Raw genomic sequence first — 55,068 nt, 5'->3', positions numbered from 1 at the left:
TGCGCTGCTGGACCACGTCCTGCAGGCCGTACGCCATCCAGGCCGTGGACGGGCGGCCGTCGCGGCCCGCGCGGCCGGTCTCCTGGTAGTAGCCCTCGACGGACTTGGGCAGGTCCAGGTGGGCCACGAAGCGCACGTCGGGCTTGTCGATGCCCATGCCGAAGGCGATGGTGGCGACGACCACCAGACCGTCCTCGCGCAGGAACCGCGACTGGTGCGCCGCGCGGGTGCCCGCGTCCAGGCCCGCGTGGTAGGGCACGGCCTCCACCCCGTTGGCGCACAGGAACTCGGCCGTCTTCTCCACCGAGGCGCGCGAGAGGCAGTAGACGATGCCCGCGTCCCCGGGGTGCTCCTCCTTGAGGAAGGCGAGCAGCTGCTTCTTGGGGTCGGCCTTGGGCACGATGCGGTACTGGATGTTGGGCCGGTCGAAGCCCGCCTCGAAGTGCCGCGCCCGGTGCATCCCGAGCCGCTCGGTGATCTCCCGGTGGGTGGCCGGGGTGGCGGTCGCCGTCAGGGCGAGCCGGGGCACGTCGGGCCAGCGCTCCCCCAGCATCGACAGGGCCAGGTAGTCCGGCCGGAAGTCGTGCCCCCACTGGGAGACGCAGTGCGCCTCGTCGATGGCGAACAGGGAGATCTTGGCGCGGCCCAGCAGGTCCTGGGTGGCGTCCAGGCGCAGCCGCTCGGGGGCCAGGTAGATCAGGTCGAGCTCGCCCGCGAGCAGCTCGGCCTCCACGGTGCGCCGCTCGTCGAAGTCCTGCGAGGAGTTGATGAACCCGGCCCGCACGCCGAGCGCCCGCAGCGCGTCCACCTGGTCCTGCATCAGTGCGATCAGTGGTGAGATCACCACGCCCGTACCCGGTCTGACCAGGGCGGGGATCTGGTAGCACAGGGACTTGCCGCCTCCGGTGGGCATGAGCACGACGGCGTCTCCGCCGCCGACCACCTGCTCGATGATCGCTTCCTGCTCGCCCCGGAAGGCCTCGTAGCCGAAGACCCGGTGCAGGGTCTGAAGCGCCTCGCCGCTCATCGCGTCGTCCCCCGTCGTACTGGTGCTGGTGCCGGTGTCACTCCAGCCACCTTAGGGGGCCCCGCTGACAACCGGCGGCGGACCGGCCACGTCCGGGCCGGTCCGCCGCCTCCCACACGACCGGGAACCGCTCCCCGGCGCCGGGGTGGGCGGGCGCGTCAGCCCGCCCGCCACAGCGCGGGAGTGTTCGGCGGCTCCCAGCCCGTCTGCGCGGTGTGCCCCTGGAGGCACGTGTAGCCGACCCCGCCGTAGGTGACCCTGGCCCCCGCCGCGTACGCCGTGCCGGCCGCCCAGGTGCCGCCGCCGGGCGCGGTCGGGGTGGGCGTCGGCGAGGGGGTGCCCGGGTCCTGGGGCACGTTGAGCACGAAGTCGAAGGCGGCCTCGCGCCCGGAGCCCCCGTCGCGGACGGTCATCAGCAGCCGCGGGTCGAAGATGGTGTCCGTGTTGTTGCGCGGCTCGCCGGGGAAGTAGAGCTGCGTGGTCAGGACCGGGCGGCCGGGCGCCTGGACCTTGACGTGGATGTGCCGAGTGCGGCCGGGGTAGAGCCCGGGGACGATCGTGGACAGCTTGAACGCGCCCTGCGCGTCGGTGAACTGGTGGCCGCGGAAGCGGAACCCGCTGTTGTCGTACGCGCCGTTGACGTCGGCCTGCCAGAAGTCGAGGAGCGCCCCGGCGACCGGGCGGCAGGCCAGGCCGAAGACGTAGCCGCTGACGCTGAGCCGGGTGCCGGGCGTGCCCGCGTCGACCAGGGAGGTGCGCAGCGGCGAGTTCGGCTTGAAGTAGGGCCCCTCGGTCTGCGGGACCGTGGGGTCGTCGCCGTCGTCGCAGGAGGGGGTCGCCTCGGGCGCGGCCGGGCCGCCGGAGAGCGTGCGGGCCAGCGCGGGCACGCCCATCAGGGCGAGGGGGACGGCGGCGCCCGCGGCGACCGCGGCCCTGAGGACCGTCTTGCGGCTGGGCTGCCCGGGGAGCTGCTCGTTCGTGCCGTCCATGCCGACTCCTGTGATGCGTAGGGGGGTTGGCAATGAACCTAGGGAGCGGGCGCGGCCCGGGCGATGGACTCGATCCGGTGGTCGTGGTGTTTATCCCCACCCGGCCCGGCCGGGCCGTCCCCGCCGTCCCGGCGGAAGCCCCCGGGGCTGGTGCCGGTCTCGCGGCGGAAGAAGCGGCAGAAGTAGGCGGGGTCGTCGAAGCCCACCCGCGCCGCGACCTGTCGCACGGTCAGTTCGGTGCGGGCGAGCAGCCGTTTGGCCTCGCTGGTGCGGGCCTGGCGGACCAGCTCCCCCGGGGTCCGCCCGGTGGCGTCCTTCACCACCTCGGTCAGGTGGCTCACCGACACCCCCAGCCGCCCCGCGCAGCCGCCGACCGTCAGCGCGGCCGGGTCGGTGTCCGCGAGCAGCCGCTCGAACTCCCGCGCCACCGGCGCCGTCCGGGCGGCTCCCTCGCCGGCCGGTGCGGCGAGCCGCCGCCCGGCCCGCACGACCAGGATGTGCAGCAGGGCCCGCAGTACGGAGTCGAAGCCGCCGTCGCCCGTCCGGTACTCCCGGTCGAGCTCGGCCACCAGCGACCCGGCCCAGCCCGCCGCCCGGTCGTCCAGGCGGCGCCAGGGCGCGTGCCCGAGGCGGCGCAGCGCCTCCCGGTCGCCGGGGTGGTCGAGCAGGAAGTCCTCGGTGAACAGCACCACGTAGCCGTCCAGGCCGGTCACGCCCTCCCAGTGGTGCAGCTGGCCGGGCAGCACGAACCCCAGGTGCGGGGGGTCGAGCCGGGCCCGCTCCAGGTCGCGGACGTGGGTGCCGGCGCCGTGGGTGACGTACACGATCTCGTAGAAGGTGTGGCGGTGCGGGAAGTCGGCGCGGGACATCGGGCCGATGGAGTCGAAGGTGCCGATGGCGAACGGCAGGGCGTTGGGCATCGGGACGTCCAGGCGGTGCATCGGGAAGGCGGTGCGCATCCTCCCCACCCTCCTTCCGTGCTGGTCCAGACCACCTGTCACGATGGCACGCCCGACTCCGGTGCGCCACAGGGCCGTTCCGGCCGTACGCACGAGGGCCCGGCACCCTCGCGGGGTGCCGGGCCCTGGACCGTACGGAGCCTGGCTAGCGGACGAACACGCCCGCCTGGTTCGCCAGGTCGAGGAAGTACTGCGGGGCCAGACCCAGGACGAGGGTCACCGCCACGCCCACCCCGATGGCCGTCATGGTCAGCGGCGAGGGCACCGCCACCGTCGGGCCGTCGGCCTTCGGCTCGCTGAAGAACATCAGCACGATCACGCGGACGTAGAAGAAGGCCGCGATCGCCGAGGAGATCACGCCGACCACCACCAGCGCGCCCGCGCCGCCCTCGGCCGCCGCCTTGAACACGGCGAACTTGCCGGAGAAGCCGGAGGTCAGCGGGATGCCCGCGAAGGCCAGCAGGAAGACCGCGAACACCGCGGCCACCAGCGGCGAACGCCGCCCCAGACCGGCCCACTTGGACAGGTGCGTGGCCTCGCCGCCCGCGTCGCGCACCAGCGTCACCACGGCGAACGCGCCGATCGTCACGAAGGAGTACGCGCCCAGGTAGAAGAGGACCGAGGAGACGCCGTCCGGGGTCGCCGCGATCACACCGGCGAGGATGAACCCCGCGTGCGCGATCGAGGAGTACGCCAGGAGCCGCTTGATGTCGGTCTGGGTGATGGCCACGATCGCACCGGCCAGCATGGTGACGATGGCGACGCCCCACATGACCGGCCGCCAGTCCCAGCGCAGGCCCGGCAGCACCACGTACAGCAGGCGCAGCATCGCGCCGAACGCCGCGACCTTGGTGGCCGCCGCCATGAAGCCGGTGACCGGGGTCGGGGCGCCCTGGTAGACGTCCGGGGTCCACATGTGGAAGGGCACCGCGCCCACCTTGAACAGCAGCCCCGTCATCACCATGGCGAAGCCGATGAGCAGCAGCGCGTCGTTGCCCATGGTGTCGGCGAGCGCCGGGGTGATGTCCGTGACCGTGCCGTCCACCACGTCGGCGATGCGGCCGTACGAGACGGAGCCCGCGTACCCGTACAGCAGGGCGATCCCGAACAGCAGGAAGGCCGAGGAGAACGCGCCGAGCAGGAAGTACTTCACGGCCGCTTCCTGCGACATCAGCCGCTTGCGGCGGGCGACGGCGCAGAGCAGGTACAGCGGCAGGGAGAAGACCTCCAGCGCGATGAAGAGCGTCAGCAGGTCGTTGGCCGCCGGGAAGACCAGCATGCCGGCGACCGCGAACATCACCAGCGGGAAGACCTCGGTGGTGGTGAAGCCCGCCTTGACGGCGGCCTTCTCGGCCTCGCCGCCGGGCACCGCCGCGGCCTGGGCCGCGAAGGAGTCGGCCCGGTGGCCGTGGTCGGACGGGTCCAGGCGCCGCTCGGCGAAGGTGAACACCGAGAACACCGCGACCAGCAGGATGGTGCCCTGGAGGAACAGCGCGGGCCCGTCCACCGCGATGGCGCCCATCGCGGCGACGTGCGCCTTGCTGTCGGCGCCGGAGCCCGCGTAGCCGTCCGCGGCCAGGGCGACCACCGCGGCGAACGCGGCGGCCAGGCCGAAGAAGCTCAGGAACACCTGGGTGTAGTAGCGGCCCTTGCGCGGTACGAAGGCCTCGGCGAGGACGCCGAGGATCGCCACGCCCACCACGATGAGGACCGGGGCGAGCTGGGCGTACTCGATGTGGGGGGCCGGGATCTTCTCGATCGGGTCGGCCGCCGTCGTCCACAGGCTGTGGACAGCTGTCGCACTCACTTCGCTGCCTCCGCCTCGGGCTCGGGGTCGGTCTTCTGCACGTCGGACAGGGTGTGCTTCACCGCGGGGTTCACGATGTCGGTGAGCGGCTTCGGGAACACCCCGAGGAACAGCAGCAGCGCGATCAGCGGCGCCACCACCAGCAGCTCACGGGCCCTGAGGTCGGGCATCTTCGCCACCTCGGCCTTCACCGGACCGGTCATCGTGCGCTGGTACAGGACCAGCGTGTACAGCGCGGCGAGCACGATGCCCGTGGTGGCGATGATCCCGACCACCGGGTACCGGCTGAACGTGCCGACCAGGACCAGGAACTCGCTGACGAACGGGGCGAGTCCGGGCAGCGACAGGGTCGCCAGGCCGCCGACCAGGAAGGTGCCCGCGAGGACCGGGGCGACCTTCTGCACGCCGCCGTAGTCCGCGATCAGGCGCGAGCCGCGGCGCGAGATCAGGAACCCGGCGACCAGCATCAGCGCGGCCGTCGAGATCCCGTGGTTGACCATGTAGAGCGTCGCGCCGGACTGGCCCTGGCTGGTCATCGCGAAGATGCCCATGACGATGAAGCCGAAGTGGGAGATCGACGCGTACGCCACCAGGCGCTTGATGTCCCGCTGGCCGACCGCGACCAGCGCGCCGTAGACGATGCTGATCAGCGCGAGCACCAGGATGACCGGCGTCGCCCACTCGCTGGCCTCGGGGAAGAGGCCCAGGCAGAAGCGGAGCATCGCGAAGGTGCCGACCTTGTCGACCACCGCGGTGATCAGCACGGCCACCGGGGCGGTCGCCTCGCCCATGGCGTTGGGCAGCCAGGTGTGCAGCGGCCACAGCGGCGCCTTCACCGCGAAGGCGAAGAAGAAGCCGAGGAACAGCAGCCGCTCGGTGTTGGTGGCCATGTCCAGCGAGCCGTTGGCGCGGGCCTCGGCGATCTGCTGGAGCGAGAAGTTGCCCGCGACCACGTAGAGCCCGATGACCGCGGCCAGCATGATCAGGCCGCCGACCAGGTTGTAGAGCAGGAACTTCACGGCCGCGTACGAGCGTTGGGCCGCGGCGTTCTCGTCGCTGCCCGTGTGGGCGCGGTCCCCGAAGCCGCCGATGAGGAAGTACATCGGGATGAGCATCGCTTCGAAGAGGATGTAGAAGAGGAAGACGTCGGTGGCCTCGAAGGAGAGCACCACCATCGCCTCGACCATCAGGATCAGCGCGAAGAAGCCCTGGGTGGGGCGCCAGCGCGGCGACTTGGTCTCCAGCGGGTCGGCGTCGTGCCAGCCGGCCAGGATGACGAACGGGATGAGTACGGCGGTCAGGGCGATCAGCGCCACCCCGATGCCGTCCACGCCCAGCTCGTAGCGGACGCCGAAGTCCTTGATCCAGGCGTGCGACTCGGTGAGCTGGTAGCGGTCCCCGCCGGGCTCGAAGCGGACCAGGACGACGACCGCCAGCGCGAGCGTGACCAGGGAGAAGAACAGCGCCAGCCACTTGGCGGCGGTGCGGCGGGCGGCGGGCACGGCGGCGGTCAGGACCGCGCCCACCGCCGGGACGGCCGCCGTGGCCGTGAGGATCGGGAAGGACATGGTCACACCGCCCTCATCAGCAGGGTCGCGGCGATCAGCACCGCCGTACCTCCGAACATCGAGACGGCGTAGGAGCGGGCGAAGCCGTTCTGCAGCTTGCGCAGCCGGCCGGACAGGCCACCGACCGAGGCGGCGGTGCCGTTGACCACTCCGTCGACCAGCGAGTGGTCGACGTACACCAGGGAGCGGGTGAGGTGCTCGCCGCCGCGGACCAGGACCACGTGGTTGAAGTCGTCCTGGAACAGGTCGCGGCGGGCGGCCCGGGTGAGCACGGAGCCGCGCGGGGCGGTGACCGGGACCGGGCGGCGGCCGTACTGCAGCCAGGCCAGGCCGACGCCGACCACCATCACGACGATGGTGGACGCGGTGATCGCGGCCGCGCCGATCGGCGGGTGGCCGTGCTCGAACTTGGTGACCGGCTCCAGCCAGCCGACGAAGCGGTCGCCGATGGAGAACAGGCCGCCGGCGAAGACCGAGCCGAAGGCCAGCAGGACCATCGGGATGGTCATCGACTTCGGCGACTCGTGCGGGTGCGGCTCGTGGCCCTCCGCGTCCGGCTGCCAGCGCTTCTCGCCGAAGAAGGTCATCAGCATCACGCGGGTCATGTAGAACGCGGTGACCGCCGCGCCCAGCAGGGCGCAGGCGCCGAGGATCCAGCCCTCGGTGCCGCCCTTGGCGAAGGCGGCCTCGATGATCTTGTCCTTGGAGAAGAAGCCGGACAGGCCGGGGAAGCCGATGATGGCCAGGTAGCCCAGGCCGAAGGTGACGAAGGTGACCGGCATGTGCTTGCGCAGCGCGCCGTACTTCCTCATGTCCACCTCGTCGTTCATGCCGTGCATGACCGAACCGGCGCCGAGGAAGAGGCCCGCCTTGAAGAAGCCGTGCGTCACCAGGTGCATGATCGCGAAGGCGTAGCCGATCGGGCCGAGGCCCGCGGCCAGCACCATGTAGCCGATCTGCGACATCGTCGAGCCCGCCAGGGCCTTCTTGATGTCGTCCTTGGCGCAACCGACGATCGCACCGAAGAGCAGCGTGACCGCGCCGACGATGGTGACCACCAGCTGCGCGTCCGGCGCCGCGTCGAAGATCGCGCCGGAGCGGACGATCAGGTAGACGCCGGCGGTGACCATGGTGGCGGCGTGGATGAGGGCCGAGACCGGGGTCGGGCCCTCCATCGCGTCACCGAGCCAGGACTGCAGCGGCACCTGGGCCGACTTGCCGCACGCGGCGAGCAGCAGCATCAGCGCGATGGCCGTCAGCTTGCCCTCGGAGGTGTTCCCGACGGATTCCAGGACCGGCCCGAAGGCGAACGTCCCGAAGGTCGTGAACATCAGCATGATCGCGATCGACAGGCCCATGTCGCCGACCCGGTTGACCAGGAAGGCCTTCTTCGCGGCGGTGGCCGCGCTGGGCTTGTGCTGCCAGAAGCCGATCAGGAGGTACGAGGCGAGGCCGACGCCCTCCCAGCCGACGTACAGGAGCAGGTAGTTGTCGGCGAGCACCAGCAGGAGCATCGCCGAGAGGAAGAGGTTGAGGTACGCGAAGAAGCGGCGGCGGCGCTCGTCGTGCTCCATGTACCCGATCGAGTACACGTGGATGAGCGTGCCCACCCCGGTGATCAGCAGGACGAAGGTCATCGACAGCTGGTCGAGCTGGAAGGCGACGTCCGCCTTGAACCCCCCCACGGGGATCCAGCTGAACAGGTGCTGGTGCAGGGAGCGGTCCTCCGCGCCCTTGCCCAGCATGTCGATGAAGAGCACCACGCCGATGCCGAAGGAGACGGCGGCGAGCAGCGTGCCCAGCCAGTGGCCGACGCGGTCGAGCCGGCGTCCGCCGCAGAGCAGGACGGCGGCTCCCAGCAGGGGCGCCGCGACGAGCAGCGCAATCAGGTTGTCCACGGTCAGCCCCTCACAGCTTCATCAGGGACGCGTCGTCGACCGAGGCCGAGTGACGGGAACGGAACAGCGACACGATGATCGCCAGGCCGACCACGACCTCGGCGGCGGCGACGACCATCGTGAAGAACGCGATGATCTGGCCGTCGAGGTTGCCGTGCAGCCGGGAGAAGGCCACGAACGCGAGGTTGCAGGCGTTGAGCATCAGCTCGACGCACATGAAGACCACGATCGCGTTGCGCCGGATGAGCACCCCGGCGGCGCCGATGGTGAACAACAGGGCGGCGAGGTAGAGGTAGTTGACCGGGTTCACTTGCTGACCTCCTCCTCGCGGCCCAGGCGCTCCGCGGAGCGCTGCTCCAGCGCCTTGAGGTCGCTGAGCGCCTCGCTGGACACGTCGCGGATCTGACCCCGGTCGCGCAGCGTCTTGTTGACGGTGAGCTCGGACGGGGTGCCGTCGGGCAGCAGGCCCGGGACGTCCACCGCGTTGTGCCGGGCGTAGACGCCGGGGGCGGGCAGCGGCGGCAGGTGCTTGCCCTCGCGGACCCGGCGCTCGGCCAGTTCGCGCTGGGTGGCGGGCCGCTCGGCGCGCTCGCGGTGGGTGAGGACCATCGCGCCGACGGCGGCGGTGATGAGCAGCGCGCCGGTGATCTCGAAGGCGAAGACGTACTTGGTGAAGATGAGGGCGGCCAGGCCCTCCACGTTGCCCGAGGCGTTGGCCCCGCCGGTGCCCTCGAAGTTCTTCAGGGAGGCGTTGCCGATGCCGGCGATCAGCAGGACGCCGAAGCCGAGGCCGCAGGCGGCGGCCCACCAGCGCTGGCCCTTGAGGGTCTCCTTGAGGGAGTCGGCGGCGGTGACGCCGACCAGCATGACCACGAAGAGGAACAGCATCATGATCGCGCCGGTGTAGACGACGATCTGCACGATGCCCAGGAAGTACGCCCCGTTGGCCAGGTAGAAGACCGCCAGGATGATCATGGTGCCGGCCAGGCACAGCGCACTGTGCACGGCCTTCTTCATCAGGATCGTGCACAGCGCGCCGATCACGGCGACGGTGCCGAGCACCCAGAACTGGAAGGCCTCGCCGGTGGAGGTGGCGTAGGCGGCGAGGCTCATGCTTCCGCCCCTTCCGGCTCGGGCTTCTCGCCCTTGGACACGGCCACCTGGCGCACGGTGCCCGGGGCGGCCTCGGTGACCGCGCCCCGGTAGTAGTCGCCCTCGTCCATGCCGGGGAAGATCGAGTGCGGCGCGTCGACCATGCCCTCGTCGAGCCCCGCGAGGAGCTGCTCCTTGGTGTAGATCAGGTTCTCGCGGGAGGAGTCGGCCAGTTCGAACTCGTTGGTCATCGTCAGCGCCCGGGTGGGGCACGCCTCGATGCAGAGCCCGCACAGGATGCAGCGGGCGTAGTTGATCTGGTAGACGCGGCCGTAGCGCTCGCCGGGCGAGTAGCGCTCCTCGTCCGTGTTGTCCGCGCCCTCCACGTAGATCGCGTCCGCCGGGCAGGCCCAGGCGCACAGCTCGCAGCCGACGCACTTCTCAAGCCCGTCGGGATGACGGTTGAGCTGATGCCGGCCGTGGAAGCGCGGCGCGGTCGTCTTCTGCTGCTCCGGGTACTGCTCGGTCAGGCGCTTCTTGAACATGGCCTTGAAGGTCACGCCGAAGCCCGCCACCGGGTTCTGGAAGTCAGACACCGTCCGTCTCCTTTCCGTCACTCGCAGTCGCAGTATCAGAGGCGCCACTGCCGATCAGCTCGCGCTCGCGGCGCGGCCGGCGCCGGGGCACCGGCGGCAGGGTCTGGCCGGGCAGCGGCGGCACGGGGTAGCCGCCGGCCATCGGGTCGAAGGCGGGCGGCTGTTCGGCCGCCTCGGCCCCGGACTTCTTGTCGCGGAACAGGTCGGCGACGAAGGAGAGCAGGAGGACGGCGATGACCGCGCCTCCGACGTAGAGCAGGATCTGCTGGAAGTCGTAGTTCTCGTTGCGCAGCGCCCGCACGGTGGCGACCAGCATCAGCCAGACCACCGAGACCGGGATGAGCACCTTCCAGCCCAGCTTCATCAGCTGGTCGTAGCGCACGCGGGGCAGCGTGCCGCGCAGCCAGATGAAGAAGAACAGCAGCAGCTGGACCTTGAGGACGAACCAGAGCATCGGCCACCAGCCGTGGTTCGCGCCCTCCCAGAAGGTGCTGACCGGCCAGGGCGCGCGCCAGCCTCCGAGGAAGAGCGTCACGGACACGGCCGAGACGGTGACCATGTTGACGTACTCGGCGAGCATGAACATCGCGAACTTGATGGACGAGTACTCGGTGTTGAAGCCGCCGACCAGGTCGCCCTCGGACTCCGGCATGTCGAACGGGGCGCGGTTGGTCTCGCCGACCATCGTGATGATGTAGATGATGAACGACACCGGGAGCAGGACCACGTACCACCGGTCCGCCTGGGCCTCCACGATCGCCGAGGTCGACATCGACCCGGAGTAGAGGAAGACGGAGGCGAAGGCCGCGCCCATGGCGATCTCGTACGAGATCATCTGCGCGCACGAGCGCAGACCGCCGAGCAGCGGGTACGTGGAGCCGGACGACCAGCCCGCGAGGACGATGCCGTAGATGCCGACCGAGGCGACGGCCAGCACGTAGAGCATGGCGATCGGCAGGTCGGTCAGCTGCATCGTGGTGCGGTGGCCGAAGATCGAGACCTCGTTGCCGGCCGGGCCGAAGGGGATGACCGCGATCGCCATGAACGCCGGGATGGCGGCGATGACCGGCGCGAGGACGTAGACGACCTTGTCCGCGCGCTTGACGATCACGTCCTCCTTCAGCATCAGCTTGATGCCGTCGGCGAGCGACTGGAGCATGCCCCAGGGTCCGTGCCGGTTGGGTCCGATGCGCAGCTGCATCCACGCGACGACCTTGCGCTCCCACACGATGGAGAACAGCACGGTCACCATCAGGAAGGCGAAGCAGAAGACCGCCTTGATCGCGACGAGCCACCAGGGGTCCCGCCCGAACATCGAGAGGTCCTCGGCCGCCAGGGTGTACGGGGTCATGCCTCCACCTCCGCGGGGGTCGCGGCCGCCCGGGCCGCGGGACCGATGCGCACCAGCTCGCCGGGGCGGGCGCCGGTGCCGTCGAGGACGCCGGGCCCGGCCGAGTTCAGCGGGAGCCAGACCACGCGGTCGGGCATCTCGGTGACCCGCAGCGGCAGCCGGATCTCGCCGGCCGGGCCGGTGACCGCGAGCTCGTCGCCGTCCTTGACGCCGCTCTCGGCCGCGGTGGCCGCCGAGAGCCGGGCGACCGCCGCGTGGCGGGTGCCCGCCAGCGCCTCGTCGCCCCGCTGGAGCAGGCCCTGGTCGAGCAGCAGCCGGTGGCCCGCGAGGACCGCCTCGCCGTCGCCCGGGCGGGGCAGCGGCTGAGCGGAGTCCAGGGGCTCGGTGGCCCGCGGCCCGTCCCAGGCGCCCAGCCGGTCCAGCTCGCGCCGTGCGGACTTCAGGTCCGGCAGCGCCAGGTGCACGTCGAGCGCGTCGGCCAGCATGTGCAGCACGCGCGCGTCGGAGGGCGGCAGGGTGCGGGTCATCTGCTCCGGCTTGAGGGCGGCCTCGAACATCCGGGCCCGGCCCTCCCAGTTGAGGAACGTGCCGGGCTTCTCGGCGACGGCGGCGACGGGGAACACCACGTCGGCCCGCTCGGTGACCTCGCTCGGACGCAGCTCCAGGCTGACCACGAACGCCTCGTCCAGCGCGGCCCGCGCGCGGGCCGGGTCGGGCAGGTCCGCCACCTCGACGCCCGCCACCAGCAGGGCGGCCAGCTCGCCGGTGGCGGCGGCCTCCACGATCTGCCCGGCGTCGCGGCCGTAGCGGTGCGGGAGTTCGCGCACGCCCCAGGCCGCCGCGGTCTCCTCGCGGGCCCGCGGGTCGGTGGCCGGGCGGCCGCCGGGCAGCAGCGACGGGATCGCGCCGGCCTCGACGGCGCCGCGCTCACCGGCGCGGCGCGGGATCCAGACCAGTGCGGCGCCGGTCGCGGTGGCGGCCCGCACGGCGGCGGTCAGCGCCCCCGGCACGGCGGCCAGCCGCTCGCCGACGACCAGCACGGACCCGGCGGCGCGCAGCGCCTCGGCGGCCGTGGCGCCCTCGCCCTCCAGGCCGACCCCGGCGGCCAGCGCGTCCAGCCACTCGGTCTCGGTGCCGGGGGCGGCGGGCAGCAGGGTGCCGCCGGCCTTGACCAGGCCGCGGGTCTCGTGGGTGGCCAGCGCGAAGGTGCGCTGGCCGTGCTTGCGGTGGGCCTTGCGCAGCCGCAGGAAGACGCCGGGCGCCTCCTCCTCGGCCTCGATCCCGGCCAGCAGCACCGCCGGGGCCTGCTCCAGGGAGGTGTACGTGACGCCGGAGCGGTCCAGGTCGCGTCCGCGCCCGGCGACCCGGGCGGCCAGGAAGTCGGCCTCCTCGCTGCTGTGCACGCGCGCGCGGAAGTCGATGTCGTTGGTGTCCAGGGCGACCCGGGCGAACTTGGCGTACGCGTAGGAGTCCTCGACGGTCAGCCGGCCGCCGCTGAGCACGCCGGTGCGGCCGCGCACCAGGCCGCGCGCGGCGGCCTCCAGCGCCTCCGGCCAGCTGGCGGGCTCCAGTTCACCGGTCTCGGCGCTGCGCACCAGCGGGGTGTCGAGCCGGTCGCGCTGCTGGGCGTAGCGGAAGCCGAAGCGGCCCTTGTCGCAGATCCACTCCTCGTTGACCTCGGGCTCGTTGGCGGCCAGGCGCCGCATGACCTTGCCGCGCCGGTGGTCGGTGCGGGTGGCGCAGCCGCCCGCGCAGTGCTCGCACACCGACGGCGTGGAGACCAGGTCGAAGGGGCGGGAGCGGAAGCGGTAGGCGGCGGAGGTGAGCGCGCCGACCGGGCAGATCTGGATGGTGTTGCCGGAGAAGTACGACTCGAAGGGGTCGCCCTCGCCGGTGCCGACCTGCTGGAGCGCGCCGCGCTCGATCAGCTCGATCATCGGGTCGCCCGCGACCTGGTTGGAGAAGCGGGTGCAGCGCGCGCAGAGCACGCAACGCTCGCGGTCGAGCAGCACCTGGGTGGAGATCGGCACCGGCTTCTCGTACGTCCGCTTCTTGCCCTCGAAGCGCGACTCGGCCTGGCCGTGGGACATCGCCTGGTTCTGCAGCGGGCACTCGCCGCCCTTGTCGCAGACCGGGCAGTCCAGCGGGTGGTTGATGAGCAGCAGCTCCATCACGCCGTGCTGGGCCTTCTCGGCGACCTGGCTGGTCAGCTGCGACTTGACGACCATGCCGTCGGTGCAGGTGATGGTGCAGGAGGCCATCGGCTTGCGCTGGCCCTCGACCTCGACGATGCACTGGCGGCAGGCGCCGGCCGGGTCGAGCAGCGGGTGGTCGCAGAACCGCGGGATCTCGATGCCGAGCTGTTCGGCGGCGCGGATGACGAGGGTGCCCTTGGGGACGCTGATCTCGATGCCGTCGATGGTCAGCGTGACCAGGTCCTCCGGCGGGAGGGCCGCCTCGCCGCCCCCGGAGGGAGCGCTCGTGGTGACGGTCATGCGTTCACCTCCACGTGGTTGTCGGCCCAGGCGGTGGACCGGGCCGGGTCGAAGGGGCAGCCCTTGCCGGTGATGTGCTGCTCGTACTCCTCGCGGAAGTACTTCAGCGAGGAGAAGATGGGCGAGGCGGCGCCGTCGCCGAGCGCGCAGAACGACTTGCCGTTGATGTTGTCGGCGATGTCGTTCAGCTTGTCGAGGTCCTCCAGGGCGCCCTTGCCGGCCTCGATGTCGCGCAGCAACTGCACGAGCCAGTAGGTGCCTTCGCGGCAGGGGGTGCACTTGCCGCAGGACTCGTGGGCGTAGAACTCGGTCCAGCGGGTGACCGCGCGGACCACGCAGGTGGTCTCGTCGAAGCACTGCAGGGCCTTGGTGCCGAGCATCGACCCGGCGGCGCCGACGCCCTCGTAGTCGAGGGGCACGTCGAGGTGCTCCTCGGTGAACATCGGGGTCGAACTGCCGCCCGGGGTCCAGAACTTGAGCCGGTGGCCGGGGCGCATGCCGCCGCTCATGTCGAGCAGCTGGCGCAGCGTGATGCCGAGCGGACCCTCGTACTGGCCGGGCGAGGCGACGTGGCCGCTGAGCGAGTACAGCGTGAAGCCCGGGGACTTCTCGCTGCCCATCGACTTGAACCAGTCCTTGCCGCGCTGGAGGATCGCGGGAACCGAGGCGATGGACTCGACGTTGTTCACCACGGTGGGGCAGGCGTACAGACCGGCGACGGCCGGGAAGGGGGGACGCAGCCTGGGCTGGCCGCGGCGGCCCTCCAGGGAGTCGAGCAGCGCGGTCTCCTCGCCGCAGATGTACGCGCCGGCGCCGGCGTGCACGGTGAGTTCGAGGTCGAGACCGGGGCCGAGCGCGTCCTTGCCGAGGTACCCGGCCTCGTACGCCTCGCGCACCGCCTCGTGCAACCTGCGCAGGACGGGGACGACCTCGCCGCGCAGGTAGATGAAGGCGTGCGAGGAGCGGATCGCGTAGCAGGCGATCAGGATGCCCTCGATCAGGCTGTGCGGGTTGGCGAAGAGCAGCGGGATGTCCTTGCAGGTGCCCGGCTCCGACTCGTCGGCGTTGACCACCAGGTAGTGCGGCTTGCCGTCGCCCTGCGGGATGAACTGCCACTTCATGCCGGTGGGGAAGCCCGCGCCGCCGCGGCCGCGCAGGCCGGAGTCCTTGACGTAGGCGATGACCTCGTCGGGCGTCATCGCCAGGGCCTTGCGCAGTCCCTCGTAGCCCTCGTGGCGCCGGTAGGTCTCCAGCGTCCAGGAGCCCTCCTCGTCCCAGAAGGCGGAGAGCACGGGCGCCAGCAGCTTCTCGGGGCTGGTCTCGTTGATCTCGGGTGCCATCGTCATCACTCCCCCTCCTCGGTGGCCGGGTCCGCCGGGTGCGCGGGGTCGGACTGCGCGGTCCGCTGCGGCGCGTCGTGCGAGCTCTGGTGCTCGGCGGGCGAGAGGCCGGAGGGCCCGGCCGGGGCCTCGTCGTGCGGGGTGCCGGTGCGCGGCGAGACCACCCGGGCGGGGGCCGTCTCGCCCTTGGCCAGCCGGAGCCCGACGAGCGAGGCGGGTCCCGCGCCGCCGGTGGCCTCGACGGCGCCGGGGCGCTCGTCGGGGAAGCCGGCCAGGATGCGCGCGGTGTCCTTGTAGGTGCACAGGGGGGCGCCGCGGGTGGGCTCGACGGGGCGTCCGGCGCGCAGGTCGTCGACGAGCCGCTTGGCGCTCTGCGGCGTCTGGTTGTCGAAGAACTCCCAGTTGACCATCACGACGGGGGCGAAGTCGCAGGCCGCGTTGCACTCGATGTGCTCCAGCGTGACCTTGCCGTCCTCGGTGGTCTCGTCGTTGCCGACGCCGAGGTGCTCCTTGAGCTCCTCGAAGATGGCGTCGCCGCCCATCACCGCGCAGAGCGTGTTGGTGCAGACGCCGACCTGGTAGTCGCCGGACGGCTTGCGCCGGTACATGGTGTAGAAGGTGGCGACGGCGGTGACCTCGGCGGTGGTGAGGCCGAGCACCTCCGCGCAGAACCGCATGCCGGTGCGGGTGACGTGGCCCTCCTCGGACTGCACCAGGTGCAGCAGCGGCAGCAGGGCGGAGCGGCTGTCCGGGTAGCGGGCCACGACCTCCTTGGCGTCCGCTTCGAGCCGGGCGCGCACGTCGGCCGGGTAGTCGGGGGCGGGGAGCTGCGGCATCCCCAGCGATACGTCCGTCATTACCGGTCGACGCCTCCCATCACGGGGTCGATGGACGCGACGGCGACGATGACGTCGGCGACCTGGCCGCCCTCGCACATCGCCGCCATGGCCTGGAGGTTGGTGAAGGAGGGGTCGCGGAAGTGGACCCGGTAGGGGCGGGTGCCGCCGTCGGAGACGACGTGCGCGCCCAGTTCGCCCTTGGGCGACTCGACCGCGGCGTAGGTCTGCCCGGCCGGGACCCGGAAGCCCTCGGTCACCAGCTTGAAGTGGTGGATCAGGGACTCCATGGAGGTGCCCATGATCTGCTTGATGTGGTCGAGGGAGTTGCCGAGTCCGTCCGGGCCGAGCGCGAGCTGCGCGGGCCAGGCGATCTTCTTGTCGGCGACCATGACCGGACCGGGCTCCAGGCGGTCCAGGCACTGCTCGACGATCCCGAGCGACTGGCGCATCTCCTCCAGGCGGATGAGGAAGCGGCCGTAGGAGTCGCAGGTGTCCGCGGTCGGGACCTCGAACTCGTAGTCCTCGTAACCGCAGTACGGGTCGGTCTTGCGCAGGTCGTGCGGGAGCCCGGCGGAGCGCAGGACCGGTCCGGTGGCGCCGAGGGCGAGGCAGCCCGCGAGGTCCAGGTGGCCGACGTCCTGCATGCGGGCCTTGAAGATGGGGTTGCCGGTGGCGAGCTTGTCGTACTCCGGCAGGTTCTTGCGCATGGTCTTCACGAACTCGCGCAGCTGGTCGATCGCGCCGGGCGGCAGGTCCTGCGCCAGGCCGCCGGGGCGGATGAACGCGTGGTTCATGCGCAGGCCGGTGATCAGCTCGTAGAGGTCGAGGATCAGCTCCCGGTCGCGGAAGCCGTAGATCATGATCGTGGTGGCGCCGAGTTCCATGCCTCCGGTGGCGATGCACACCAGGTGCGAGGAGAGCCGGTTGAGCTCCATGAGCAGGACCCGGATGACGCTGGCGCGGTCGGGGATCTGGTCCTCGATGCCGAGCAGCTTCTCCACGCCGAGGCAGTAGGCGGCCTCGTTGAAGAAGGGCGTCAGGTAGTCCATGCGCGTGACGAAGGTGGTGCCCTGCGTCCAGGTGCGGTACTCGAGGTTCTTCTCGATGCCGGTGTGCAGGTAGCCGATGCCGCAGCGGGCCTCGGTGACCGTCTCGCCCTCGATCTCCAGGATCAGCCGGAGCACGCCGTGCGTGGAGGGGTGCTGGGGGCCCATGTTGACGACGATGCGCTCGTCGTCGGCCTTGGCCGCGGACTGGACGACCTCGTCCCAGTCGCCGCCGGTCACCGTGTAGACGGTGCCTTCTGTCGTCTCGCGGGGAGACGCCTGGGAAGTGCTCACGAGTACGACCTCCGCTGGTCCGGAGCCGGGATCTGGGCGCCCTTGTACTCGACGGCGATGCCGCCGAGGGGATAGTCCTTGCGCTGCGGGAAGCCCTGCCAGTCGTCCGGCATCATGATCCGGGTGAGGGCGGGGTGGCCGTCGAAGACCAGGCCGAAGAAGTCGTAGGTCTCGCGCTCGTGCCAGTCGTTGGTCGGGTAGACCGCGACGAGCGAGGGCACGTGCGGGTCGCTGTCCGGCGCGGAGACCTCCAGCCGGATCAGCCGGCCGTGGGTGAGCGAGCGCAGGTGGTAGACGGCGTGCAGCTCGCGGCCCTTGTCGCCGGGGTAGTGCACGCCGGAGACGCCGGTGCACAGCTCGAAGCGGAGCGCCGGGTCGTCGCGCAGGGTGCGGGCGACGCGGTCCAGGTGCTCGCGGGCGATGTGGAAGGTGAGCTCGCCGCGGTCGACGACCGTCTTCTCGATGGCGTTCTCGGGCACCAGGCCCTGCTCCTCCAGCGCGCCCTCCAGCTCGTCGGCGACCTCGTCGAAGTAGCCGCCGTACGGACGGGAGGAGGCGCCCGGCAGGGTGACGGTGCGCACCAGGCCGCCGTAGCCGGAGGTGTCGGCGCCGCTGCTGGCTCCGAACATTCCGGTGCGTACGCCGATGACCTCGCCGGTGTCCGCGCGCTGGGCGGGGACGCCGTTCTGCTCGGCGGACTCGCTCATCGCAGCAGCCCCTTCATCTCGATGGTGGGCAGTGCCTTGAGCGCCGCTTCCTCGGCCTCGCGCGCGGCCTCCGCCGCGTTCACGCCGAGCTTGGAGCCCTGGATCTTCTGGTGGAGCTTGAGGATCGCGTCCATCAGCATCTCGGGGCGCGGCGGGCAGCCCGGCAGGTAGATGTCGACCGGTACGACGTGGTCGACGCCCTGCACGATCGCGTAGTTGTTGAACATGCCGCCGGAGGAGGCGCACACGCCCATGGAGATGACCCACTTGGGGTTGGGCATCTGGTCGTAGACCTGGCGCAGGACGGGGGCCATCTTCTGGCTCACCCGTCCGGCCACGATCATCAGGTCGGCCTGGCGCGGTGAGCCGCGGAAGACCTCCATGCCGAAGCGGGCCAGGTCGTAGCGGCCGGCGCCGGTGGTCATCATCTCGATGGCGCAGCAGGCGAGGCCGAAGGTCGCGGGGAAGACGGAGGACTTCCGCACCCAGCCCGCGGCCTGTTCGACGGTGGTGAGCAGGAAACCGCTCGGCAGCTTCTCTTCGAGTCCCATTAGGTGCCCCTCAGCCCCTCAGTCCCATTCCAGGCCGCCGCGCCGCCACACGTACGCGTAGGCGACGAAGACGGTGAGCACGAAGAGCAGCATCTCCACGAGCCCGAAAAGCCCCAGGGCGTCGAAGGTGACGGCCCAGGGGTAGAGGAAGACGATCTCGATGTCGAAGACGATGAAGAGCATCGCCGTCAGGTAGTACTTGATGGGGAAGCGGCCGCCCCCTGCCGGAGTCGGCGTCGGCTCGATACCGCACTCGTAGGCTTCAAGTTTTGCCCGGTTATACCGTTTTGGACCGATAAGCGCGGCCATCACCACGGAGAAGATCGCAAAACCTGCCCCGAGGGCGCCGAGCACGAGGACGGGCGCGTAGGCATTCACGCTCCTCGCTCCTTCCAGTCGTCCTTGACCGTTGGACCGCACACACGCGGGCCGCGCTCACGACCCCGTCACGACGCGAAGATCGCGCACATGTGAGGCAGTTCACAAGCCCGGCTGCCCCGCATCCTATGCCTGCCGGTCTGTGATCTGCGACACGGGGTACGTCAACGACTTTGTGATCTCCACCACCTGACGAAGGATCATGAAGTCGGATGAGCGGTGATCTTCGTACGTGAAGCACGCGAGTGATCACCAGACGTGACATCTGGTGGCGTTACCCCTGGTCAAGAAGGTGGCGCCCTATCAAGAGATGGGCACTGCAAGCAAATTGGCGATGGACCGTGCGGGGTGATAATGAGCCCGCGTCCACTCGTGCGGGGGACGGCGGCCCCACGCGGTGGACACGTGCACGCGTTCACGAACTCCGGGGGGACCAACCGGACATGGAAATGTGACCTGCGCCACTCGTACCAGGGGGCGGGAAAAGCGGGCTTGGCCATCCGCGTGAAGGGATGGTAAGTGCCGGGCAATTCGGGCGTTTCACGGAAAACCCATGATCACAGCCCTGATCACGCATGCCCGGTTTGCCCGTTAGGGCGTCAATAAGGGTCCACGAGAAGCGGATTTGATCCGTCCGGGCACAACTGTGGCGCACCCCACGTTTCTTGATGGGAACCGTGGACCCCTGATAGCGGTTGTACCCATGTCCCACACCGCTCACATACCCAGCCACCGGAAGCCCCGCCGGAGCGCCTCGAAGCTCGCGCTGCGGGCCGGAGTTGCCGGTGGCGTCCTCAGCACCATCGCGGTCGCCGGTGCCGCCGCCCCGGCGAACGCCGAGCCGGTGACCGAGACCATCGAGATGCCCACGCTCAACGCGGACCTCTCCTCCACCGTGCACGCCTCCGCCGAGGCCACCCAGCAGGTCGCCCTGGACCTGGAGCTGGACGTCCAGGAGCGCGCCGCGGCCGTCAAGGCGGCCAAGGACGCCAAGACCTCCAAGGACCAGGCGGACCGCAAGGCCGAGGCCGCGGCCAAGAAGAAGGCCGAGGCCGAGTCCAAGGCCGAGCAGCGCGCCTCCCGTTCCTCGGAGCGCACCCAGCTCGCCTCCGCGTCGGACGAGGGCGGCTCCTCCTCCTCGTCGTCCTCCTCGCGCAGCTCGAACGTCTCCGGCAACGCCGGCGCGATCGTGAACTTCGCGCTCGCCCAGGTCGGCGACGCGTACGTCTCCGGCGGCACCGGCCCGAACTCGTGGGACTGCTCGGGCCTCGTCCAGGCCGCCTACCGCCAGGCCGGCGTCGACCTGCCGCGCGTCTCCCAGGACCAGTCGACGATGGGCCGCGAGGTCTCGCTGTCGAACCTGCAGCCGGGCGACATCCTGTACTGGGGCGGCAAGGGCTCCGCGTACCACGTGGCCATCTACGTGGGTGGCGGCAAGTTCGTCGGCGCGCAGAACTCCTCCACCGGCGTCGTCGAGCGCTCCATGGACTGGGACAGCCCGTCGGGCGCCGTGCGCGTGCTCTGACACCCCGTCGTACGTGCTGAAGGGCCGCCGCTCCCCCGCTCGGGAGCGACGGCCCTTCGCCGTTTCCGGGGCCGGGCGCGGGGCCCGGCCGGTCAGCCCTTGCGCCGGAAGGCCTCGATGACCCGCGCGTAGCTGTCGCCGCCGTGCCCGGCCGCGACCACCTCGCGCATCAGCTCCAGGTGGAGCTCGGGCAGCCGCGCGTCCACGCCGCGGGCCTCGCCCGCCTCCAGGAGGTGCCCGATCGCGGCCACCTGGACGTCGACGGTGGCGTCGTGGCCGGGGTAGACGCCCGCGTCGACCTGCCCGGCGTACCCGGTCATGAACCAGGAGACCGTGCGCAGCCAGCGGTCGGCGACCGCGGTGAAGTCGGTGGCCGCCACCCCGTCCGCGCCGGTCAGCGCGGTGGCGTGCAGCCAGCCGCCGAAGACCGACCACATCAGGCCGAGCAGCCCCGCGTCGTACAGCGAGGCGAGTCCGGCGTCGGCGCCCAGGTCGACCGGGTCGCCGAATGCGGCCAGGACGGCGCGGTGGGCGGCCAGCACCGCGGGGTCGCCGCTGTAGAGCACCATGTTGGCCGGGTCGCCGACGCCCGGCGGCGTGGTCATCACCGCGCCGTCCAGGTAGCCGATGCCGCGCTCGGCCGCCCAGGCCGCCACGGCGCGGGCCTGTTCGGGCGATCCGCTGGTCAGGTTGACCACGTCCCGGCCGCGCAGCCGGTCCGCGACCGGCGTGAGCCGCTCAAGGACGGCCGCGTAGTCGAGGACGCAGACCACCACCGGGCCGTCCCCGGCGACCGCCTCGGCGACGTCGGCCGCGCGGACCGCGCCGCGCGCGACGAGCGGGTCGGCCTTGGCGGGGGTGCGGTTCCAGACGGTGACCCGGTGGCCGCCCTCCAGCAGGGCACCGGCGAGCGCGGCGCCCATCTGACCCAGGCCGAGGACGGTGACGTTCTGTGCGCTCATGACCGGTAACTCCCTTGTTCGTACGGTTCCTTGAACAAGATCCACACTCGCACCGGCCGGAGCGCCCCGACAGTGGCAGGACTGACCCCCTGCGCAAAATTCCTGCCACGCGGTCGCCTAGGGTGGGTCCATGCCGACCGGAAGCGTCGCCCTCGCCCTCGTCCCCGACCCCCGGGACGGCGTCTCCCTCTGGGAGCTCTACGAACTGTCCATCGCCTGCGCCGTGTTCGGCATCCCGCAGCCCGACCTGGCCGACCCCTGGTACGAGCTGCGGCTGTGCGGCGACGTCCCGGAGGGCCCGGTGTCGCTGCGCACCACCCACGGCCTCGAAGGGCTCGCGGGCGCGGACACCGTGATCGTGCCGTCCGTGCCGGACGCCGTCGTGGAGGGCCGCCGGGAGGTGCCGGACGACCTGGTCGAGGCGCTGCGCGCGGCGGCGGACTCCGGGGCCCGGATGGTCTCGCTGTGCACCGGGGCGTTCGCGCTCGCCGCCGCCGGACTGCTCGACGGCCGCCGGGCCACCGCCCACTGGAGCCACACCGCCGAGCTGGCCGCCCGCCACCCCCGGGTGCGGGTGGACGACTCGGTGCTCTACACCGACGAGGGCTCCGTCCTGACCAGTGCCGGGGCCACCGCCGCGCTCGACCTGTGCCTGCACCTGGTCCGCCACGACCTGGGCGCCACGGCCGCCAACCAGCTGGCCCGCCGGCTGGTGGTGCAGGCCCACCGCTCGGGCGGCCAGGCCCAGTTCATCGAGGCCCCGGTCGCGCCGGACGACGGGTCGGGGCTCGGCCCCGTGCTCCAGTGGGCGGCCGAGCACCTGCACGAGCCGCTCACCGTCGCGGACCTGGCGCGCCGGGCGGGCACCAGCCCGCGCACCTTCCACCGCCGGCTGCACGAGGCGACCGGCAGCACGCCCCTGAAGTGGCTGCTGCACCAGCGCATCGGCCGCGCCCAGTCGCTGCTGGAGTCCACCGACCTCTCCGTGGAACGGATCGGCGAGCGGAGCGGCCTGGGCACGGCCGCGAACATGCGCCGCCACTTCACCCGCACCGTGGGCGTCTCCCCCACGGACTACCGCCGCTCGTTCAGGAGGCCGGCCGGGCCGAAGTGACGCGGGGCATCCGGTTCGTCGCGGGTATCCGGATGTCGTCGCCGTCCCGCGCCCCGCGCGGCCGGGCGTGCCGAGGGCGTCGTGGTGCGTGCGGCTCGACCAGGCGTACGTGGACGGGATGCCGGTAGCAGTAGCACCGGAACTCCGTCCCCGGCGGCGGCGGGTCCTCGAACGCGCGGTGCGGGTCCGGGACCGCGTACCGGAGGGCGACGACCGCGACGACCGCGAACCCCACGCAGACGAGGCCCAGCACGACGACGGCCGAGGCCGGGGAGAGGAGGCCCAGCCGGTGGCCCGTCACGGCACGATCCCCCGGCCGCGCAGGTCGAAGCCGAACCAGACGCTCTTGGAGCGCGGACGGCCCGGGGTGCCGTGGACGGCCCAGCCCCACTCGTCGGAGAGGGCCTCGACGAGCGCCAGCCCCCGCCCGCCGGTCTCCAGGGGCCCGGCCGCCCGCAGGACCGGCGGCCGGAGCGGGGCGTCGTCGTGGACGTGGACGCGCAGCCCGTCCCGTCCGAAGGTGACGGCGACGCGGATGCGCGGGGTGCGGGTGTAGCGGCAGGCGTTGCCGACGAGTTCGTCCGTGCAGAGCACGGCGTCGTCGCGCAGGGGGTCGAGGGCCGCCCCGTGGAGCAGCGCCCCGACGACGCGCCGGGCGACGGCCGCGCTGCCGGGAGCGTTGGGGGTGGTGAGCCGGTAGGACCGGGGTGGGGGTGCTGGAGGTACGGGGGCGCATCGGTTCATGTCGCGCTCTCCTTCTGGAGTACGTCCGTACTGCGCTGCCGTGGCGATGGCCGCTCCCGCGGGAGGGCACGCCGGGGCGTGCCTCGCGGCTGCCTTCGGGCTTGGTGCGCGGTGCGCTTCCGAAGGTAGCGGAGCTAACTCACGAGTGAGCCCTGTTTGCGTTACTAGTTGCACGTCCTGGACCGCCAGAAACCGACGGGCCACACTGGTGCGGACACGAGAGGTAGGCCCATGCCCAATCGCAAGGCCCCCACGGTGCGGCAGCGCCGACTAGGCACTGAGCTGCGCAAACTCCGTGAGCACGCCGGCCTGAGCCCGGCAGCGGCCGGGCAGTTGATCGGTACGGATCGGACCAACATCGTCAACGTGGAATCCGGCCGGAGCGGGGTTAGCGGCGAACGCGCGCGCTTGTGGTCCGCGCACTACGGATCCACTGATGCCGCCTATATCGAGGCCCTCGCTGCGATGGCCGAGGAGCGGTCTTCGGGATGGTGGGAGGAGTACCGCGGACAACTGCCCGCAGCCGCGCTCGACCTGGCCGAACTTGAGTCCCGTGCAACGGCGTTGCGATCCGTTCAGATCATGCACGTTCCCGGACTGCTGCAGACCGAGGAGTACGCATCCGCGGTGTTCGAGCAAGCCGTCCCGCCCCTCACCCCACCCGGTCTCCGACGAGAGCTCTCCTACCGCCTGAAGCGGCGCGACGTGCTCGACCGCCCCGGTCCACCCCTGTGCACGTTCCTGGTGCACGAGGCGGCACTGCGCATGCAGTTCGGTGGACCGAAGGTGGCGAAGGCACAGCTCAAGCGACTTCTCGCGCAATCCGAGCGCGAGAACGTGACGGTCCGAGTGATCCCGTTCCCCTCGGGGTTCCCCAACGCCGGCTCTTCGACCCTGTACGCCAGCGGCGTCGTCCCGCAACTCGACACCGTCCAGATCGACACCGCCCAGGGACCTGGTTTCGTGGATGCCGAGACCCGGCTGGAGAACTACCGGGCACTACTGGACCGCACCGAGTCAAAGTCGCTTGACCCCGACGAGTCACGCGACTTCATCCATAACAAGGCACAGGAAATCTGAGGCGGGATAGTGGAACTTCACTGGGAGAAGTCGCAGTTCAGCACAGACGCGTCCGGGAGCAACTGCCTGGAGCTGGCTCTCGACGGGGACATAGTGCTGCTCCGCGAGAGCGAGCAGCCTGAGGTCGTCATCCGGACCAGCAGGGCCAAGCTGCAGGCGTTCCTCGACGGGGCGAACTCGGGCCAGTTCGACAGGTATGGGACACAAAGCAACTAGCTCTGTAAGCAACGGCCCCCGGCGACGGGGGCCGTTCTGCTGCGCACGAGTTGTCATATGCCACCTCACTCGTGAGGCGTCAAACTAGTGACGCCGAAGAAGCGCACGCGTTACCTTCCAAGGGAACACGAGTGGAGCTCGTTCCCCATTCGTCTTCAACTCCCCTTGCCCAGCGGTGGGTTGGGGAGTCGCATGACTCCCTCTACCGGTACTGCGTGACTTCTCCCCCGGTAGAGGGAGGTCATCGCCCTCTCCCGCGAGGAGCGCACCCCATGACCCAGCCGCCACCGCTCCGCCCCAACCACAGCGGCCTCGACTCCCTCGGACTCCAGCTCACCCCTCAGTGCGAGGTCTCGTGTGCGCACTGCCTCTCCGACTCCGGGCCCGAGGGCCTGCGGCTCCCCGACTGGAAACGGGTCATCAGCGAGGCCGCCGCGCTGGGCATCCCGCTGATCGAGCTGGGCGGCGGCGACCCGTTGGCCCACCGGGACTGCCCGGTCCTCGTGGAGCACGCGCTCGGGCACGGCCTGCGCATCGCGGTCCGTACGGCCCTCCTCGACGTCAGCCCACTGTGGTGGGACCTGCTCGCGCACGACGGCGTCACCCTCGTCACCCGCTACTACAGCGACCTCGCCCGGGAGCACGACCGGATCACCGGGCTCCCCCGCAGCCACGCGCGCACCCGGGCCCACCTCGTACGGGCCCACCGTCGGCACCTGCCGGTCCGCGTCCACGTCGAAGAGGTCTTCGAGGGGCAACGCGTACGGCAGGCAGTGGCCGACGTCGTCTCGATCGGGATCACCGACGTGACCGTCGGGGCCGTGCGGGCGGTGCACGGCGCGGACGGCGACGCGGTCGTACTCCGGACCGGCGATCTGGCGGTGTCCCGCTACCTGCCGTGCGGCAACGTCCTCACCAGCGGACTGGGTTCGCTGCTCGCGGTGGACGCGTGGGAGCGGGACACCAAAGCGCGCCGCTAGGTACGCGGCGTCCGGTCGTGGGCCAGCAGGCCGAAGGTGCTCGGCGGGGCCAGGCGTTCGCCCAGGCGCTGGAGCACGCCCGACTGGGTGGACCAGTAGCGCATCAGCTCCACCCGGCCGAAGGAGCCCGCGAGCCGGTCGCAGAGCGCCTGCTCGTCGACGCCCTGGCGCACCACGTGGTACTCGGCCATGTCCGCCGAGTTGGTCTCGTCCAGCACCCCGCGCGCCCGCCGCGCCCGGGTCGCCAGGCCGCGGCCCAGCTCGCCCTGGCCCAGCCGCCACAGGAAGTAGGCGCCGCGGTCGGCGGCCATCGACACCGCGGAGCGGCGCGGGTACCAGAGCGGGTCCTGGAAGCTCAGGAACGCGCCGCCCGGGGCGACCCGCGCGGTGAGCAGGTCCACGGTGGCGAGGTAGTCGGGGATGTGGTGCAGCACCGACAGGCACACCACCGCGTCCACCGCGTCGCCGTGCAGCGGCGCGGAGCCGTCCGGGTCGTGGACGACCGAGACCTTGGGGTTGTGGCGGAAGCGCCGCCGCAGCGCGTCCGCGCTCGGCCCGCTCATCTCCGTCACCTCGACCTCGGCGCCCGCCGCGAGCAGGTGGTCGGTGAACGTGCCGTGGCCCGCGCCGATCTCGACCACGCGGCAGCGGCCCCGGCGGTCGGTGACCTCGCCGACCATGGCGTGCAGCGCACCCACGAGCCGGTCGCGCAGCTGGTGGTGCCGGATGTGCGGGGAGCCGGCGGCGTAGTCGTGCCCCTCGCCGTGTTCCAGCTCCTGCAGCTCCGCCATGTCCGGGGCCCTGGACGGGCTCGCGGAGGGGGACTGCGTCGTCACGTCGGTCGGCATCGTGGAGGCCCTTTCGCTTGCGAGGTCGTCGCCCATCGTCGCGGCTCGCGGGGCGCCCGCCGGGCGCCGCACCGCAGTCGTCGCCCGATCGGCAAGGGGCTCAGTCCGGCAGCTGGACGTTCCAGGTGCGGTTGCCCGCCGGGGTCGCGTTCACCACTGCCGCCTTCTCGGGGTCTTCGCTGTCGAACTCCACCGTCACGCGGTGGACCATCTCGTCGCTCTCCCAGAACGGCTCGCCCTTCGTGAAGCGGCCGCCCTGCTTCTTGCGCACCTTCCAGCGGAACCTGACCTCGTAGGAGGTCAGGAAGTACCCGGCGGTCATCCGCATGCCCCCGGAGAAGCCCGGGTGGTCGTTGAAGGTGATGTGGTCCGCCGTGTTGGCGATGTTGCCGCCCTCGTCGTTGTACGGCGGGCGGAACGGGCCGTCGACGACCCAGTTCCGCTTGGACTTCTTGGGCCGGTAGTTCGTCGAATCCGGCGTGATCTGGTAGTTCTCGTCGGTCACTTCCTGCCAGAAGTCGTACGCGTCCGCGGTCGCCGTGCTCATCCCGGGCGCCCGGGTCAGGGTGGCCGTCTGCGCGAAGCCGATCGAGGCCGCGCCGTTCAGGGACTGGGTGCGGTCGCCCTCGTACCCCGAGTTGAAGGCGAGGGTCGGGTTGCCGATCTCCTCCTCGACCGCCTTCTCCTTGCCCTTCACCGAGGGCGTGGCACCGGCCTTGCCGCTGCGGGTGGAGCGGGTGGCCTTGCCCTCCTCGGTCTTCTGCTGGTTGGTCGGCGGGCTGTCGCCCCGCTCGACCACCTCGTCCTGGGTGCGCTTGGTGCGCGCGGCGAACGGCACCTTCGGGGCCGCGGCGACCATCCGGCCGACCACGTCGTTGCCCGCGCTGCCCTGGAGCGACCCGGCGCGCGCCGGGGTCATCGGGCCGCGGTCCGCCGCCCCGTGCCCGGGCCGCGGGGCCCGGTGGAGCGTGCTCCCGGGGGCCTCGGCCTCGTCCCGGCCCTTGCGTGCGCGCACTACAGACGCTCCCCCGTGTCGGTGATGCCCCTCCCGGTCGCGCGGGAGACCCGCACGAGGCTAGGGGGACGGGAGGGGCGCGCGCCAGGGGCCCGGGGACCGCACCAGGGGCATTTCGGCCAACCCCGGAGGGCAGGTGCCCCGGTCAGGCCTTGGGCGCCACCTTGGAGAGGCCGTTGATGATGCGGTCCATCGCGTCGCCGCCCGTCGGGTCGGTGAGGTTGGCCAGCATCTTCAGCGTGAACTTCATCAGCACCGGGTGGGTCAGGCCGCGCTGCGTCGCGATCTTCATGACCTTCGGGTTGCCGATCAGCTTCACGAACGCGCGGCCCAGCGTGTAGTAGCCGCCGTAGGTGTCCTTGAGGATCTTCGGGTAGTTGTGCAGGGCCAGTTCGCGCTGGGCCGGGGTGGCGCGGGCGTGCGCCTGGACGATGACGTCCGCGGCGATCTGGCCCGACTCCATGGCGTACGCGATGCCCTCGCCGTTGAACGGGTTGACCAGGCCGCCCGCGTCACCGACCAGCAGCAGCCCCTTGGTGTAGTGCGGCTGGCGGTTGAAGGCCATGGGCAGCGCGGCGCCGCGGATCGGCGTCGTCATGTTCTCCGGGGTGTAGCCCCAGTCCTCCGGCATCGAGGCGCACCAGGCCTTGAGGACCTCGCGCCAGTCCAGCTCCTTGAAGGCGGAGGAGGAGTTCAGGATGCCCAGGCCCACGTTGGAGGTGCCGTCGCCCATGCCGAAGATCCAGCCGTAGCCGGGCAGCAGCCGGTCCTGGGGGCCGCGCCGGTCCCACAGCTCCAGCCAGGACTCCAGGTAGTCGTCGTCGTGGCGGGGCGAGGTGAAGTACGTGCGCACCGCGACGCCCATCGGGCGGTCCTCGCGGCGGTGCAGGCCCATCGCGAGGGAGAGCCGGGTGGAGTTGCCGTCGGCGGCGACCACCAGCGGGGCGTGGAAGGTGACTTCGCGCTTGTCCTCGCCGAGCTTGGCGTGCACCCCGGTGATCCGGCCGGTGCGCTCGTCGAGGACGGGCGCGCCCACGTTGCACCGCTCGTACAGCCGCGCGCCGGCCTTCTGCGCCTGCCGGGCCAGCTGCTCGTCGAAGTCGTCGCGCTTGCGCACCAGGCCGTAGTCCGGGTAGGAGGCGAGATCGGGCCAGTCCAGCTGGAGGCGCACGCCGCCGCCGATGATGCGCAGGCCCTTGTTGCGCAGCCAGCCCGCCTCCTCGGAGATGTCGATGCCCATCGACACCAGCTGCTTGGTGGCGCGCGGGGTCAGGCCGTCGCCGCAGACCTTCTCGCGCGGGAAGGCGGTCTTCTCCAGGAGCAGGACGTCGAGTCCCGCCTTGGCGAGGTAGTACGCGGTCGTGGAACCGGCCGGGCCTGCGCCGACGACGATGACGTCCGCGGTGTGCTCGGAGAGGGGCTCGGTCACGGCGTGGTCTCCAGAAGACTCGAAATCGCGTACCGGAATTGCTTACCGGACGGCACTGGACATGTGCAGTCTATGGGGGCGTACTGATCACCGAGCCGAAGGGCCACCGATGACCGCTCAGCCCCCCGTGATCCGTCTGCGCGTCCCGCTCGACGAGGACGCGTACGAGTGGCACCGGGTCTTCGACGACCCCGAGGTGATGGAGTTCCTGGGAGGGCGTCCGTCCGAACTGTCCTTCTACCACGAGGCCACCGCCCGCCAGCGCAAGCACGACGCCGAGCGCGGCTTCTGCCTGTGGACGCTGCTGGACGAGGACGACCGGGTCGTCGGCTTCACCGGCGCCCAGCCCTGGGGTCCCGCGTGGGGCCCGACCGGCGAGATCGAGATCGGCTGGCGGCTGGCCCGGCACGCGTGGGGCCGCGGGTACGCGACCGCGGCGGCCCGGGAGACCCTGGAGCGGCTGCGGGCCGCGGGGGTGCGCGACGTGATCGCCATGGTGGACGAGGGCAACGAGCGCTCGGTCGCCGTCACGCGCCGGCTCGGGATGCGGCGTGCGGAGAGCTACCGCGCGCCGGGGCGCGAGCGGGACACGCACTGCTTCCGGCTGGAGCTGTAGTTCCCTACCCTGCCAGGGATGGGGGTGGCTCATGGAGAAGCCCGAACCCGGGGTCCCGGTCCCGGTCCTGCACGGCCTGATGCTCGTGGACGCGTTCGCCGTCGCCGCCGAGGCGGGGCTGAGGGTCGAGGTGCCGCGCCACCCCGACCACGTGGAGCAGGCCTTCTCCTTCGTGCGCCGCCAGTACCCGCCGCCGGGGGCCGGGGTGCCCGGGGGCTCCCCGGTGTCCGTCTGGCTCGACGAGGACGAGAGGGACGAGGGCGGCGGGGACGACGAGGGCGGCGCGGGGGTGCGCGAACCCCGCCGCCCGGCACCGCCTTCGGGCGGGCTGCGCCGCGAACTGCCCGAGCAGGGCGCCCCGTTGCCGCCTCCGGAGCTGCGGTCGGACGGCGACGCGGAGCCGGTGCTGCCCGCCTGAGCGGGCGTACGGGGCGCGGCTCAGGCCTGCTCGGTGCCGCGGCTCAGGCCTGCTTGGTGCCCCGGTGCAGGGCGACGATGCCGCCCGTCAGGTTGCGCCAGGCCACCTTCGACCAGCCCGCCTTCTGCAGCAGGCCCGCCAGCGCCGGCTGGTCGGGCCAGCTCTGGATGGACTCGGCGAGGTAGACGTACGCGTCGGGGTTGGAGGACACCGCGCGCGCCACCGGCGGCAGCGCCCGCATCAGGTACTCCTCGTACACCGTGCGGAACGGGCCCCAGGTGGCGTGCGAGAACTCGCAGATGACGACCTTGCCGCCGGGCTTGGTGACCCGGTACAGCTCGCGCAGCGCCTGGTCGGTGTCCTGCACGTTGCGCAGCCCGAAGGAGATGGTGACCGCGTCGAACACGTCGTCGCGGAACGGCAGCCGGGTGGCGTCGCCCGCGGTCAGCGGCAGCCAGCCGTGCTTCTTCTTGCCCTCGCGCAGCATCCCCAGGGAGAAGTCGCAGGGCACGGTGTACGCGCCGGTGGCGGCGAACGGCAGCGAGGAGGTGCCGGTCCCGGCGGCCAGGTCCAGGACCTTCTGGCCGGGCCGCGCGTCCACCGCACGGGCGACCTCCCGGCGCCAGCGGCGGTCCTGGAAGAGGGACAGCACGTCGTTGGTCAGGTCGTAGTTCGCCGCCACGTCGTCGAACATCGAGGCGACTTCGTGCGGCTGCTTGTCCAGGGATGCGCGGGTCACTGGGGTTCGGCCTCGCTTGTGTCGTGGGGCGGACGGCGTTGCGTCCGCATTGTCTCAGGAGCGGCGCGGCTCAGCGGCGCCGGTACACCAGGCGGCCCGCGAGGACCGTGGCCAGGCAGACGGAGGCGCCGAGGGCGGCCAGCGCCTCCTCGTCGGGGGCGTCGAAGACCGCGAGGTCCGCGCCGCCGCCCACGGTGAGCGGCGCGGCGTACGCCCGCCCGGGCGGCAGGGCCGCCAGCGGGTCCAGGGAGGGGACGCCCGGCGGGGTGCCGGTCCGGGGCCGGACGGCGAGACCGGCGCGCAGGACCGCGTCGCGCACCGGCTCGTGCGTCCACGCGCCCGCCACCGCGACGCAGCCGTGCGCGAGGAGCCGCTGCACCCCGCGGCGCGCCCCGGCGCCCCGGCGGGCCGGGTCCATGGGCAGGGCGGCCAGCGCCCCGCCGGTCAGCGGCTCGGTGCCGAGCGCGTCGGCCTCGCGCGGATCGGGGTGGTAGGCCCCCTCCAGGAGTTCGGGGCCGTACGGGTTGAGCAGCCCGGGCGCGATGAGTCCGGGCCAGCGCCGGGTGCGCGCGCCGGGGTGCGCGGCGGCCACCTCCCCGTACGGGCCGAGGGCGGCCACCTCGCGGCCGCGCACGGCGACGGCGCCGTCCGGCACGGGCGCCGCGCCGCCGCCGGGCAGCAGCAGGGCGGCGGCGTGGATCGTCAGCACACGGGTCCCGGTTCTCAGTTGGAGGCGAGCAGCTTCAGCTCGGGGTGCGCGGTGCCGCCCTCGATCGCGGTGGAGGAGATGTGCGAGGCCACGCGCTCGTCGACCGGGTCGTCCGCCGGGTCCTCGTGCACCACGATGTGCTCGTAGGTGGTGGTGCGCTGGGCGGGGACGCGGCCCGCGGTGCGGATCATGTCGATCATCTCGCGCAGGTTGGAGCGGTGCTTGGCGCCGGCCGAGGAGACGACGTTCTCCTCCAGCATGATCGAGCCCAGGTCGTCCGCGCCGTAGTGCAGCGTGAGCTGGCCGATCTCCTTGCCCGTGGTGAGCCAGGAGCCCTGGATGTGGGCGACGTTGTCGAGGAAGATCCGCGCGATGGCGATCATGCGCAGGTACTCGAAGAGGGTGGCCTGGGTGCGGCCCTTCAGCGCGTTGTTCTGCGGCTGGTAGGTGTACGGGATGAAGGCGCGGAAGCCGCCCGTGCGGTCCTGCACGTCGCGGATCATGCGCAGGTGCTCGATCCGCTCGGCGTTGGTCTCGCCGGTGCCCATCAGCATGGTGGAGGTGGACTCGACGCCCAGGCCGTGCGCCTCCTCCATGATCTCCAGCCAGCGCTCGCCGGACTCCTTGAGCGGCGCGATCGCCTTGCGCGGGCGCTCGGGCAGCAGCTCCGCGCCCGCGCCCGCGAAGGAGTCGAGGCCGGCGGCGTGGATGCGGCTGATCGCCTCCTTGGTGCTCACCCCGGAGATCCGCGCCATGTGCTCGACCTCGGAGGCGCCGAGGGAGTGGATGACGAGCTGCGGGAACGCCTTCTTGATCGCGGAGAAGTGCTCCTCGTAGTACTCCACGCCGTAGTCCGGGTGGTGGCCGCCCTGGAACATGATCTGGGTGCCGCCCAGCTCCACGGTCTCCGCGCAGCGGCGCAGGATGTCGTCGAGGTCGCGGGTCCACACGTCGGGGCTCTTGGGCGCGGCGTAGAAGGCGCAGAACTTGCAGGCCGTCACGCAGGAGTTCGTGTAGTTGATGTTGCGCTCGATGATGTACGTCGCGATGTGCTCCGTACCCGCGTAGCGCCGCTTGCGCACGGCGTCGGCGGCCTGGCCGAGGGCGTGCAGCGGGGCGTGGCGGTAGAGGTCGAGCGCCTCCTCCGGAGTGATCCGCCCTCCCTCTGCGGCGCGGTCGAGGACGGACTGGAGGTCGGCCTTCTCGGTCACCGGTGTCCCTTTCGGAGGGGTCTGGACGGACTGGCCAAGCCTAGCCGGACACCTTGGTGAGCGTGCCGGAGGGGCTGCCCGCCTTCACCTCGGCGGAGCGGTAGAGCAGGGTGCCGTCGTCCTTCAGGGTGAGGGTCAGCAGGGAGGACTCGCCGGTGCACAGGCCCGCCGTGCCGGGGCGGTCCGGGTCGTCGCGGTCGCGCAGGGTCAGCTGCCGGGAGGTGGCCGAGACCAGGGTGGCGAGCGCGTGGCACTCCACCTTCACCCCGAGGGCGTCGAGCGCGGTACTCAGGGTGGCCACGGTCCGTCCGGTGCCGCCCGCGCTGATCCTCGTGGTGAGGGTGCCGTGCGGGGAGCCGTTGGACTCGGTGGTGGGGCCCGACCAGGTGCCGAGGAACGCGTCGGGGACCGCGGTCACGGGGGCGCCCGGCGCCGTGGCCCGCGCGGAGGCCGTGGGGGAGCCGGACGGCGACGCGGCGGAGGCGGGCGGCCTGGCCGCCGAGCCGCCGCGGCCCTCGTCGCGGGTCCCGAACCAGTCGAAGAGGAAGGACCCGCCCACCGTCGCCACGGCCAGCGCCCCGGCCACGGCGAGCGCCACGGTGCAGCTGGCCCGCCGTCCGCGCCGCCCGGCGGTCGCGGTGAACGACAGGCCCGCCTCCTGGTCCCCCCGGGCCCCGCGCGGCGCGTCCGCGGGCGGCGGGGGCGTCGCCGGGAGGCCCGGCGGCGGGGTCGGCGGCCCGAACACCCCCACCGCGGGGCTGGAGAAGGGCACCGGGCCCGACGCGTCCACCGGCCCCGCCTCCAGGTCGAGCAGGCGTACGGCGGCCCGGCTGACCTGCTCCACCAGCGGGCCGGGCAGCCAGCCCGCCGCCATCGCCGCCGCCGCGCCGCCCGGGGCCAGCCGGCGGGCCACCTCGGCCGGTCCTGGCCGGGCGGCCGGGTCCTTGGCGAGGCAGCCGGCGACCAGGGCGCGCAGCTCGCCGCCGAGGGCGCCCAGCTCGGGCTCCTCGTGGACCACCTTGTAGAGCAGGGCGGCCGAGGAGTCGCCCGGGAAGGGCGCGCCGCCGGTCGCCGCGTACGCCAGGACGGCGCCCAGCGAGAAGACGTCGGCCGGGGCACCGGCGCCCCGGCCGAGGATCTGCTCGGGCGCCATGTAGCCGGGGGAGCCGACGGAGACGCCGGTGGAAGTGAGCGAGGCGGTGCTGTCGGTGGCCCGGGCGATGCCGAAGTCGATCAGGCGGGGGCCGTCCAGGGCGAGCAGCACGTTGGACGGCTTCACGTCGCGGTGGACCAGGCCCAGGGCGTGCACGGCGGCCAGCGCCTCGGCGAGTCCGGCGCCCAGCGCCCGTACCGACGCCCCGGGCAGTGCGCCGTGCTCGGTGACGGCGGCGGACAGCGGCGGCCCGGCCACGTACCCGGTGGCCACCCAGGGCACCGCGGCCTCCGGGTCGGCGTCCAGGACGGGGGCGGTCCAGGCGCCGCCCACCTGCCGGGCGGCGGCCACCTCGCGGCGGAACCGCTCGCGGAACTGCTCGTCCAGCGCGAAGTGCGGGTGGACGACCTTCACCGCGACGGTGCGCCCGCCGCCGCTGCGGGCCAGGTAGACCCGCCCCATGCCGCCCGCCCCGAGCCGGCCGAGCAGCCGGTAGGGCCCGATGGCGCGCGGATCGTCTGCTGCGAGCGGCTGCATGTCCCTGCCCACTCCCCCTGTGAGTACCGGTCCCTGTGCAGGAGCCTAGGGCGCCGCGTGCGCGGGATCACGGGAAAGGGGGCGCTGCTACCACGGAACCGATCGTGCGCGGGCCGCATCTTCAGTTCCGATTGAGGACTTGCTGCCCTATTGGTCCGATTGCCCGCGCCGCCGCACACCGGAGTACCCCCATGAACCGCCTGTCCAAGGCCCTCGCCGCCACCGTCGCCCTCGGCTCCGTCGCCCTGGTGGCCGGGTGCTCGGACGAGGGCGAGCCGGTCACCTTCGACGGGCCGTCCGCCTCCGCCCCGGCGCCGAAGCCGGACGCCGGCAAGGGCGGGGCGAAGACGCTCGACGAGGCCGCCCTGAAGACGCTGATGCCGACCGGCCCGAAGGCGGAGTTCCGTACCCAGAACACCCTGGAGGACGGCACCAAGATCGGCATGACGACGCTCACGGGCGAGAAGTCGGGCTTCACGGGCAAGGTCTGGGTGTGGGCGCCCAAGCAGTACTTCGACCCGAAGTACGCGAATTCCGGATTCCCGGTCCTGATCGCCCTGCCGGGCGGCAACGGATATCCGAACAATTACTGGATGGGCACCGACCTGAAGCTGCAGAGCAGCATCAGCAAGTGGTCCCAGGAGGGCAAGAGCCTGCCCTTCGTCGTGGTGATGCCGGTACTGAACCCGGACAAGAAGTTCTACTACGACGGCAGTGACATCCCGGGGCAGCCGAAAATGGGCACCTGGATGACCGAGGACGTGCCGAATTTCGTGAAGGCGAATTTCCGTACGTTCAAGTCCCGGGACGGCTGGGCGTTCATGGGCTCGTCCTCGGGCGGCTTCGTGGGCCTGAAGTCGGTGCTGCAGAAGCCGGACCGGTTCAAGGCCGTGATCGCCTCGGGCCCCGACACCGTGCCGGACTCGCCGCTGTGGTCGGGCCACGAGGCGGAGCGCCAGGCGAACAACCCGGAGAAGCTGGCCGCGGCGCTCGGCGCCAAGCCGGACAGCAAGAAGAACGACGTCTACCTGGCGTTCCAGGTCGGGACGAAGGAATCCGGCGTGAAGAACCTGAAGTCCTTCATCAAGGACCACACCAAGGGCCCGGTCAAGACGCGCCTGCAGGTCATCCAGGGCGGCACGCACAACGCCAAGACGTACGTGCGGGGCATGGAGGAGGGCTCGATCCAGTGGATCAGCGAGCACATGCAGGCCCCGATCCCCTCCTCCTGAGCCGCCCCTCCCGAGCCGCCACCGGGCCCCCGGGGGCTCAGGGGGCCAGCAGCTCCACCCGTACGTCCGCCGGGAAACCGGTGGTCGGACCGGTGCGGCGGGCGAACTCGCGCACGCCCTCCAGCTGGTCCGGGCCGAAGCGGAAGTCCAGCGTCGTGAAGTAGCGCTCCAGCAGCTCCGCGTCGAAGACCTCCCAGCGGGCGGCCTGCTCGGCGACCTTGCCGACCTCCTCAAGGGACAGGTTCCGCGAGGCCAGGAAGGCCTCGTGGACCTGGCGCACCACCTCGGGCTCGCGCGCCAGGTAGTCCTTGCGGGCGGCCCAGACGGCGAAGACGAACGGCAGCCCCGTCCAGTCCTTCCACATCTGCCCCAGGTCGTGGACCTGGAGGCCGAGGCGGGGCGCGTCGTGCAGCGAGGCGCGCAGCGCGGCGTCGCCGATCAGCACGGCCGCGTCCGCCTCCTGCATCATCACGCCGAGGTCGGGCGGGCAGGTGTAGTAGTCCGGGGCGACCCCGTAGCGCTCGGCGAGCAGCAGCTGGGCGAGGCGGACCGAGGTGCGGGAGGTCGAGCCGAGCGCGACGCGCGCCCCGTCGAGCCGCTCCAGCGGCACCTGGGAGACGATCACGCAGGACATCACGGGTCCGTCGCAGCCGACGGCCAGGTCGGGGAAGGCGACCAGGTCGTCCGCGTTGCGCAGGAACTCCACGAGGGTGATGGGCGCGATGTCGAGCTCGCCGCGCACCAGCCGCTCGCTGAGCTTCTCCGGGGTGTCCTTGGTCAGCTCCAGGTCGAGGAGCGTCCCGGTGCGGGCCAGGCCCCAGTACAGGGGCAGGCAGTTCAGGAACTGGATGTGGCCGACGCGGGGCCGGCTCCTGCGGTGGTCGGTTGAATTGTCCACATCGCGAGATTAGACCCGCCGGGTGCGGGAGGGGCGGGCGGGGGCCCGCGGCGCCGGGCGAAGCGGCGGTGACGGGGTGCCGTCAGCGCGTCAACGGGACGTCAAACCTACGGGTGAAGTGATCTTTCCCTCTATCGCGCCGAACACCCTGCGTGCTAGGCTCAGCGCAAGTTGCAGTTTGGTTTCCCTTGCAGTACAGAGCCTGCGGAGCATGTAACCCGCAGGCTTTTGTAGTTTTCAGACTTGGTTGCAGGTTCTGGAGCAGGGCGACCCTTTGGCCCATAGGAGGGCTCATGGCTACCGGAACCGTCAAGTGGTTCAACGCTGAAAAGGGCTTCGGCTTCATTGCCCAGGAAGGCGGCGGCCCGGATGTCTTCGTCCACTACTCCGCGATCAACGCTGCTGGTTTCCGCTCCCTCGAGGAGAACCAGCAGGTGAACTTCGACGTCACGCAGGGCCCCAAGGGCCCGCAGGCGGAGAACGTCACCCCGGTCTAAGCGGCCAGGGTCGGCGATCGCAACCGACTGAAGCAGTACCAAGGAGCCCCGGTCCCTGCGGACCGGGGCTCCTGCCCTTTTCACGGCTCCGGGTGGCCCTCCGACCGCCGCCGCTCCTGCCCGCCCCCGTCCGCGTAGAGCGCCTCGACCTCGGCGGCGTACCGCTCCAGGACGGCGCGGCGGCGCACCTTGAGCGTGGGGGTGAGGGTGCCGTCGGCGATGTCCAGGTCCTTGTCCAGGACCGCGAAGGCCCGCACCCGGGCCGGGCGGGCCACCTGCGCGTTCGCCGCGTCCACGGCCTCCTGGACCCGGGACCTGACCTCCTCGGGCGCCAGGTCCCTCGTCTCCTCGGGGTCCACCGTGACCAGCGCCACCGGGTACGGACGCCGGTCGCCGACCATCACGGCGTGCGAGACGAACCGGGAGCGCTCGATCGCCAGCTCCACCTGCGAGGGGGTCAGGTTCTTGCCGGACGAGGTGATGATCAGGTCCTTCTTGCGGCCGGTGATCGTCAGGTAGCCGTCCGCGTCCAGCGCCCCCAGGTCCCCGGTGCGCAGCCAGCCGTCCCCGTCCAGGGCCTCCGCGGTGGCGGCCGCGTTCGCGTGGTAGCCGGGGAAGACCACCGGGCCCCGGGCCAGCACCTCCCCGTCGTCCGCGATCCGCACCTCCAGGCCGGGCAGCGGGCGGCCCACGCTGCCGTGGCGGACGGCGCCCGGGTGGTTCAGCGAGATCACCCCGGCCGACTCGGTCATCCCGTACCCCTCGAAGACCGCGATCCCGCAGGCCCGCAGGAAGTCCAGGGTGGCCGGGGCGATCGGCGCGGCACCGGTCAGCGCCCAGCGCAGCCGCCCGCCGAAGGCCGCCCGCACCAGCGCGTACAGCCGCTCGTCGGCCTCCGCGTGGGCGGCCTCCAGCTCCTCGGGCAGCCGGCCCTCGGCGGCGAGCAGCCCGATCCGGACCGCCTCCGCCAGCCGCTCCCGGCCGCCCTCCTGCGCCTCGGCCAGGGCCAGCACGCCCTGGTGGACCTTCTCGAAGAGCCGGGGCACCGAGGGCAGGTGGGTGGGGGACGCCTCGGCGAGCTCGGTGACCACGTCCTCGATCCGGCCGCCGAAGTAGCACAGCTCGCCGCCGTACAGCAGGGTCGCGTACTCGATGAGCTGGGCCAGCAGGTGCGCGAGCGGCAGGTAGAGGTACGTGCGGTCGCCCGGGCCGCCCTCGATCAGCGGCAGCGTGGCGTCCTGCTCGGCGCCGATGTTGGCGTGGGTGAGGCGGCAGCCCTTGGGCAGTCCGGTGGTGCCCGAGGTGTAGACGATCGCGCTGTCGTCGCCCGGGGCCACGGCGGCGGCGCGGGCGAGCAGCTCCTCGGCCGTGACGCGCTGGTCGAGCCGGTCCAGGCCGCCGCCCTCCATGACCACCAGGTGGCGCAGCTCCGGCAGTTCGGCGCGCAGGGCGGCGACCCGCTCGGCCTGCGCGGCGTCCTCCACGACCGCCACCGAGGCGCCCGAGTCGGCGAGCACCCAGCGCAGCTCCTCGGCACCGGCGGTCGGGTAGACCGGCACCACGACGGCGCCCGCCGCGAGCGCCCCGAAGTGGGTGTACGTCCACTCCGGGCGGGTCTCGGCGAGGATCGCGACCCGGTCGCCGGGGGCGACGCCGAGGGCCATCAGGCCGCGGCCCACCCGGCGGACCCGGGTGCGCAGTTCCTCGTACGGGACGGACGTCCACGCGCCGTCGCGCCGGAAGCGCAGGGCCGGGGCGTCGCCGAAGCGCTGGGCGGCCCACTCGGTGAACACCGCGAGCGTGGCGGGGCGTTGGCCGGTGCCGTGTGTGGTCATGTACCCGACGGTAAGGACGGCGGCCGGTCCCGGGGGATGACGGAAAACGTCACCCCGGCTGCCCGGACCGCTCAACCCCGCTACGGTCCATGACCATGGCGAAGCGGACGATCACCGTGCACCACGTGCGGGCCGTGCTGCGCGGCGCCCGCCGCGGCGGTCTCGACACCGTGCCGTTGCTGCAGGCCGCGGGGATACCGCCGCTGCTGCTGGGCGACGACCGGGCGCGGGTCACACCGGCCCAGTTCGCCCTGCTGTTCCGGGAGTTGTACCGGGCCACCGGTGACGAGTTCCTCGGCCTGGGCAGTGTGGTCAGCCGCCCGGGCACCTTCGCGATGATGTGCCACGCCACCCTCGGCTGCCGCGACCTGGGCGCCGCGATCCGGCGCGGCACCGCCTTCTACGGGCTCTTCCCCGGCGGCCCCGAGCTGCTGCTCACCGAGGAGGGGGAGCGGGCGGTGTTCCGGGTGGGCGGGGACCTGTCGGGCGACGAGGACCGCTTCCTCACCGAGTGCCTGGTGATCATCTGGCACCGGCTGTGCAGCTGGCTGGTGGGGCGGCGCATCCCGCTGACCGCCGCGTCCTTCGGCTACCCGGCGCCGCCGCACCACGACGAGTACCCCGAACTCTTCGGCTGCGCCGTCCGGTTCGGCGCCCCGGCCACCGAGGCCGCCTTCGCCGCGCACTGGCTGGCGGCGCCGCTGGTGCGCGGCGAGGAGGAGCTGACCCGGATGCTGCGCCGCTCCCCCTTCGAGCTGCTGGGCCGGCACGCCTACGGCGCCACCACCGCCGAGCGCGTGCACGGGGCGCTGGCCCGGTCGCTGCGCGCCTCGCCCCGGCTGCCCTCGCTCGGGGAGGTCGCCGCGCGCCTCGCGGTCAGCCCGGCGACCCTGCGCCGCAGGCTCCAGGAGGAGGGCACCTCCTACCAGCGGCTGAAGGACGCGGTGCGGCGGGACGCGGCGATCGCGGGGCTGGCCGAGGGGCGCGAGCCGATCGCGGAGCTCGCGGCCCGGCTCGGCTTCTCCGAGGACACCTCCTTCCACCGGGCGTTCCGGCGCTGGACGGGGACGACTCCGGGGGCGTACCGCACGCGGTGAGCAGGCCGGGGCGGCGGCCCGGGGACGTACCGCACGCGCCGGGACGGCGGCCCGTGGTGCGCGCGGCCGTGCGGGCACCACGCGCGCGGTCAGTGAAGCTGAGCGTTCCGGTCAGCTCCGCGCCTACCGGCCGGTCACTACGGTCTCCCTACCGCTCCACACCCCCACCGCACGATGGGAGCCGCCATGCGTGTACGCAACGGAGTGCTGGCCTGCGTCGCCGCACTCGCCCTCACCGCCGCGCTGCCCGCCACGGCAGGCGCGGACCCCGCCGCACCGCCGGACCGGGCCGCGGCGGCCGCCGCGCCCGGCGACCTGGTGAGCGTGCGGGACTCCGCCTTCCACCCGCTGCCCGGGCAGCCGACGCTCACCAGGTCCTGGAAGATCGAGTACCGCTCGACCAGCGCGCTCGGCCGGGCGAACACCGTCTCCGGCACCGTGATCGTCCCCCAGGACGGCCGCACCGGGCCGCGCCCCCTGATCACCTACGCCGTGGGCACCGTCGGCCTGGGCGACTCCTGCGCGCCCAGCGCCAACTTCCCCCGGGGCACGGGCCTGGAGGCCAACCTCATCCAGCAGCTCACCTGGCGCGGCTGGGCCGTCGTGGTCACCGACTACGAGGGCCTGGGCACCCCCGGCGGCCACACCTACACCGTGGGCCGCTCCGCCGGACAGGCCATGCTCGACGCCGCCCGGGCCGCCCTCCGGCTCCCGCAGGCGGCCAGCTCCGGCCTGACCGCGAGCTCCCCGATCGGGATCATGGGCTACTCGCAGGGCGGCCAGGCCTCCAGCTGGGCGGCCGAACTGCACGACTCGTACGCCCCCGAGCTGAACGTGAAGGGCACCGCCACCGGTGGGGTCCCGGCCAAGCTGGACGCGCTGGTGCCGGTGCACGACGGCTCGTACGGGTCGGGGCTGCTGTTCATGGCGGCGGCCGGGCAGGACGCGGCCTTCCCCGAGCTGAAGCTGGACTCCTACCTCAACCCGGCGGGCAAGGCGCTGGTCGACTTCTTCCGGAACAACTGCGTGGCCGTCGACACCGTCGTCGGCTCCTTCAAGAAGATCTCCGACCTCACCGTCAGGGACCCGCTGAGCACCCCCGAGTGGCAGGCCAGGCTGCACGAGTCGGACCTCGGCACGCACGCGCCCGACCAGCCGGTGTACCTCTACCACGCGCTGGGCGACGAGCTGATCCCGTACGCCCTGGGCTCGGGGCTGCGGCGGGACTGGTGCGCGAAGGGCGCGGCCGTGGACTGGCGCACCATCGTGGTCGGCGAGCACGTCTCCGGGGTGATCACCGAGGCGCTCGCGGCGCAGAACTGGCTGGCCGACCGGTTCGCGGGCAAGGCCACCCGGGGCAACTGCTGACCCTCCCCGTACGCTGGAGGCATGACCGAACGCAAACCGCCCGGCGTCAGCTTCGAGTCATTCGTGGACAAGCAGATCCGTGAGGCTGCTGAACGGGGCGACTTCAAGACCCTGGCCGGGTTCGGCAAACCGCTGCCGAACGACTCGGCCCCCTACGACGAACTCTGGTGGATCAAGGGCAAGATGCACCGCGAGGGGCACGGCGTGCTCCCGCCCGCACTGGCCCTGCGCAAGGAGGCCGAGGACGCGGTGGCGGCGGTCGCCGACGCGAAGACGGAGTTCCAGGTGCGCCGCCTCCTCGGCGAGGTCAACAAGAAGATCGAGGCGGCGGTCCGCCGGCCGCCGCCCGGTCCCCCGCTGGGCCTGGAGCCGTTCGACATCCCGGCGGAGCTGGAATGCTGGCGCGAACGGCGGGCCGCCCAGGCCGACTAGAGCCTGCGGGCCGAGGGCGGCCAGGGCGTCACGGGCGTCACGGGCGTTCCAGGATCGCCGTGACGCCCTGGCCGCCGGCCGCGCAGACCGACACCAGGCCGCGGCCCGGCTCCCCGCGCTCGTCCAGGAGCTTGGCCAGGGTCGCCACGATGCGGGCCCCGGTCGCGGCGAAGGGGTGGCCGGTGGCCAGCGAGGAGCCCGCGACGTTCAGCCGGTCGCGGTCCACCGGGCCCAGGCCGCGCTTCTCCCAGGCCGCCAGGGTCGCCAGCACCTGGGAGGCGAACGCCTCGTGCACCTCGACCAGGTCGAAGTCGGCCAGGGTCAGCCCGGCCCGTTCGAGCAGCCGGGGCACGGCGTGCGCGGGTGCCATCAGCAGGCCGTCCGCCTCCGGGCCGCCCCCGGTGACGTCGCCGCGCACGTGGTCGACGGCCCCGGTCTCGTACAGGCTCAGGAAGGCCAGCGGGCGCAGGCCGCGCGCGGCGGCCCACTCCTCGCTCGCCAGCAGGACGGTCGCGGCGCCGTCGGTGAGGGGCGTGGAGTTGCCCGCGGTCATGGTGGCGCCGGGCCGGTCGGTGCCGAACACCGGCTTCAGGCGCGCCAGTTGCTCGGGCGTGGAGCCGGGGCGCAGGTTCTGGTCGCGCTCCAGGCCGCGGAAGGGGACCACCAGGTCCGCGAAGAACCCCCGGTCGTAGGCGGCGGCCAGGCGCTGGTGGCTGGTGGCGGCGAGCAGGTCCTGCTCCTCGCGGCCGACGCCCCAGGCGCGGGCGGTCACCGCGGCGTGCTCGCCCATGGAGAGCCCGGTGCGCGGCTCGGCGTTGCGCGGGATCTCGGGGACCAGGTGGCGCGGGCGGAACCGGGAGAGCTCCTTGAGGCGGCCGGGCAGGCCCTTGGCCCGGCGGGCGGCGAGCAGGATGCGGCGCAGTTCGTCGTTGATGCCGAGCGGGGCGTCGCTGGCGGTGTCGGCGCCGCCAGCGACCGCCGAGTCGACGGCGCCGAGCGCGATCTTGTTGGCGGCGGCGATGACGGCCTGGAGGCCGGTGCCGCAGGCCTGCTGGACGTCGTACGCGGGGGTGCGCGGGTCGAGCCCTGAGCCGAGCACCGTCTCGCGCGCCAGGTTGAAGTCCCGGCTGTGCTTGAGGACCGCGCCAGCCACGAACTCGCCCACCGCGCCCGGGACTTCGAGCCCGTACCGTTCGACCAGGCCGTCCAGGGCGGCGGTGAGCAGGTCCTGGTTGGAGGCGGTGGCGTAGGGGCCGTCGGAGCGGGCGAAGGGGACGCGGCTGCCCCCGATCACGGCGACCCGGCGCGGTGCGGGGGGCCCGGGGACCGGCGCGGCCCCGGGGACTGGCTTGGCGGACACCATCTCGACCAACTCCTGACCCTTGAGTAACCTTACTCTGGAGTAAATCTACGACCGAGCAGGGAGTCAGGACAATGGCCGACCGCTACCTCTCCTTCACCGGGTCCGCTCCGGGCCGCTTCCTGACCCGGACCCTGGGACTCCCCCAGCCCGTCCCCCTGCGCCGCTGGACGCCCCAACGCCCGGCCCTGGACGGGGTGTTGCTGATCCGTACGGCCGGCACGTCCGCGCTGGCCGACCCGCTGCCGGACGACCTGGGGCTGCCGGTGGCCGCCGAGGCGGAGCACCCCGCCGCCGTGCTCGTCGACGCCACCGGGGTGGCCACCACCGGCGACCTGGCCCGGGTGCACGCGGCGCTGCACCCGCTGGTCCGGGCGATCGCGACCAGCGGCCGGGTGGTGGTCCTGGGCGCGCCCCCCTCCCCGACGGACCATCACCAGGCGGCGGTGCAGCAGGCGTTGGAGGGATTCGTACGCTCCCTGGGCAAGGAGCTCGGCCGGGGGCGGACCGCCAACCTGGTGCGGGCCCGCTCCGGCGCGGCCGCCGCCTCCACCCTGCGCTTCCTGCTCTCCCCCAGGTCCGCCTACGTCAGCGGCCAGGTGATCGGGACCGGGGACGACGCCCCGGAGCAACTGGCCGACCCCGAGTGCCCGTTGGCCGGGCGCACCGCCCTGGTGACCGGCGCGGCGCGCGGCATCGGCGCCGAGGTCGCCCGGGTGCTGGCCCGCGACGGCGCCCGGCTGGTCTGCCTGGACGTGCCCGGGGCCGAGGAGGCGCTACGGGCCACCGCCGCCGCGCTGCCCGGCGGCGCGAGCGCGCTCGCCCTGGACGTCACGGCCGCCGACGCCGCCGAGCGGATCGCCGCCGCGCTGCCGGACGGACTCGACGTGCTGGTCCACAACGCGGGCATCACCCGCGACCGCCGGCTGGCCAACATGCCCGCCGAGCGCTGGAGTTCGGTGCTCGACGTGAATCTCACCTCGGTCCTGGACACCACCGACGCCCTGCTCGCGGCGGGCGTGCTGCGGCGCGGCGGCCGGATCGTCGCGACCGCCTCCATCGCGGGCATCGCGGGCAACAACGGCCAGACCAACTACGCCGCCAGCAAGGCCGGGATCATCGGCCTGGTGCGCTCCCTGGCGCCGCGCGCCGCCGCCGAGCACGGCGTGACCGTGAACGCGGTGGCCCCGGGCTTCATCGAGACGAAGATGACCGCCGCCGTGCCGCTGTTCATCCGCGAGGCCGGGCGGCGCATGAACTCCCTGGCCCAGGGCGGCCTCCCGGTCGACGTCGCCGAGACCACGGCCTGGTTCGCCAGCCCCGCGTCGGCCGCGGTGAACGGCCAGGTCGTCCGCGTCTGCGGCCAGTCCCTGCTGGGAGCGTGACACCGTGACCACCGTGGACAGCACGCCCACCACCGAACTGACCACCGCGCCCGCGCTGCTCCCGCTGCTGCTGCGCGGCGCCCTGCTCTCCCCGCTGAAGCGCCCGGCGCGCGGCGCGGCGCTGCCGCCCGAGCGGCTGCGGCTGGCCGGGGCCCGGATCGACCCGGACCGGCTCGCGGCGTACCGGCGCGTCTGCGGCTTCCCCGCCACCGGGCCGCTCCCGCTCGCCCACCCCCACGTCCTGGCGTTCCCGCTGGCCATGCGGCTGATGACGGCGCGGGCCTTCCCGCTGCCGGTGCTCGGACTGGTGCACACCGGCATCGAGGTCACCGCGCACCACCCGCTGACCGCCGCCGACAGCCCCGACCTGACGGTGTACGCGCGCGAGCTCGTCCCGCACCACCGGGGCACGCAGGTCGTCGTGGTCACCGAGGCCCGGCTGGACGGGGCGCTGGCCTGGGAGTCCACCAGCCGCTACCTGGCCCGGCACGCCACGGCTTCCGGCTCGGGCTCCGGCCCCGGGTCGCCCGCGCGCGGGGCGGAGCCCGCACCGCTCCCGGCCGTCGCCGAGTGGCGGCTGCCCGGAGACCTGGGGCGGCGCTACGGCGCGGTCTCCGGCGACCGCAACCCGATCCACCTGCACCCGCTGACCGCACGGGCCTTCGGCTTCCCCCGGGCCATCGCGCACGGCATGTGGACGTTCGCCCGCTGCCTGGCCGAGCTGCCGGGGGCCACCACCGTCCGGGCGGACTTCCGGGCGCCGGTGCCGCTGCCGTCGACGGTGACGTACGCGACGGACGGCGCGGGGGCCTTCGAACTGCGGGGCCGGGACGGCCGGGTGCACCTGACGGGCAGCACCCAGGGCCAGGACGTGTCGCGCGACGCCCGCGCCCAGGACCTGTCCTAGACCTTGCCGGCGGGGCTCCAGCGCTCGCCCGCCATCAGCGTGCCGAGCCCCTGCCAGGCGAAGTTCATCAGCGTCCCCGCCGCCTCCTTCGCGGACACCCCGGGCGTCTCGTTGGCCCACCCGGCCAGCGACTCCGCCGCCCCGACCAGTGCCTGGGCCAGCGCCATCACGTCCCGCTCGGCCAGCTCGTCCGCCCGGTGCGTCTCCCGGGCGGCGGCCCCGATCAGCAGCGACACGAAGGCCACGATCTCGTCGCGCATCACCACCACCTCGGCGGCGAACGGCTCCCCGTGCGTGCGGGCCTGGCGGTGCAGCACGGCCCAGGCGTCGGGGTGCTCGGCGGTGTGCGTGAAGAAGGCGAGCAGCCCCGCCCACAGCTGCCGGTCGGCCGCCAGGTCCGGCTCGGCGGCGTCGCGCACCGCCGCGATCAGCGCCTGCGCCTCGCGCCGGATGCACGCGGTGAACAGGTCCTCCTTGGAGTTGAGGTACAGGTACACCAACGGCTTGGACACGCCCGCCAGTTCGGCGATCTCGTCCATCGACGCGGCCCGGTACCCCCGCTGCCCGAAGGTCTGCACGGCGGCGTCCATCATCTGCTGCTCACGCACCGCGCGCGGCATCCGCTTGGCCTTCGGCACAGCTACTCCCCGGTAAGCTCCTCGGTCAGCGGTAAGCCTACGACCCGCTGGAAGTGCGGGCAGTCCACGATGCGCTCCGCGGTGCAGTCCAGGGCGTGCTCGACCAGTTCCAGGCGGGTGCGCACCGACTCCAGTTCGCGGCGCAGCTCGCGGCGGCGGGCGGCGAGCAGCTCGCCGGGGGCGCCCAGGAGTTCGCGCACCGCGGCCAGCGAGAGGCCCGCGGCCTTGGCCCGTACGACGGCGGCGACGGCCACCAGGTGCTCACGGCGGTAGCTGCGCCGGCCGTTGGGCAGCCGGTCGGGCGTGAGGAGGCCCTCGGACTCCCAGTGGCGCAGGACGTGGGTGGCGACGCCGAACCGCTCGGCGACGTCGGAGATGGTGTGACCGGTCATCGGGACCACGACCCCCTTCTGATACGCCAGTGCCCCCTGTGGCAGGCAGGGGGCACTGGCGTGGTCCGTTGGCGGATCAGACGCGGGCTCAGGCGGCGGCGGGCACGGCCTCGCGGGAGTCCTGGATCTCCTCGGCGTCCTCGCGGTCCAGCGGGGAGGACGACGCGGTGGCGTACGCCTCGCGGTCCAGGATCTTCTCACGGGCCGCGACGACGACCGGCACGAGGGCCTGGCCGGCCACGTTGGTGGCGGTGCGCATCATGTCCAGGATCGGGTCGATCGCCATCAGCAGGCCGACGCCCTCCAGCGGCAGGCCCAGGGTGGACAGCGTCAGGGTCAGCATGACCGTGGCGCCGGTGAGGCCGGCGGTGGCGGCGGAGCCGACGACCGAGACGAACGCGATGAGCAGGTACTCCTTGATGCCCAGCTGGATGTCGAAGATCTGCGCGATGAAGATCGCGGCGAGCGCCGGGTAGATCGCGGCGCAGCCGTCCATCTTGGTGGTCGCGCCGAACGGCACGGCGAAGGAGGTGTACTCCTTCGGAACGCCCAGGCGCTCGGTGACCTTCTGGGTGACCGGCATGGTGCCGACCGAGGAGCGGGAGACGAACGCCAGCTGGATCGCGGGCCAGGCGCCCTTGAAGAACTGGATCGGGTTCACCTTCGCAACGAGCGCGAGCAGCGTCGGGTAGACGCCGAACAGCACCAGGGCGCAGCCGATGTAGATGTCGGCGGTGAAGGTGGCGTACTTGCCGAGCAGGTCCCAGCCGTAGGTGGAGATCGCCTTGCCGATGAGGCCGATGGTGCCGATCGGGGCGAGCAGGATGACCCACCACAGGGCCTTCTGCAGCAGCGCCAGGATCGACTCGCTGATCTCCAGGATCGGCTTGGCCTTCTCGCCGAGCTTCAGCAGGGCGATGCCGGCGACGGCGGCCATGAAGACGATCTGCAGGACTTCCAGGTTCTGGAAGGGCGTGATGACGTCGGTGGGCACGATGCCGGTCAGGAAGTCGATCCAGCTGCCCGCGTGTTCGGGCTTGGAGCCGTCGGCCGGGGTCAGGCCGGTGCCGGCGCCGGGGTTGGTGAGCAGGCCGATCGTGATGCCGATCGCGACCGCGATCAGCGAGGTGATCATGAACCAGATCAGCGTCTGGGCGGCCAGCCGGGCGGCGTTGTTGACCTTCCGCAGGTTGGTGATCGACACCAGGATGGCGAAGAAGACGAGCGGGGCCACGGCCAGCTTGAGCAGCTGGACGAAGGTGTTGCCGATGGTCTCCAGGGTCGTCTTCAGCCAGCTGACGTCCTGGCTGCGGGCCAGCCAGCCGAGCAGTACGCCGAGGACGAGGCCGGCCACGATCTGGGCCCAGAAGGGCACCTTGGATATCGGGTTGGCGCGCTTGACCGGGGGGTTCGCGGTGTTCGCGGACACGGACACACTCCAGTGATGCGTATCGGTCGATACGTCAGGAAAAGAAGGGGGACGGGGGTGCGGCGCCCGTGCGCTCGAAGGGCGGCGCCGCTGCGTGATTGCCGGGTCAGACCTCGCGGCAACAGACCGCGGACATGCAGCGGCACAGATCGACATGCAGGCGCGCCACGAGCGGAACGCCGCCCATGGCATTGCGAGTGCGCACTGATGTCTTCATGTGGAACACGTTAACACTTGAACTTTGAGAACCTCAAAGCACTTCTTTGGTACCGCCGGGTAGTGGCCGGAACCCGACGGGGACGAACCGGCCGGAAAACGCCGACGCCCCAGGCGGGGAGCGGTGGCTCCGCGCCTGGGGCGTGGGAAGGGTGTGACGAAGGTTACCCGGGTGGGCCCCGTGTCCTACTGGACGGTGCCGTCCTCCTGGGACCGGTTGGCGTCGAGGCGGGCCTTCATGAGGTCGGCCCGCGCGGAGATCTGCACGGACATCGCGTCGCGCTGCTTGCGCAGCAGGACGAAGCTGAGCGGCGCGGAGATCACGATCGCGAGGAGCAGCACCCACAGCAGGTTGGAGTCGCCCAGCGCGCGCGGCAGCACCCGCAGGTAGACCAGGCCCCAGAGGGCCAGGAAGCACGCGGCGAAGATGCCGAGGCGGCTGGCGGTGTAACGGAGCGTGGCACTGGCGCTGTTGCCGGACACGACGGCCCCTTTCCCTGCGATTGGCGTTGCCCGACTAGTGAAGCACGCCCCCAAATCGATCAATTCAGCGGGAGCGGGATCAGTGCAGCGGGAGCAGCATCGTGATGTCGTCGCGGTCGTCGCCCGGGGCGACCCGGATCGCGCCGGGCACCCGGCCGACCTCCTTGTAGCCGCAGGAGGCGTAGAAGTGCTCCAGGCCGCCTCCGCCGCGGCAGGTCAGCCGTACCGCCTCGACGCCCACGGAGCCCCGCGCCGCGTCCGCGACGGCGGCCATCAGCTCGCGCCCGTACCCCCGGCCCTGGTGGCGGGGGTGCACCATCACGGTGTACGCCCACACCCAGTGGCGCATCAGGCGGTGGGTGTTGGACTGGAGGAACGCGGTGGCGGCCACCTCGCCCGCCGCGTCGAGGCCGACGAGCAGCCGGGTGCGGCCCTCGGCCATGGCGAGCAGGTGCTTGAGGAGTTCGGGCCGGACCTCGTCCGGGGTCACCGGCGGCACGAAGCCGACGGATCCCCCGGCGTTGGTCACCTCGGCCCACAGGCGGAGCACCCCGTCCTTGAGCGCGGGGTCGACCGGCGGGTCGAGGCGGAAGTCGAGCGGCACGGCTCAGACCCGCATGGCCTGCGGGGTCTCGCGGCGGTCGGCCTCGGGACCCGGGTACTCGCGGATGACCTCGTAGCGGGTGTTGCGCTCGACCGGGCGGAAGCCGGCGTCGCGGATCAGCTCCAGCAGGTCCTCGCGGCCCAGCTTGTTGGGCGTGCCGTAGTTGTCCGCGTCGTGCGTGATCTTGTACTCGACGACCGAGCCGTCCATGTCGTCGGCGCCGTGCTGCAGGGCGAGCTGGGCGGTCTGCACGCCGTGCATGACCCAGAACACCTTCACGTGCGGGACGTTGTCGAAGAGCAGGCGGGAGACCGCGAAGGTCTTCAGGGCCTCGGCGCCGGTGGCCATGGTGGTGCGGGCCTGGAGCTTGTTGCGGACCTTGCCGTCCTGCATGTCGACGAAGTCGTGCTGGTAGCGCAGCGGGATGAAGACCTGGAAGCCGCCGGTCTCGTCCTGGAGCTCACGCAGCCGCAGCACGTGGTCGACGCGGTGGCGGGGCTCCTCGATGTGCCCGTACAGCATCGTGCACGGGGTCTTGAGGCCCTTCTCGTGCGCCAGGCGGTGGATGCGCGACCAGTCCTCCCAGTGGGTCCTGTGGTCGACGATGTGCTGGCGCACCTCCCAGTCGAAGATCTCGGCGCCACCGCCGGTCAGCGACTCCAGGCCGGCCTCGATCAGCTCGTCGAGGATCTCCGAGGCGGACAGGCCCGAGATGGTCTCGAAGTGGTGGATCTCGGTGGCGGTGAAGGCCTTCAGCGAGACGTTCGGCAGGGCCTTCTTCAGCTCGCTGAGCGAGCGCGGGTAGTACCGCCAGGGCAGGTTGGGGTGGAGCCCGTTGACGATGTGCAGCTCGGTGAGGTTGTCGTTCTCCATCGCCTTGGCGAGGCGGACGGCCTCCTCGATGCGCATGGTGTACGCGTCCTTCTCGCCCGGCTTGCGCTGGAACGAGCAGTAGGCGCACGACGCGGTGCACACGTTGGTCATGTTGAGGTGGCGGTTGACGTTGAAGTGGACGACGTCACCGTTCTTGCGGGTCCTGACCTCGTGGGCCAGGCCGCCGAGCCAGGCGAGGTCGTCCGACTCGTACAGGGCGATGCCGTCCTCGCGGGTCAGCCGCTCCCCGGCCCGGACCTTCTGCTCCAGCTCGCGCTTGAGTCCCGCGTCCATCTGCGGCCGCCTCCCATTACATCCGTCGATCGGGCTCCACCAACCGTACGCCTACGCCTCGTCCGGCAGGTCGCCGACCCGGTTCTCCCACTTCGTGGAGAGCACGATCGTGGTACGGGTGCGGGAGACGCCCTTGGTGCCGCTGAGCCGGCGGATGGTCTTCTCCAGGCCGTCGACGTCGCCGACGCGGACCTTGAGCATGAAGGAGTCGTCGCCCGCGATGAACCAGCAGTCCTCGATCTCGGCGAGGTCCTTCAGTCGCCGGGCCACGTCCTCGTGGTCGGCGGCGTCGGAGAGGGAGATGCCGATCAGCGCGGTGACGCCCAGGCCCAGCGACGCGGAGTCGACGGTGGCCCGGTAGCCGGTGATGACACCGGCCGCCTCCAGGCGGTTGATGCGGTCGGTGACGGACGGCCCGGAGAGTCCGACGAGGCGGCCGAGCTCGGCGTACGAGGCCCTGCCGTTCTCCCGCAGGGCCTGGATGAGCTGCCTATCAACGGCGTCCATAGGTCTATGCCTTCCATTTTCCAGCGATACCGCAAGTTTACGTGTAGAATCTAAGGCATGCAGGGCCGACACCCTGCGAATCTTTCAGACGATCAAAGACGATCTTTCAGGAGTGGTTACCCCGTGTACACGATCGAGATGGCCTACGCCCACATGCGCTCGCTGCAGGAGCTGGCCAACCGCTCGCGTGCCCACCAGCCCGCCGCCGCGCACCGCGTGGACCGGACCGTGCGGACGCGCCGCCCGGCCAAGAAGGCCTAGTTCCCCCGAGAGCCCCCCAGCTCTCCCTCCCATCGGCGGTACAGCCGGTGCGGCACCTCCGCCGCGTCCAGCACCCGCCCCGCGACGAAGTCCACCAGGTCCTGGATGTGCGTCGCACCCGCGTAGAACGCCGGAGAGGCGGGCAGCACCACGGCGCCCGCCTCGTCCAGCGCCACCAGGTGCTTCAGTGTCTGCCCGTTCAGCGGTGTCTCGCGCACCGCGACCACCAGCCGTCGCCGCTCCTTGAGCGTCACGCTCGCGGCCCGCTGGAGCAGGTCCTTGGAGAGCCCGAGCGCCACGCCCGCCACGCAGGCCGTCGACGCGGGCACGATCAGCATCCCCTTCACCGGGTACGACCCCGAGGACGGCCCCGCCGCCAGGTCACCCGCGCCCCAGTACCGCACGCCCGAGACGTCCGCCTCGAAGGCGTCCGGCTTGCCGTCCGCGCCCCGCGCCAGCCACTGCGCCAGGTCCTCGCGCCAGTGCGCGTCCCGGAAGGCGATGCCCGTCTCGTCCAGCAGGGTCAGCCGGGACGCCCGCGACACCACGAGGTCCACGTCCTCCCCCGCGTCCAGCAGCCCCCGCAGCACGGCGGCGGCGTACGGCGTCCCGGACGCCCCGGACACCCCGACGACCCAGGGACGACGCCGCTCCGCCAGGTCCCCGCTCACACGCCCAGCCCCCGCACCACCAGGTCGACCAGGGCACAGGCGAACAGCGAGATGCCGATGAAGCCGTTCGTCTGGAAGAAGGCGCGGTTCAGGCGGGACAGGTCGTGGGGCTTGACGATCGTGTGCTCGTAGCAGAACGCGGCCACCACGACCACCAGGCCCAGCCAGAAGAACAGGCCCGCACCGGTCGCCAGGGCGTACCAGACCAGCAGCGCCGTCGTGACCACCGCGGAGCCGCGCGCGCCGTACAGCGCCGCCGGGATGCCGAAGCGGGCCGGGACCGACTTCACGCCGTGCGCGCGGTCCGCCTGGACGTCCTGGCAGGCGAAGATCAGGTCGAAGCCGCCGATCCACACGCCCACCGCGACGCCCAGGACCACCGCGTCCCAGGACCACTCCCCGGTGACCGCGATCCACGCGCCGACCGGGCCCATCGCCTGGGCCAGGCCCAGGATGGCGTGCGGGAAGTTGGTGAACCGCTTGCCGTACGGGTAGACCACCATCGGCACCACCGCGACCGGCGCCAGCGCCAGGCACAGCGGGTTCAGCAGCGCCGCCGCGCCCAGGAACACCACGACCGCGACCAGCGCGCCGGTCCAGGCCGAGCGCACGCTGACCGCGCCCGTGACCAGCTCGCGCCCGGCGGTGCGGGGATTGCGGGCGTCGATCTCGCGGTCGATGATCCGGTTGCAGGCCATCGCGAACGTGCGCAGCCCCACCATCGCCACCGTCACCAGCAGCAGCTGCACCCAGTGCACCGAGCGGTCCACCTGGAACATCGCGGTGAGCGCGGCGATGTACGCGAAGGGCAGCGCGAACACCGAGTGCTCGATCATCACCAGCCGCAGGAAGGCCTTCACCTTGCCGGCCGGCCGCGGCGCGGGCCCGCCCAGGACCCCGTCGGCGGTCGTCGTCATGCCAGGCTCCCGCGGAAGTCGTCCAGGCCGGCCAGCAGGGCGGCGGTCGCCAGCGGGCCGAGCTCCAGCGCGCACGCCTCGCCCTCCTGGCCCTCCGGCGGGGTCAGCCGGGCCGTGAAGGTCCACGCCTCCCCGGCGGGCCGGGCGTCGAGCACGAGGACGTCGCCGGCCTCCACCTCGTACGCCTCCCCGGACCTCAGCACCATCGCCAGGCGTTCGGCGAAGTCCTCGGCCTCCGCGTCCCGCAGGCCCGGCAGCTCGAAGCCGCCGCCCTCGCCGGACGCGCCGTCCTCGTAGAGCACGCTCCACACGTCGCCGTCACCGGCGAACTCCTCGGGCGTGACGCCCGCCCCGGCGGCGGCCTCGACCACGCCGGGGTCGGCCGGGTCGAGCTTCGGGCGCTCCAGGGCGACGTACGTCCCGTCGTCGCCGATGAAGAGGGCGGGGCCGCCGAGTGCGATGGGGCTCACAGGCCGTACTCCTTCCAGCGACGGTCCACCGTCGCCTTCGTCGCCGGGTCGGACTCGACCATGTTCGGCCAGCCCCCGTCCCGGGTGTAGCCCTCCTCGGGCAGCTTCTTCGTCGCGTCGATGCCCGCCTTGCCGCCCCAGAACTGCTGGTACGACGCGTGGTCCAGGTGGTCGACCGGGCCCTCGACGACCGTGAGGTCGCGGGAGTAGTCGACGTTGCCCAGGGCCCGCCAGGCGACCTCGTGGTAGTTGTGCACGTCGCAGTCCTTGTCGACGACCACGATCAGCTTCTCCAGGGAGAGCATGTGGGCGCCCCAGATCGCGTGCATCACCTTCTGCGCGTGCTTGGGGTACTTCTTGTCGATCGAGACGATCACGCAGTTGTGGAAGCCGCCCGACTCCGGCAGGTGGTAGTCCACGATGTCCGGCACGATGATCTTCAGCAGCGGCAGGAAGAACCGCTCGGTGGCGCGGCCCAGCGGCCCGTCCTCCGTCGGCGGCCGGCCCACCACGATCGACTGCAGCAGCGGGCGGCGCCGCATGGTGACGCAGTCGATGGTCAGCGCCGGGAAGTCCTCCTGCGGCGTGTAGAAGCCGGTGTGGTCGCCGAACGGGCCCTCGGGCAGCATCCGCCCCGGCTCCAGCCAGCCCTCCAGGACCACCTCGGCCTCGGCCGGCACCTGGAGCGGGACCGTCCTGCAGTCCACCATCTCCACCCGCTTGCCCTGCAGGAAGCCCGCGAACAGGTACTCGTCGATGTCCTCCGGCAACGGCGCCGTCGAGGCGTACGTCACGGCCGGGGGCGCCCCGAAGGCGATCGCGACCGGCAGCTTCTCGCCGCGCCGGGCGGCCACCTGGTAGTGGTTGCGGCTGTCCTTGTGGATCTGCCAGTGCATGCCGATGGTGCGCTTGTCGTGGCGCTGGAGGCGGTAGAGCCCGAGGTTGCGGATGCCGTTCTCGGGGTGCTTGGTGTGCGTCAGGCCGAGGTTGAAGAAGGAGCCGCCGTCCTCGGGCCAGGTGAACAGCGCGGGCAGCCGGTCCAGGTCCACCTCGTCGCCGCGCAGCACGACCTCCTGCACGGGCGCTTCCTTGACCTTCTTCGGCGGCACGTGCGCCATCGAGCCGAGCTTGCCGAAGGCCTCGCGCACCCCGATGAAGCCCCGGGGCAGCTCCGGCTTGAGCAGGCCCGCGACCTTCTCGCTGATCTCGTCGTACGACTTCAGGCCGAGCGCCTTGAGCAGCCGGCGGTCGGTGCCGTACACGTTCATCGCCAGGGGCATGTCCGAGCCCTTGACGTTCTCGAACAGCAGCGCCGGGCCGCCCGCCTTCTGGACCCGGTCGACGATCTCCCCGACCTCCAGGTACGGGTCGACTTCGGCCTTGATGCGCTTGAGGTCGCCCTCGCGCTCCAGCGCCCGGAGCAGGGAGCGAAGATCGTCGTAAGCCATGGGGTCAAGTATCCCCGAGCCGCTACCCTGGGCCCGTCACCGGGGCCGCACCACGGGCTCCGCCACTGCTTCCAGGGGGCTGCTCCACATGCTCAGGGCGCTGGTCTACATCCTGCCGCTGGCACTGACGATCTTCGCGTTCATCGACTGCCTGAACACCCCCGAGAAGGAGACCAAGCACCTGCCGAAGGTGGCCTGGGTCTTCATCATCCTGCTCTTCTGGATCGTCGGGCCGATCGTCTGGCTGGTGGCCGGGAAGGTCCGCGCCACCGGCCCGCGCGGCGGCCGGGGCGCCCGGGGCGGCTGGGTCGCCCCCGACGACAACCCCGAGTTCCTCAAGTCGCTCGGTGACGCGCGGAGCACCGGCCCCGAGGACGGGAAGGACGCGGCCGACCTGAAGGACTGGGAGGCCGACCTGCGCCGCCGCGAGGAGGAGCTCAAGCGCCGCGAGCGCGGCGACGAGGGGCGGCAGGAGGGCTGACGGAGCCCGCCCGCGGTCCTCGGCGGACCGGTGTGCTCCTCCGCGCTCCTTCGCGTACGAACGACGAGTCGGCCCCGCGCCCGGGATGTGGGGGGGGGCCGCGGGGAACGAAACCAAAGGGGTGACGCGCCCGCCGAGGT

The 55,068-nt window shown here is 72.1% G+C and carries 57 protein-coding genes (1 of these 57 running past the window's edge); 16 read left to right on the top strand and 41 right to left on the bottom strand.

The annotated features are described in order from the left end of the window. The 17 genes from recQ to ABT160_RS18025 all read right to left on the bottom strand — a co-directional run. A protein-coding gene (recQ, locus tag ABT160_RS18105; RefSeq protein ID WP_351648596.1) for a DNA helicase RecQ crosses the window boundary here: on the bottom strand, positions 1-1,027 show its 5' portion. 845 nt of this gene lie to the left of the window's left edge; the window shows 1,027 of its 1,872 coding nt (coding positions 1-1,027); the start codon lies at positions 1,025-1,027; the stop codon falls past the left edge of the window. Between the two features lie 158 nt (positions 1,028-1,185). Further along, on the bottom strand, positions 1,186-2,016 hold the full coding sequence (locus ABT160_RS18100) for a dioxygenase family protein (protein ID WP_351648594.1): 831 nt from the start codon (positions 2,014-2,016) through the stop codon (positions 1,186-1,188). Positions 2,017-2,054: 38 nt separating this feature from the next. Beyond that, positions 2,055-2,975, bottom strand: a complete 921-nt coding sequence (locus ABT160_RS18095; RefSeq protein WP_351648593.1) for a helix-turn-helix transcriptional regulator — start codon at positions 2,973-2,975, stop codon at positions 2,055-2,057. Positions 2,976-3,120: 145 nt separating this feature from the next. Continuing rightward, positions 3,121-4,782: an NADH-quinone oxidoreductase subunit NuoN gene (gene nuoN / locus ABT160_RS18090; protein WP_351648591.1), complete on the bottom strand. Its 1,662-nt coding sequence runs from the start codon at positions 4,780-4,782 to the stop codon at positions 3,121-3,123. Then, a complete protein-coding gene (locus tag ABT160_RS18085; RefSeq protein ID WP_351648589.1) occupies positions 4,779-6,350 on the bottom strand; it encodes an NADH-quinone oxidoreductase subunit M in 1,572 nt (523 codons plus the stop codon). Before ABT160_RS18085 ends, nuoN begins: the two co-directional genes overlap by 4 nt. Before the next feature lie 2 nt (positions 6,351-6,352). Beyond that, positions 6,353-8,248 (bottom strand): NADH-quinone oxidoreductase subunit L, encoded by a 1,896-nt coding sequence (gene nuoL / locus ABT160_RS18080; protein ID WP_351648587.1) that lies wholly within the window; start codon positions 8,246-8,248, stop codon positions 6,353-6,355. A gap of 10 nt (positions 8,249-8,258) precedes the next feature. After that, the gene (gene nuoK / locus ABT160_RS18075) at positions 8,259-8,558 is read right to left on the bottom strand and encodes an NADH-quinone oxidoreductase subunit NuoK (protein ID WP_031077103.1); all 300 of its coding nucleotides are present in this window, start codon (positions 8,556-8,558) and stop codon (positions 8,259-8,261) included. Further along, a complete protein-coding gene (locus tag ABT160_RS18070; RefSeq protein WP_351648585.1) occupies positions 8,555-9,361 on the bottom strand; it encodes an NADH-quinone oxidoreductase subunit J in 807 nt (268 codons plus the stop codon). The genes nuoK and ABT160_RS18070 overlap by 4 nt, the downstream gene beginning before the upstream one ends. Then, positions 9,358-9,936, bottom strand: coding sequence for an NADH-quinone oxidoreductase subunit NuoI (gene nuoI / locus ABT160_RS18065; RefSeq protein ID WP_351648582.1), 579 nt, complete (start codon positions 9,934-9,936; stop codon positions 9,358-9,360). Before nuoI ends, ABT160_RS18070 begins: the two co-directional genes overlap by 4 nt. After that, complete coding sequence (nuoH, locus tag ABT160_RS18060) at positions 9,929-11,287, bottom strand: NADH-quinone oxidoreductase subunit NuoH (protein WP_351648581.1); 1,359 nt, start codon at positions 11,285-11,287, stop codon at positions 9,929-9,931. Before nuoH ends, nuoI begins: the two co-directional genes overlap by 8 nt. Next, positions 11,284-13,782, bottom strand: a complete 2,499-nt coding sequence (locus ABT160_RS18055; protein WP_351648579.1) for an NADH-quinone oxidoreductase subunit G — start codon at positions 13,780-13,782, stop codon at positions 11,284-11,286. Before ABT160_RS18055 ends, nuoH begins: the two co-directional genes overlap by 4 nt. Further along, complete coding sequence (gene nuoF / locus ABT160_RS18050) at positions 13,779-15,128, bottom strand: NADH-quinone oxidoreductase subunit NuoF (RefSeq protein ID WP_351648577.1); 1,350 nt, start codon at positions 15,126-15,128, stop codon at positions 13,779-13,781. Before nuoF ends, ABT160_RS18055 begins: the two co-directional genes overlap by 4 nt. Then, positions 15,128-15,979, bottom strand: coding sequence for an NADH-quinone oxidoreductase subunit NuoE (nuoE, locus tag ABT160_RS18045; RefSeq protein WP_351648575.1), 852 nt, complete (start codon positions 15,977-15,979; stop codon positions 15,128-15,130). Before nuoE ends, nuoF begins: the two co-directional genes overlap by 1 nt. After that, complete coding sequence (locus tag ABT160_RS18040; protein WP_351648574.1) at positions 15,979-17,301, bottom strand: NADH-quinone oxidoreductase subunit D; 1,323 nt, start codon at positions 17,299-17,301, stop codon at positions 15,979-15,981. Before ABT160_RS18040 ends, nuoE begins: the two co-directional genes overlap by 1 nt. Beyond that, a complete protein-coding gene (locus tag ABT160_RS18035) occupies positions 17,298-18,008 on the bottom strand; it encodes an NADH-quinone oxidoreductase subunit C (protein WP_351648572.1) in 711 nt (236 codons plus the stop codon). Before ABT160_RS18035 ends, ABT160_RS18040 begins: the two co-directional genes overlap by 4 nt. After that, on the bottom strand, positions 18,005-18,559 hold the full coding sequence (locus ABT160_RS18030) for a NuoB/complex I 20 kDa subunit family protein (protein ID WP_351648570.1): 555 nt from the start codon (positions 18,557-18,559) through the stop codon (positions 18,005-18,007). The genes ABT160_RS18035 and ABT160_RS18030 overlap by 4 nt, the downstream gene beginning before the upstream one ends. An 18-nt stretch (positions 18,560-18,577) precedes the next feature. Further along, the gene (locus tag ABT160_RS18025) at positions 18,578-18,937 is read right to left on the bottom strand and encodes an NADH-quinone oxidoreductase subunit A (RefSeq protein WP_351648569.1); all 360 of its coding nucleotides are present in this window, start codon (positions 18,935-18,937) and stop codon (positions 18,578-18,580) included. Positions 18,938-19,640: 703 nt separating this feature from the next. Here ABT160_RS18025 and ABT160_RS18020 point away from each other — a divergent pair. Continuing rightward, a complete protein-coding gene (locus ABT160_RS18020) occupies positions 19,641-20,462 on the top strand; it encodes a C40 family peptidase (RefSeq protein ID WP_351648567.1) in 822 nt (273 codons plus the stop codon). A 92-nt stretch (positions 20,463-20,554) separates the two neighbouring features. Here ABT160_RS18020 and ABT160_RS18015 read toward each other — a convergent pair whose 3' ends face one another. Next, on the bottom strand, positions 20,555-21,424 hold the full coding sequence (locus ABT160_RS18015; protein ID WP_351648565.1) for an NAD(P)-dependent oxidoreductase: 870 nt from the start codon (positions 21,422-21,424) through the stop codon (positions 20,555-20,557). 130 nt (positions 21,425-21,554) lie between these two features. On the opposite strand from ABT160_RS18015, the gene ABT160_RS18010 reads away from it, so the two are divergent. After that, positions 21,555-22,538, top strand: coding sequence for a helix-turn-helix domain-containing protein (locus tag ABT160_RS18010; RefSeq protein ID WP_351648563.1), 984 nt, complete (start codon positions 21,555-21,557; stop codon positions 22,536-22,538). On the opposite strand, the gene ABT160_RS18005 is transcribed toward ABT160_RS18010, so the two are convergent. Further along, positions 22,513-22,839 (bottom strand): hypothetical protein, encoded by a 327-nt coding sequence (locus tag ABT160_RS18005; RefSeq protein ID WP_351648561.1) that lies wholly within the window; start codon positions 22,837-22,839, stop codon positions 22,513-22,515. The genes ABT160_RS18010 and ABT160_RS18005 overlap by 26 nt on opposite strands. After that, entirely contained in the window at positions 22,836-23,282 is a 447-nt protein-coding gene (locus ABT160_RS18000; protein ID WP_351648560.1) for an ATP-binding protein, read from the bottom strand. The genes ABT160_RS18005 and ABT160_RS18000 overlap by 4 nt, the downstream gene beginning before the upstream one ends. A gap of 231 nt (positions 23,283-23,513) precedes the next feature. On the opposite strand from ABT160_RS18000, the gene ABT160_RS17995 reads away from it, so the two are divergent. From ABT160_RS17995 to ABT160_RS17985, 3 genes are all read left to right on the top strand, one after another. Then, positions 23,514-24,362: a helix-turn-helix domain-containing protein gene (locus tag ABT160_RS17995; RefSeq protein ID WP_351648558.1), complete on the top strand. Its 849-nt coding sequence runs from the start codon at positions 23,514-23,516 to the stop codon at positions 24,360-24,362. A gap of 9 nt (positions 24,363-24,371) precedes the next feature. Further along, entirely contained in the window at positions 24,372-24,578 is a 207-nt protein-coding gene (locus tag ABT160_RS17990; RefSeq protein WP_351648556.1) for a DUF397 domain-containing protein, read from the top strand. 272 nt (positions 24,579-24,850) lie between these two features. Next, positions 24,851-25,558, top strand: a complete 708-nt coding sequence (locus tag ABT160_RS17985) for a radical SAM protein (protein ID WP_351648554.1) — start codon at positions 24,851-24,853, stop codon at positions 25,556-25,558. On the opposite strand, the gene ABT160_RS17980 is transcribed toward ABT160_RS17985, so the two are convergent. The 3 genes from ABT160_RS17980 to ABT160_RS17970 form a co-directional block, all read right to left on the bottom strand. After that, a complete protein-coding gene (locus ABT160_RS17980; protein ID WP_351648552.1) occupies positions 25,555-26,406 on the bottom strand; it encodes a class I SAM-dependent methyltransferase in 852 nt (283 codons plus the stop codon). The genes ABT160_RS17985 and ABT160_RS17980 overlap by 4 nt on opposite strands. A gap of 100 nt (positions 26,407-26,506) precedes the next feature. Beyond that, complete coding sequence (locus ABT160_RS17975; RefSeq protein WP_351648550.1) at positions 26,507-27,421, bottom strand: hypothetical protein; 915 nt, start codon at positions 27,419-27,421, stop codon at positions 26,507-26,509. 145 nt (positions 27,422-27,566) lie between these two features. Continuing rightward, positions 27,567-28,850 carry a geranylgeranyl reductase family protein gene (locus ABT160_RS17970; protein ID WP_351648549.1) on the bottom strand — a complete coding sequence of 428 codons (1,284 nt, stop codon included), beginning with the start codon at positions 28,848-28,850 and terminating at the stop codon, positions 27,567-27,569. Between the two features lie 109 nt (positions 28,851-28,959). Here ABT160_RS17970 and ABT160_RS17965 point away from each other — a divergent pair, with 109 nt between their 5' ends. Next, positions 28,960-29,466 (top strand): GNAT family N-acetyltransferase, encoded by a 507-nt coding sequence (locus tag ABT160_RS17965; protein ID WP_351648547.1) that lies wholly within the window; start codon positions 28,960-28,962, stop codon positions 29,464-29,466. A gap of 31 nt (positions 29,467-29,497) precedes the next feature. After that, entirely contained in the window at positions 29,498-29,884 is a 387-nt protein-coding gene (locus tag ABT160_RS17960) for a PASTA domain-containing protein (protein ID WP_351648545.1), read from the top strand. A gap of 43 nt (positions 29,885-29,927) precedes the next feature. Here the strand turns inward: ABT160_RS17960 and ABT160_RS17955 are convergent, their stop codons facing one another. From ABT160_RS17955 to ABT160_RS17940, 4 genes are all read right to left on the bottom strand, one after another. Further along, positions 29,928-30,623: a demethylmenaquinone methyltransferase gene (locus ABT160_RS17955; protein WP_351648543.1), complete on the bottom strand. Its 696-nt coding sequence runs from the start codon at positions 30,621-30,623 to the stop codon at positions 29,928-29,930. A 70-nt stretch (positions 30,624-30,693) separates the two neighbouring features. Further along, complete coding sequence (locus ABT160_RS17950; protein ID WP_351648541.1) at positions 30,694-31,332, bottom strand: hypothetical protein; 639 nt, start codon at positions 31,330-31,332, stop codon at positions 30,694-30,696. 14 nt (positions 31,333-31,346) lie between these two features. Continuing rightward, the gene (mqnC, locus tag ABT160_RS17945; protein WP_351648539.1) at positions 31,347-32,543 is read right to left on the bottom strand and encodes a cyclic dehypoxanthinyl futalosine synthase; all 1,197 of its coding nucleotides are present in this window, start codon (positions 32,541-32,543) and stop codon (positions 31,347-31,349) included. 40 nt (positions 32,544-32,583) lie between these two features. Continuing rightward, complete coding sequence (locus tag ABT160_RS17940; protein WP_351648538.1) at positions 32,584-34,233, bottom strand: serine/threonine-protein kinase; 1,650 nt, start codon at positions 34,231-34,233, stop codon at positions 32,584-32,586. 191 nt (positions 34,234-34,424) lie between these two features. Between ABT160_RS17940 and ABT160_RS17935 the strand changes: the two genes are divergently transcribed. Then, positions 34,425-35,465: an alpha/beta hydrolase gene (locus ABT160_RS17935; RefSeq protein WP_351648536.1), complete on the top strand. Its 1,041-nt coding sequence runs from the start codon at positions 34,425-34,427 to the stop codon at positions 35,463-35,465. 37 nt (positions 35,466-35,502) lie between these two features. Here ABT160_RS17935 and ABT160_RS17930 read toward each other — a convergent pair whose 3' ends face one another. Further along, positions 35,503-36,363: a menaquinone biosynthetic enzyme MqnA/MqnD family protein gene (locus ABT160_RS17930; protein WP_351648534.1), complete on the bottom strand. Its 861-nt coding sequence runs from the start codon at positions 36,361-36,363 to the stop codon at positions 35,503-35,505. Between the two features lie 293 nt (positions 36,364-36,656). On the opposite strand from ABT160_RS17930, the gene ABT160_RS17925 reads away from it, so the two are divergent. Continuing rightward, positions 36,657-36,860 (top strand): cold-shock protein, encoded by a 204-nt coding sequence (locus tag ABT160_RS17925; RefSeq protein WP_351648532.1) that lies wholly within the window; start codon positions 36,657-36,659, stop codon positions 36,858-36,860. A gap of 80 nt (positions 36,861-36,940) precedes the next feature. On the opposite strand, the gene ABT160_RS17920 is transcribed toward ABT160_RS17925, so the two are convergent. Continuing rightward, positions 36,941-38,695 (bottom strand): AMP-dependent synthetase/ligase, encoded by a 1,755-nt coding sequence (locus ABT160_RS17920; protein ID WP_351648530.1) that lies wholly within the window; start codon positions 38,693-38,695, stop codon positions 36,941-36,943. 95 nt (positions 38,696-38,790) lie between these two features. Between ABT160_RS17920 and ABT160_RS17915 the strand changes: the two genes are divergently transcribed. The 3 genes from ABT160_RS17915 (at position 38,791) to ABT160_RS17905 (ending at position 41,592) form a co-directional block, all read left to right on the top strand. Then, positions 38,791-39,792, top strand: coding sequence for an AraC family transcriptional regulator (locus ABT160_RS17915; protein ID WP_351648529.1), 1,002 nt, complete (start codon positions 38,791-38,793; stop codon positions 39,790-39,792). Positions 39,793-39,978: 186 nt separating this feature from the next. After that, positions 39,979-41,160 (top strand): lipase family protein, encoded by a 1,182-nt coding sequence (locus ABT160_RS17910; RefSeq protein ID WP_351648527.1) that lies wholly within the window; start codon positions 39,979-39,981, stop codon positions 41,158-41,160. A 21-nt stretch (positions 41,161-41,181) separates the two neighbouring features. After that, positions 41,182-41,592, top strand: coding sequence for a DnaJ family domain-containing protein (locus ABT160_RS17905; protein ID WP_351648525.1), 411 nt, complete (start codon positions 41,182-41,184; stop codon positions 41,590-41,592). Positions 41,593-41,629: 37 nt separating this feature from the next. On the opposite strand, the gene ABT160_RS17900 is transcribed toward ABT160_RS17905, so the two are convergent. Continuing rightward, complete coding sequence (locus tag ABT160_RS17900) at positions 41,630-42,955, bottom strand: acetyl-CoA C-acetyltransferase (protein ID WP_351648523.1); 1,326 nt, start codon at positions 42,953-42,955, stop codon at positions 41,630-41,632. A gap of 71 nt (positions 42,956-43,026) precedes the next feature. Between ABT160_RS17900 and ABT160_RS17895 the strand changes: the two genes are divergently transcribed. Beyond that, the gene (locus ABT160_RS17895; RefSeq protein WP_351648521.1) at positions 43,027-44,337 is read left to right on the top strand and encodes a 3-oxoacyl-ACP reductase; all 1,311 of its coding nucleotides are present in this window, start codon (positions 43,027-43,029) and stop codon (positions 44,335-44,337) included. Positions 44,338-44,350: 13 nt separating this feature from the next. Next, positions 44,351-45,244 (top strand): MaoC family dehydratase, encoded by an 894-nt coding sequence (locus ABT160_RS17890; protein ID WP_351648520.1) that lies wholly within the window; start codon positions 44,351-44,353, stop codon positions 45,242-45,244. Here the strand turns inward: ABT160_RS17890 and ABT160_RS17885 are convergent. From ABT160_RS17885 to ABT160_RS17855, 7 genes are all read right to left on the bottom strand, one after another. After that, the gene (locus tag ABT160_RS17885) at positions 45,241-45,864 is read right to left on the bottom strand and encodes a TetR/AcrR family transcriptional regulator (RefSeq protein WP_351648611.1); all 624 of its coding nucleotides are present in this window, start codon (positions 45,862-45,864) and stop codon (positions 45,241-45,243) included. The two genes, ABT160_RS17890 and ABT160_RS17885, sit on opposite strands and share 4 nt — an antisense overlap. Positions 45,865-45,884: 20 nt before the next feature. Continuing rightward, positions 45,885-46,274, bottom strand: a complete 390-nt coding sequence (locus ABT160_RS17880; protein ID WP_351648518.1) for a MerR family transcriptional regulator — start codon at positions 46,272-46,274, stop codon at positions 45,885-45,887. Between the two features lie 88 nt (positions 46,275-46,362). Continuing rightward, on the bottom strand, positions 46,363-47,703 hold the full coding sequence (locus ABT160_RS17875) for a dicarboxylate/amino acid:cation symporter (RefSeq protein WP_351648516.1): 1,341 nt from the start codon (positions 47,701-47,703) through the stop codon (positions 46,363-46,365). A gap of 402 nt (positions 47,704-48,105) precedes the next feature. Continuing rightward, positions 48,106-48,402 carry a DUF4229 domain-containing protein gene (locus ABT160_RS17870; RefSeq protein WP_351648514.1) on the bottom strand — a complete coding sequence of 99 codons (297 nt, stop codon included), beginning with the start codon at positions 48,400-48,402 and terminating at the stop codon, positions 48,106-48,108. 79 nt (positions 48,403-48,481) lie between these two features. Next, positions 48,482-49,006, bottom strand: a complete 525-nt coding sequence (locus ABT160_RS17865) for a GNAT family N-acetyltransferase (RefSeq protein WP_351648512.1) — start codon at positions 49,004-49,006, stop codon at positions 48,482-48,484. 3 nt (positions 49,007-49,009) lie between these two features. Further along, positions 49,010-50,173: an aminofutalosine synthase MqnE gene (gene mqnE, locus ABT160_RS17860; RefSeq protein ID WP_351648510.1), complete on the bottom strand. Its 1,164-nt coding sequence runs from the start codon at positions 50,171-50,173 to the stop codon at positions 49,010-49,012. A gap of 51 nt (positions 50,174-50,224) precedes the next feature. Next, positions 50,225-50,680 carry an Lrp/AsnC family transcriptional regulator gene (locus ABT160_RS17855; protein ID WP_351648508.1) on the bottom strand — a complete coding sequence of 152 codons (456 nt, stop codon included), beginning with the start codon at positions 50,678-50,680 and terminating at the stop codon, positions 50,225-50,227. 123 nt (positions 50,681-50,803) lie between these two features. On the opposite strand from ABT160_RS17855, the gene ABT160_RS17850 reads away from it, so the two are divergent. Further along, on the top strand, positions 50,804-50,941 hold the full coding sequence (locus ABT160_RS17850; protein ID WP_351648506.1) for a hypothetical protein: 138 nt from the start codon (positions 50,804-50,806) through the stop codon (positions 50,939-50,941). Here ABT160_RS17850 and ABT160_RS17845 read toward each other — a convergent pair. Genes ABT160_RS17845 through ABT160_RS17830 form a run of 4 tightly spaced genes read right to left on the bottom strand, consistent with a single transcriptional unit; the run spans position 50,938 to position 54,447 of the window. Then, on the bottom strand, positions 50,938-51,612 hold the full coding sequence (locus tag ABT160_RS17845; protein WP_502984255.1) for a UbiX family flavin prenyltransferase: 675 nt from the start codon (positions 51,610-51,612) through the stop codon (positions 50,938-50,940). The two genes, ABT160_RS17850 and ABT160_RS17845, sit on opposite strands and share 4 nt — an antisense overlap. Continuing rightward, complete coding sequence (gene mqnP, locus ABT160_RS17840) at positions 51,609-52,529, bottom strand: menaquinone biosynthesis prenyltransferase MqnP (RefSeq protein WP_351648505.1); 921 nt, start codon at positions 52,527-52,529, stop codon at positions 51,609-51,611. Before mqnP ends, ABT160_RS17845 begins: the two co-directional genes overlap by 4 nt. Next, the gene (locus ABT160_RS17835; RefSeq protein ID WP_351648503.1) at positions 52,526-52,999 is read right to left on the bottom strand and encodes a hypothetical protein; all 474 of its coding nucleotides are present in this window, start codon (positions 52,997-52,999) and stop codon (positions 52,526-52,528) included. Before ABT160_RS17835 ends, mqnP begins: the two co-directional genes overlap by 4 nt. After that, positions 52,996-54,447, bottom strand: coding sequence for a menaquinone biosynthesis decarboxylase (locus ABT160_RS17830; RefSeq protein ID WP_351648501.1), 1,452 nt, complete (start codon positions 54,445-54,447; stop codon positions 52,996-52,998). The genes ABT160_RS17835 and ABT160_RS17830 overlap by 4 nt, the downstream gene beginning before the upstream one ends. Before the next feature lie 88 nt (positions 54,448-54,535). On the opposite strand from ABT160_RS17830, the gene ABT160_RS17825 reads away from it, so the two are divergent. Beyond that, positions 54,536-54,928, top strand: a complete 393-nt coding sequence (locus ABT160_RS17825) for a PLD nuclease N-terminal domain-containing protein (protein ID WP_351648499.1) — start codon at positions 54,536-54,538, stop codon at positions 54,926-54,928. The last annotated feature ends 140 nt before the right edge of the window (positions 54,929-55,068 follow it).

This window comes from Streptomyces sp. NPDC001941 (genome assembly GCF_040296945.1).
In the GTDB taxonomy this organism is placed as follows: domain Bacteria; phylum Actinomycetota; class Actinomycetes; order Streptomycetales; family Streptomycetaceae; genus Streptomyces.
The sequence above is the reverse complement of the archived record's forward strand: the minus strand, read 5'-3'. Positions and strand labels throughout refer to the sequence as shown.

Coding starts and splice junctions, on each gene's coding strand:
- ABT160_RS18085 (WP_351648589.1), bottom strand. CDS start 6,350: ATGTCCTTCCCGATCCTCACGGCCACGGCGGCCGTCCCGGCGGTGGGC.
- ABT160_RS17940 (WP_351648538.1), bottom strand. CDS start 34,233: ATGCAGCCGCTCGCAGCAGACGATCCGCGCGCCATCGGGCCCTACCGG.
- ABT160_RS17935 (WP_351648536.1), top strand. CDS start 34,425: ATGAACCGCCTGTCCAAGGCCCTCGCCGCCACCGTCGCCCTCGGCTCC.
- nuoH (WP_351648581.1), bottom strand. CDS start 11,287: ATGACCCCGTACACCCTGGCGGCCGAGGACCTCTCGATGTTCGGGCGG.
- ABT160_RS17900 (WP_351648523.1), bottom strand. CDS start 42,955: ATGGTGTCCGCCAAGCCAGTCCCCGGGGCCGCGCCGGTCCCCGGGCCC.
- ABT160_RS17925 (WP_351648532.1), top strand. CDS start 36,657: ATGGCTACCGGAACCGTCAAGTGGTTCAACGCTGAAAAGGGCTTCGGC.
- ABT160_RS18010 (WP_351648563.1), top strand. CDS start 21,555: ATGCCGACCGGAAGCGTCGCCCTCGCCCTCGTCCCCGACCCCCGGGAC.
- nuoE (WP_351648575.1), bottom strand. CDS start 15,979: ATGACGGACGTATCGCTGGGGATGCCGCAGCTCCCCGCCCCCGACTAC.
- ABT160_RS17985 (WP_351648554.1), top strand. CDS start 24,851: ATGACCCAGCCGCCACCGCTCCGCCCCAACCACAGCGGCCTCGACTCC.
- nuoF (WP_351648577.1), bottom strand. CDS start 15,128: ATGACGATGGCACCCGAGATCAACGAGACCAGCCCCGAGAAGCTGCTG.
- ABT160_RS18020 (WP_351648567.1), top strand. CDS start 19,641: ATGTCCCACACCGCTCACATACCCAGCCACCGGAAGCCCCGCCGGAGC.
- ABT160_RS17885 (WP_351648611.1), bottom strand. CDS start 45,864: ATGCCGCGCGCGGTGCGTGAGCAGCAGATGATGGACGCCGCCGTGCAG.
- ABT160_RS17825 (WP_351648499.1), top strand. CDS start 54,536: ATGCTCAGGGCGCTGGTCTACATCCTGCCGCTGGCACTGACGATCTTC.
- ABT160_RS17915 (WP_351648529.1), top strand. CDS start 38,791: ATGGCGAAGCGGACGATCACCGTGCACCACGTGCGGGCCGTGCTGCGC.
- ABT160_RS17905 (WP_351648525.1), top strand. CDS start 41,182: ATGACCGAACGCAAACCGCCCGGCGTCAGCTTCGAGTCATTCGTGGAC.
- ABT160_RS17895 (WP_351648521.1), top strand. CDS start 43,027: ATGGCCGACCGCTACCTCTCCTTCACCGGGTCCGCTCCGGGCCGCTTC.
- ABT160_RS17980 (WP_351648552.1), bottom strand. CDS start 26,406: ATGCCGACCGACGTGACGACGCAGTCCCCCTCCGCGAGCCCGTCCAGG.
- ABT160_RS18055 (WP_351648579.1), bottom strand. CDS start 13,782: ATGACCGTCACCACGAGCGCTCCCTCCGGGGGCGGCGAGGCGGCCCTC.
- ABT160_RS18000 (WP_351648560.1), bottom strand. CDS start 23,282: ATGAACCGATGCGCCCCCGTACCTCCAGCACCCCCACCCCGGTCCTAC.
- ABT160_RS17855 (WP_351648508.1), bottom strand. CDS start 50,680: ATGGACGCCGTTGATAGGCAGCTCATCCAGGCCCTGCGGGAGAACGGC.
- ABT160_RS17880 (WP_351648518.1), bottom strand. CDS start 46,274: ATGACCGGTCACACCATCTCCGACGTCGCCGAGCGGTTCGGCGTCGCC.
- ABT160_RS17910 (WP_351648527.1), top strand. CDS start 39,979: ATGCGTGTACGCAACGGAGTGCTGGCCTGCGTCGCCGCACTCGCCCTC.
- mqnE (WP_351648510.1), bottom strand. CDS start 50,173: ATGGACGCGGGACTCAAGCGCGAGCTGGAGCAGAAGGTCCGGGCCGGG.
- ABT160_RS17995 (WP_351648558.1), top strand. CDS start 23,514: ATGCCCAATCGCAAGGCCCCCACGGTGCGGCAGCGCCGACTAGGCACT.
- ABT160_RS18030 (WP_351648570.1), bottom strand. CDS start 18,559: ATGGGACTCGAAGAGAAGCTGCCGAGCGGTTTCCTGCTCACCACCGTC.
- mqnP (WP_351648505.1), bottom strand. CDS start 52,529: ATGACGACGACCGCCGACGGGGTCCTGGGCGGGCCCGCGCCGCGGCCG.
- ABT160_RS17830 (WP_351648501.1), bottom strand. CDS start 54,447: ATGGCTTACGACGATCTTCGCTCCCTGCTCCGGGCGCTGGAGCGCGAG.
- ABT160_RS18095 (WP_351648593.1), bottom strand. CDS start 2,975: ATGCGCACCGCCTTCCCGATGCACCGCCTGGACGTCCCGATGCCCAAC.
- ABT160_RS18015 (WP_351648565.1), bottom strand. CDS start 21,424: ATGAGCGCACAGAACGTCACCGTCCTCGGCCTGGGTCAGATGGGCGCC.
- ABT160_RS17965 (WP_351648547.1), top strand. CDS start 28,960: ATGACCGCTCAGCCCCCCGTGATCCGTCTGCGCGTCCCGCTCGACGAG.
- ABT160_RS18070 (WP_351648585.1), bottom strand. CDS start 9,361: ATGAGCCTCGCCGCCTACGCCACCTCCACCGGCGAGGCCTTCCAGTTC.
- ABT160_RS18100 (WP_351648594.1), bottom strand. CDS start 2,016: ATGGACGGCACGAACGAGCAGCTCCCCGGGCAGCCCAGCCGCAAGACG.
- ABT160_RS17920 (WP_351648530.1), bottom strand. CDS start 38,695: ATGACCACACACGGCACCGGCCAACGCCCCGCCACGCTCGCGGTGTTC.
- ABT160_RS17960 (WP_351648545.1), top strand. CDS start 29,498: ATGGAGAAGCCCGAACCCGGGGTCCCGGTCCCGGTCCTGCACGGCCTG.
- ABT160_RS18035 (WP_351648572.1), bottom strand. CDS start 18,008: ATGAGCGAGTCCGCCGAGCAGAACGGCGTCCCCGCCCAGCGCGCGGAC.